This is a genomic window from Coleofasciculus sp. G3-WIS-01 (assembly GCF_040223135.1).
In the GTDB taxonomy this organism is placed as follows: domain Bacteria; phylum Cyanobacteriota; class Cyanobacteriia; order Cyanobacteriales; family Coleofasciculaceae; genus Coleofasciculus.
Genome location: NZ_JAVJZI010000183.1, coordinates 1 through 57,671, shown reverse-complemented (window position 1 = coordinate 57,671; position 57,671 = coordinate 1). Strand labels below are relative to the sequence as shown.

The 57,671-nt window shown below is 46.2% G+C and carries 43 protein-coding genes, 1 tRNA gene and 2 pseudogenes; 22 read left to right on the top strand and 24 right to left on the bottom strand.

From position 1 onward, the window contains the following. Positions 1–91 precede the first annotated feature (91 nt). Both RIM23_RS18175 and RIM23_RS18170 read left to right on the top strand, forming a co-directional pair. Positions 92–415 (top strand): hypothetical protein, encoded by a 324-nt coding sequence (locus RIM23_RS18175; RefSeq protein ID WP_446368559.1) that lies wholly within the window; start codon positions 92–94, stop codon positions 413–415. Positions 416–428: 13 nt separating this feature from the next. Then, positions 429–710, top strand: a complete 282-nt coding sequence (locus tag RIM23_RS18170) for a hypothetical protein (protein ID WP_446368558.1) — start codon at positions 429–431, stop codon at positions 708–710. A gap of 821 nt (positions 711–1,531) precedes the next feature. On the opposite strand, the gene RIM23_RS18165 is transcribed toward RIM23_RS18170, so the two are convergent. Beyond that, positions 1,532–2,314: a hypothetical protein gene (locus RIM23_RS18165; RefSeq protein WP_446368557.1), complete on the bottom strand. Its 783-nt coding sequence runs from the start codon at positions 2,312–2,314 to the stop codon at positions 1,532–1,534. Between the two features lie 361 nt (positions 2,315–2,675). Between RIM23_RS18165 and gndA the strand changes: the two genes are divergently transcribed. Beyond that, positions 2,676–4,091 carry an NADP-dependent phosphogluconate dehydrogenase gene (gene gndA / locus RIM23_RS18160; protein WP_446368556.1) on the top strand — a complete coding sequence of 472 codons (1,416 nt, stop codon included), beginning with the start codon at positions 2,676–2,678 and terminating at the stop codon, positions 4,089–4,091. A 326-nt stretch (positions 4,092–4,417) separates the two neighbouring features. Here gndA and RIM23_RS18155 read toward each other — a convergent pair whose 3' ends face one another. Both RIM23_RS18155 and RIM23_RS18150 read right to left on the bottom strand, forming a co-directional pair. Further along, a complete protein-coding gene (locus tag RIM23_RS18155; RefSeq protein WP_446368555.1) occupies positions 4,418–6,373 on the bottom strand; it encodes a hypothetical protein in 1,956 nt (651 codons plus the stop codon). Positions 6,374–6,827: 454 nt separating this feature from the next. After that, on the bottom strand, positions 6,828–8,783 hold the full coding sequence (locus RIM23_RS18150; RefSeq protein WP_446368554.1) for an iron uptake porin: 1,956 nt from the start codon (positions 8,781–8,783) through the stop codon (positions 6,828–6,830). Positions 8,784–9,591: 808 nt separating this feature from the next. On the opposite strand from RIM23_RS18150, the gene RIM23_RS18145 reads away from it, so the two are divergent. Then, complete coding sequence (locus RIM23_RS18145; RefSeq protein ID WP_446368553.1) at positions 9,592–9,804, top strand: DUF2839 domain-containing protein; 213 nt, start codon at positions 9,592–9,594, stop codon at positions 9,802–9,804. A gap of 338 nt (positions 9,805–10,142) precedes the next feature. Continuing rightward, positions 10,143–10,526 (top strand): DUF1815 family protein, encoded by a 384-nt coding sequence (locus RIM23_RS18140; RefSeq protein ID WP_446334487.1) that lies wholly within the window; start codon positions 10,143–10,145, stop codon positions 10,524–10,526. A gap of 156 nt (positions 10,527–10,682) precedes the next feature. Here RIM23_RS18140 and pdhA read toward each other — a convergent pair whose 3' ends face one another. After that, complete coding sequence (pdhA, locus tag RIM23_RS18135; RefSeq protein WP_446368552.1) at positions 10,683–11,714, bottom strand: pyruvate dehydrogenase (acetyl-transferring) E1 component subunit alpha; 1,032 nt, start codon at positions 11,712–11,714, stop codon at positions 10,683–10,685. A 264-nt stretch (positions 11,715–11,978) separates the two neighbouring features. Here pdhA and RIM23_RS18130 point away from each other — a divergent pair, with 264 nt between their 5' ends. Beyond that, a complete protein-coding gene (locus tag RIM23_RS18130; protein ID WP_446368551.1) occupies positions 11,979–14,312 on the top strand; it encodes an IMS domain-containing protein in 2,334 nt (777 codons plus the stop codon). A 38-nt stretch (positions 14,313–14,350) separates the two neighbouring features. Here the strand turns inward: RIM23_RS18130 and RIM23_RS18125 are convergent, their stop codons facing one another. The 5 genes from RIM23_RS18125 to RIM23_RS18105 form a co-directional block, all read right to left on the bottom strand. Then, positions 14,351–16,081 carry an iron uptake porin gene (locus RIM23_RS18125; protein ID WP_446368550.1) on the bottom strand — a complete coding sequence of 577 codons (1,731 nt, stop codon included), beginning with the start codon at positions 16,079–16,081 and terminating at the stop codon, positions 14,351–14,353. A 185-nt stretch (positions 16,082–16,266) separates the two neighbouring features. Beyond that, positions 16,267–18,072 carry an iron uptake porin gene (locus tag RIM23_RS18120; RefSeq protein WP_446368549.1) on the bottom strand — a complete coding sequence of 602 codons (1,806 nt, stop codon included), beginning with the start codon at positions 18,070–18,072 and terminating at the stop codon, positions 16,267–16,269. Positions 18,073–18,559: 487 nt separating this feature from the next. Further along, positions 18,560–20,767 (bottom strand): PhoX family protein, encoded by a 2,208-nt coding sequence (locus tag RIM23_RS18115; protein ID WP_446368548.1) that lies wholly within the window; start codon positions 20,765–20,767, stop codon positions 18,560–18,562. 637 nt (positions 20,768–21,404) lie between these two features. Next, positions 21,405–22,073, bottom strand: a complete 669-nt coding sequence (gene phoU, locus RIM23_RS18110; RefSeq protein ID WP_446368547.1) for a phosphate signaling complex protein PhoU — start codon at positions 22,071–22,073, stop codon at positions 21,405–21,407. Positions 22,074–22,291: 218 nt separating this feature from the next. Next, positions 22,292–22,975, bottom strand: coding sequence for a TetR/AcrR family transcriptional regulator (locus RIM23_RS18105; protein ID WP_446368546.1), 684 nt, complete (start codon positions 22,973–22,975; stop codon positions 22,292–22,294). A 243-nt stretch (positions 22,976–23,218) separates the two neighbouring features. On the opposite strand from RIM23_RS18105, the gene RIM23_RS18100 reads away from it, so the two are divergent. Next, a complete protein-coding gene (locus RIM23_RS18100; protein ID WP_446368545.1) occupies positions 23,219–24,415 on the top strand; it encodes an ABC exporter membrane fusion protein in 1,197 nt (398 codons plus the stop codon). Between the two features lie 46 nt (positions 24,416–24,461). Here RIM23_RS18100 and devC read toward each other — a convergent pair whose 3' ends face one another. Then, a complete protein-coding gene (gene devC / locus RIM23_RS18095) occupies positions 24,462–25,637 on the bottom strand; it encodes an ABC transporter permease DevC (protein WP_446368544.1) in 1,176 nt (391 codons plus the stop codon). Between the two features lie 304 nt (positions 25,638–25,941). Between devC and RIM23_RS18090 the strand changes: the two genes are divergently transcribed. Further along, positions 25,942–26,649: an ATP-binding cassette domain-containing protein gene (locus RIM23_RS18090; protein WP_446368543.1), complete on the top strand. Its 708-nt coding sequence runs from the start codon at positions 25,942–25,944 to the stop codon at positions 26,647–26,649. A 101-nt stretch (positions 26,650–26,750) separates the two neighbouring features. On the opposite strand, the gene RIM23_RS18085 is transcribed toward RIM23_RS18090, so the two are convergent. From RIM23_RS18085 to RIM23_RS18075, 3 genes and pseudogenes are all read right to left on the bottom strand, one after another. Beyond that, a complete protein-coding gene (locus RIM23_RS18085; RefSeq protein WP_446368542.1) occupies positions 26,751–28,043 on the bottom strand; it encodes a sensor histidine kinase in 1,293 nt (430 codons plus the stop codon). Between the two features lie 77 nt (positions 28,044–28,120). Next, positions 28,121–28,582 (bottom strand): annotated as a pseudogene (locus tag RIM23_RS18080) (zinc ribbon domain-containing protein); the annotation flags it as partial. 355 nt (positions 28,583–28,937) lie between these two features. Beyond that, positions 28,938–29,690, bottom strand: a complete 753-nt coding sequence (locus RIM23_RS18075) for a response regulator transcription factor (RefSeq protein WP_446368541.1) — start codon at positions 29,688–29,690, stop codon at positions 28,938–28,940. A gap of 312 nt (positions 29,691–30,002) precedes the next feature. Between RIM23_RS18075 and RIM23_RS18070 the strand changes: the two genes are divergently transcribed. The 5 genes from RIM23_RS18070 (at position 30,003) to RIM23_RS18050 (ending at position 35,281) form a co-directional block, all read left to right on the top strand. Beyond that, positions 30,003–30,749, top strand: coding sequence for a creatininase family protein (locus RIM23_RS18070; protein WP_446368627.1), 747 nt, complete (start codon positions 30,003–30,005; stop codon positions 30,747–30,749). A 185-nt stretch (positions 30,750–30,934) separates the two neighbouring features. Further along, positions 30,935–31,921, top strand: a complete 987-nt coding sequence (gene hpsE / locus RIM23_RS18065; protein ID WP_446368540.1) for a hormogonium polysaccharide biosynthesis glycosyltransferase HpsE — start codon at positions 30,935–30,937, stop codon at positions 31,919–31,921. A 51-nt stretch (positions 31,922–31,972) separates the two neighbouring features. Continuing rightward, the gene (locus RIM23_RS18060; RefSeq protein WP_446368539.1) at positions 31,973–33,052 is read left to right on the top strand and encodes a nitroreductase family protein; all 1,080 of its coding nucleotides are present in this window, start codon (positions 31,973–31,975) and stop codon (positions 33,050–33,052) included. Positions 33,053–33,054: 2 nt separating this feature from the next. Then, positions 33,055–34,206: a polysaccharide pyruvyl transferase family protein gene (locus tag RIM23_RS18055; protein WP_446368538.1), complete on the top strand. Its 1,152-nt coding sequence runs from the start codon at positions 33,055–33,057 to the stop codon at positions 34,204–34,206. Positions 34,207–34,210: 4 nt separating this feature from the next. Continuing rightward, complete coding sequence (locus tag RIM23_RS18050) at positions 34,211–35,281, top strand: glycosyltransferase family 1 protein (RefSeq protein ID WP_446368537.1); 1,071 nt, start codon at positions 34,211–34,213, stop codon at positions 35,279–35,281. Here RIM23_RS18050 and radA read toward each other — a convergent pair. Further along, on the bottom strand, positions 35,278–36,849 hold the full coding sequence (radA, locus tag RIM23_RS18045) for a DNA repair protein RadA (protein WP_446368536.1): 1,572 nt from the start codon (positions 36,847–36,849) through the stop codon (positions 35,278–35,280). The two genes, RIM23_RS18050 and radA, sit on opposite strands and share 4 nt — an antisense overlap. A 174-nt stretch (positions 36,850–37,023) precedes the next feature. Between radA and rpaB the strand changes: the two genes are divergently transcribed. The 4 genes from rpaB to RIM23_RS18025 all read left to right on the top strand — a co-directional run bounded on the left by rpaB (position 37,024) and on the right by RIM23_RS18025 (position 40,813). Next, positions 37,024–37,752, top strand: a complete 729-nt coding sequence (rpaB, locus tag RIM23_RS18040; RefSeq protein WP_044208692.1) for a response regulator transcription factor RpaB — start codon at positions 37,024–37,026, stop codon at positions 37,750–37,752. A 155-nt stretch (positions 37,753–37,907) separates the two neighbouring features. After that, positions 37,908–38,570, top strand: coding sequence for a cofactor assembly of complex C subunit B (locus tag RIM23_RS18035; protein WP_446368535.1), 663 nt, complete (start codon positions 37,908–37,910; stop codon positions 38,568–38,570). 190 nt (positions 38,571–38,760) lie between these two features. After that, entirely contained in the window at positions 38,761–39,540 is a 780-nt protein-coding gene (locus RIM23_RS18030) for a BMC domain-containing protein (RefSeq protein ID WP_446368534.1), read from the top strand. A gap of 259 nt (positions 39,541–39,799) precedes the next feature. Next, positions 39,800–40,813 carry a LysR substrate-binding domain-containing protein gene (locus tag RIM23_RS18025; protein ID WP_446368626.1) on the top strand — a complete coding sequence of 338 codons (1,014 nt, stop codon included), beginning with the start codon at positions 39,800–39,802 and terminating at the stop codon, positions 40,811–40,813. Here the strand turns inward: RIM23_RS18025 and RIM23_RS18020 are convergent. Together RIM23_RS18020 and RIM23_RS18015 are read right to left on the bottom strand one after the other, a co-directional pair. Then, on the bottom strand, positions 40,755–41,870 hold the full coding sequence (locus RIM23_RS18020) for an ABC transporter permease (RefSeq protein ID WP_446368533.1): 1,116 nt from the start codon (positions 41,868–41,870) through the stop codon (positions 40,755–40,757). The two genes, RIM23_RS18025 and RIM23_RS18020, sit on opposite strands and share 59 nt — an antisense overlap. A gap of 10 nt (positions 41,871–41,880) precedes the next feature. Continuing rightward, the gene (locus RIM23_RS18015; RefSeq protein WP_446339163.1) at positions 41,881–42,756 is read right to left on the bottom strand and encodes an Npun_R2479 family HD domain-containing metalloprotein; all 876 of its coding nucleotides are present in this window, start codon (positions 42,754–42,756) and stop codon (positions 41,881–41,883) included. 315 nt (positions 42,757–43,071) lie between these two features. Between RIM23_RS18015 and RIM23_RS18010 the strand changes: the two genes are divergently transcribed. Beyond that, positions 43,072–43,143: transfer RNA gene (locus tag RIM23_RS18010), tRNA-Gly, on the top strand. Positions 43,144–43,230: 87 nt separating this feature from the next. On the opposite strand, the gene RIM23_RS18005 is transcribed toward RIM23_RS18010, so the two are convergent. The 3 genes from RIM23_RS18005 to galE form a co-directional block, all read right to left on the bottom strand. Beyond that, entirely contained in the window at positions 43,231–43,755 is a 525-nt protein-coding gene (locus RIM23_RS18005) for a hypothetical protein (protein ID WP_446368532.1), read from the bottom strand. A 38-nt stretch (positions 43,756–43,793) separates the two neighbouring features. Next, the gene (locus RIM23_RS18000; protein ID WP_446368531.1) at positions 43,794–44,171 is read right to left on the bottom strand and encodes a hypothetical protein; all 378 of its coding nucleotides are present in this window, start codon (positions 44,169–44,171) and stop codon (positions 43,794–43,796) included. 166 nt (positions 44,172–44,337) lie between these two features. Then, positions 44,338–45,336: a UDP-glucose 4-epimerase GalE gene (gene galE, locus RIM23_RS17995; RefSeq protein WP_446368530.1), complete on the bottom strand. Its 999-nt coding sequence runs from the start codon at positions 45,334–45,336 to the stop codon at positions 44,338–44,340. A 461-nt stretch (positions 45,337–45,797) separates the two neighbouring features. Between galE and RIM23_RS17990 the strand changes: the two genes are divergently transcribed. Next, positions 45,798–46,784 carry a YdcF family protein gene (locus RIM23_RS17990; protein ID WP_446368529.1) on the top strand — a complete coding sequence of 329 codons (987 nt, stop codon included), beginning with the start codon at positions 45,798–45,800 and terminating at the stop codon, positions 46,782–46,784. Between the two features lie 237 nt (positions 46,785–47,021). Here RIM23_RS17990 and RIM23_RS17985 read toward each other — a convergent pair whose 3' ends face one another. Both RIM23_RS17985 and RIM23_RS17980 read right to left on the bottom strand, forming a co-directional pair. Continuing rightward, positions 47,022–47,330, bottom strand: a complete 309-nt coding sequence (locus tag RIM23_RS17985) for a hypothetical protein (protein ID WP_446368528.1) — start codon at positions 47,328–47,330, stop codon at positions 47,022–47,024. A gap of 330 nt (positions 47,331–47,660) precedes the next feature. Then, positions 47,661–50,459: a UPF0182 family membrane protein gene (locus RIM23_RS17980; RefSeq protein WP_446368527.1), complete on the bottom strand. Its 2,799-nt coding sequence runs from the start codon at positions 50,457–50,459 to the stop codon at positions 47,661–47,663. Between the two features lie 589 nt (positions 50,460–51,048). Here RIM23_RS17980 and RIM23_RS17975 point away from each other — a divergent pair. Next, complete coding sequence (locus RIM23_RS17975; protein WP_446368526.1) at positions 51,049–52,530, top strand: tetratricopeptide repeat protein; 1,482 nt, start codon at positions 51,049–51,051, stop codon at positions 52,528–52,530. A gap of 57 nt (positions 52,531–52,587) precedes the next feature. Continuing rightward, positions 52,588–53,592: a tetratricopeptide repeat protein gene (locus RIM23_RS17970; protein WP_446368525.1), complete on the top strand. Its 1,005-nt coding sequence runs from the start codon at positions 52,588–52,590 to the stop codon at positions 53,590–53,592. A 107-nt stretch (positions 53,593–53,699) separates the two neighbouring features. Here the strand turns inward: RIM23_RS17970 and rfbB are convergent, their stop codons facing one another. The 3 genes from rfbB to RIM23_RS17955 form a co-directional block, all read right to left on the bottom strand. Further along, positions 53,700–54,773 (bottom strand): dTDP-glucose 4,6-dehydratase, encoded by a 1,074-nt coding sequence (rfbB, locus tag RIM23_RS17965; RefSeq protein ID WP_446368524.1) that lies wholly within the window; start codon positions 54,771–54,773, stop codon positions 53,700–53,702. A 125-nt stretch (positions 54,774–54,898) separates the two neighbouring features. After that, positions 54,899–56,236, bottom strand: a complete 1,338-nt coding sequence (locus RIM23_RS17960) for an energy transducer TonB (protein WP_446368523.1) — start codon at positions 56,234–56,236, stop codon at positions 54,899–54,901. Positions 56,237–56,299: 63 nt separating this feature from the next. Then, a complete protein-coding gene (locus RIM23_RS17955) occupies positions 56,300–57,034 on the bottom strand; it encodes a precorrin-2 C(20)-methyltransferase (RefSeq protein ID WP_446368522.1) in 735 nt (244 codons plus the stop codon). Positions 57,035–57,081: 47 nt separating this feature from the next. Here RIM23_RS17955 and RIM23_RS17950 point away from each other — a divergent pair. Beyond that, positions 57,082–57,534: pseudogene (locus tag RIM23_RS17950) on the top strand (esterase/lipase family protein); the annotation flags it as partial. Between the last annotated feature and the right edge of the window lie 137 nt (positions 57,535–57,671).

Sequence of the window (57,671 nt, the reverse complement as noted above, 5' to 3'; positions counted from 1 at the left end):
AGCATTACACTGGGCGCAAGGATAGTACCCCTACAATATAATTTCAGTATCATTCATCTTAAAATTAATTTGTCGAGATTAGCCTATAAAAATGATAACAGCCGTTCAAGTTGCGATCGCGGGGGAGGCTGCTGAACCCGCCGTGTCTGAATTGATGGCGATTCCGGGATTATCGGTATCCTATGAAGCCCAAACTCAAAAAGAGGGAACCATAGCCGTAATTGCCACGATTGTCGGCATTGCTGGCGGAACCGTGGCGCTAGCCGAACAAATTCGCAAGTGGTATCAGGAATGGAAGCAATCCCAGTCAGGACAAACCTTTGATGTAGTGATTCAAAGTCCCACCGGGCGCATTGTCCTGGAAGATGCCACAATTGAGGAAATTTGTCAAGTCCTAAAAGCCTTGGAACAGTAGTCGTGCATTACGGTTGTATAGTCAGGGAGAATGTCCGGGGGCGTTAGTAGAACCCTTAGGGGATGCGGTGTGGTGTGCGCCCGAACCCGCCTATTATCAATTTTTAGACCCCAGAACCCAATTAATCCGGGTGGCGACAGCCCAGGAATTTGTCGGGCGGCGGCAGGTATTACAGCGCTGTTTGCGGAAGCTGCGGAATACGGGGAATTTGGGGGTGTTGATGTATGGCTTGGGGGGTGTGGGGAAGAGTAGCGTGGCGGCGCGATTGTTGGAGAGGGTGGGGAAGTGGTGTTGAGTTGTCGCCAAACACGGTAATAAGTATCCCCCCTAGCCCCCTTTGAAAGGGGGGGACAAGAAATTGCATCCTTTGAAAGGGGGGGACAAGAAATTGCATCCTTTGAAAGGGGGGGACAAGAAATTGCATCCTTTGAAAGGGGGGGACCAGAAATTGCATCCTTTGAAAGGGGGGGACAAGAAATTGCATCCTTTGAAAGGGGGGGACCAGAAATTGCATCCTTTGAAAGGGGGGGACCAGAAATTGCATCCTTTGAAAGGGGGGGACCAGAAAGTAAGCCAAGTCATTTAAGGGGACAATAAAAAATTAATCAAAATCCCCCTTTGAATAAATCAATTAATCAAAGTCCCCCTTTCAAAGGGGGATTTAGGGGGATTTCAACGTTGATTGCGTAGTCACAAGCTTTGGCTGATGAAGGGATACCGTTAGGACTTTTTGCCAAGGAAAGCAGTCAATCGAATTAACCAGAGTCTATAGGCGCACACTTTCTCTGATTATACTGTTTATTGAATCATAGAAACCGTTTTTTTGTCAACCCGTTTAATCATAAAAAACCCGTTCTGATACAAGGATTTTAGGACAGGGCGACCCGACCGACTTGATTAACTTTTCACGGGAAATCAATCATGAAACCTGCGAATCGGGGCGGGTTTAGTCGCATCCCTTGTGCAACCGAAGAGATAATTGTGAAACCCGCCCCTACAGGGTCACCTGTCAAGTTTATTTCACCATTTTAGCTGTGTCAAAATTAATCTCTGTCGTGAGAAAAAGCTTAACAATTCATACCGGATACATTGAGGCTAATCTTCCCGCATCCGGCTTTAATTTTTCGCCGGAATAAAATTATCATGGAGACTGACCAACCCATCCCCATAGATAACTTTAATTTCATGCTCACGTCCATCTTCCCCAGAAAGGGTATAAATAAACTGCTGACGCTCAGACTCTAAGCCAGTAAACTGATAATTGAGTGAGTCTAAAGAGAATAAGTCCTCATATTGTGATTGAATTGCCTTCAAATCCTCTTGACCAAACAAGGTTTCCTCAAGATTTAAAACTTTGCCCAGCTTTTCAATGTCTTGGCTTTGAATGGCATCGATATACCGTTCAACTAAACGATTCACGTAAACGGAATAGAACAAAAATGGGTCATCTAAGCGAATAGTTTGATCTTGATAAACAGCAATCGACTTACTCATCCCGCTAGGGGTAGAGATGCGGTAAGTAAAGCGTTGAATCGGAGTTTTATCGCCTGTTTCCCCCAATTGTTCAATACCCAGACGCTCAAAATCAGTAATCTCTTCCCCTTGGAAATAAGCCTGATAATGCTCAAGTGCAGCTTGCACATTTTCAGAGACGCGATCGCGTTCCATCAAATAGGGCATAAAGAACTCAACATTTTCCTGATTAATTGCCTCAATTGTGGCAGCAATTAACGCATCAGCTGCTGCGGGTGTTAGGGGTTTAGCTATTTGAGCGTCGGGAACTTGAGTTAGAGTTTCCGCTGCTACTGTTTCCCCTCGACTAGAAACTGTTTCACCTTGAGAGCATCCAAAAAACAGAACGCTGGATAGACTAATAATCAAAACAATAAACTTATTCATGCTCGAATCGGGTAAAGGGTCATTTCATTTGCCTTTGCTGATGAAGGGATACAGCTAGGGATTCTTCGCCCAACAAAGCAGTCAATGGCACAAACTCCAGCCTATAGGCGCACACCTTCTCCGACAATACTATTTATTAAATCACAAAAACGCTTTTTTTGTCAACTCAGTTCTCAGAGAGTCAATAAAAGTAGTCGATTCTTGTTTCCATCTCTAGCGAGATTGCCAGGTTTGAGGTTTTGTGTACTCTAGTTGAAGCATACTCATAATGCAAATTTTACAAGATTCCGCCGCAGGGCAGGCTACCCTGTAGGGGAAATAAACACGATTACACGTTCAATTACATTCTGACGAGAGATATATGACACAACCAAGCTTCGGAGTCATCGGTTTAGCTGTGATGGGAGAAAACCTGGCGCTCAATGTGGAAAGTCGCGGTTTTCCGGTGGCGGTGTACAACCGGACTAGCTCGAAAACAGAAGAATTTATGGCAAAGCGTGGCTCGGATAAAAACGTCACCGCCGCCTATTCCCTAGAAGATTTTGTCAAAACCTTGGCACGTCCCCGTAAAATCCTGGTGATGGTCAAAGCAGGCAAACCAGTTGATATTGTCATCGATCAACTCAAACCCCTACTCGAACCGGGCGATATGATTATCGATGGCGGGAACTCCCTCTACCAAGACACCGAACGCCGCACCAAAGACTTAGAAGCCACAGGACTCGGCTTTGTCGGAATGGGAGTCAGTGGTGGCGAAGAAGGAGCGCTCCATGGTCCTAGCTTGATGCCAGGAGGCACCGATACGGCATATAAAGAGTTAGAACCCATTTTGACCAAAATTGCCGCTCAGGTGGATGATGGACCCTGTGTCACCTACATTGGTCCTGGGGGTGCAGGTCATTATGTGAAGATGGTGCATAACGGGATTGAGTATGGCGATATGCAGCTCATTGCCGAAGCCTATGATTTGCTCAAAAATGGCTTAGGATTGGATCACAAGCAGCTTCATCAGGTGTTTTCCGAATGGAATACGACCGATGAGCTAAATTCTTTTTTAATTGAAATTACGGCGGATATCTTTAAGTACATTGACCCGGATACGAATCAGCCTCTGGTTGATTTGATTCTGGATTCTGCCGGACAAAAGGGAACCGGACGCTGGACGGTGGTCAGTTCTCTAGAATTAGGTGTACCGATTCCCACCATGTACGCGGCGGTGAATGCGCGGGTAATTTCGTCCTATAAACAGGAACGGGTAGCGGCAGCGAAGGAGCTTACAGGTACTACGGGTAAGTATGATGGAGATAGCCAAGGGTTTATCAACAAAGTCCGTGACGCTCTCTACTGCTCAAAAATGTGTTCTTATGCTCAAGGAATGGTATTGTTGGGTAAGGCATCACAGGAGTTTAATTACAACCTGAACTTGGCAGAAACTGCCCGGATTTGGAAAGGGGGTTGTATTATTCGGGCGGGATTCCTGGATAAGATTAAAAACGCCTTCAATGAGAATCCAAAACTGCCGAATTTACTATTAGCGCCAGAGTTTAAGCAAACGATTCTGGATCGGCAAGAGGCTTGGCGGGACGTGCTGGTGGTTTCTAACCAGTTGGGAATCCCGGTTCCAGCCTTTAGTGCGTCGTTGGATTACTTCGACAGCTATCGGCGCGATCGCTTACCGCAAAACTTGACCCAGGCACAGCGCGACTACTTTGGCGCTCATACATATCAGCGAACCGACAAGGAAGGGGTTTTCCATACCGAATGGGCGCAGTCGTAGAGACATGACCTGTCGCGTCGGTTAAAACTGGTAGTTTGCACCATTTTTAGTTAGCCCCGACAGCAGCCAAGAACTCAAGTTCTTGGCTTATAACGCAAGTCGGTTGAAACCGACTGGAATTCTTTTGTAGTCCTCTTTAGACGACTTGAGCTTTTGGTTCCTTGGGTTTAAACCCAAGGCTATTTTTTTGGACCCCCATTCGACGATCGCAGGGGTTTGTAACCAAACCCCTACGGCGTGGTGAGGATGTCAATTAAACGACATAGATAGGTAGGGGTATCGCTACCCCTACACCTATCTCAGAAGCACTTATTCCTTAGCCGCCTTTAACGCTGACCAGGCATCCGTCCGCCTTCATCGTTACTACCACCACGGGGTGCAGAGTTACCAGGGTCTCCACCTTCTGGACCATTGCCAATCCCTTGGTTGAAGTTGCGATTCATATTACCCTGCCCTTGGTCATCGTCATCGTCATCGTCATCGTCATCCATCTCATCATCGTCATCGTCATCGTCATCGTCATCCATGTCTACATCCATGTCATCATCGATGTTGGTATTCTCATCTTCCATCTCCATCGCGGTATCATCTTCATCGACAACGGTGTCGAGTTCCTCATCGGGAATCTGCCGCAAACCAACCAAACCTGGGAAGCAACGACTGCTCGGACCAACCATCTTGTAGCCTTGGCGAGCCACAGCCACACCGCCACTAGTACGAGTAGCGATCAGATAGCGACTACCGCTACGCTCTGTATAGTTGACCCTTACTCGTCCTTGAGCAGCACTAGCGCTGGTGAAACGGATAGAGTTAGAGATTTCGTATTGAGTTTCCGCTGTACTGGAAGTGCCAGAGAAAGCAATCAGGTTCGTATTTGCTGAGCTAGCATCTGCTGTGGCTGTCGTACTCGCTGATGCTGTAGCAGAGGCGGTAGCTGAAGCCGAGGAAGTCGATGAGACTTGAGATTGTCCCGAACCATCTCCTGTGAACACGATGAGACTGTCGCCACTGCGGAAATTAATTTTGTTGTTGTTCTCGATAGAGACAGTGCTGCCACCGAATGTGATGTTACTAACATTTAGTCTTGGACCGCCACAAATCACACAGACTAAATCGATGTCATTCTCATCGTTGGGATTTTCATAGTCAAAGTCAAATCCCTCGTCAACGTCTGTATCGACATCATCAATATTGCTGACCCCAGCAAAAGCGCGGAAACTAACGCTTCTAGCTTCACCTTCGACTTTAGCGCCATCTTGCTCAAACTTGAACTTGGTTCTGTCACTATCGCCAGTGCTGGTGAAGGCGAGTCCATTGGCACTAAATACAGAAGCAAAACCAGAGATTTCTCCCTCGTCTTTCCCTTTAATCTCGAAGCGGTCTAAAGCAACGTCAGTATCTATACCTGACCCTTCAATCTTAATTTCCTCTAAATCTGAGAGAGTTGCATCGACAATACCGCCTTCACCTTTAATCTTAAATTTGAACTCTTGGGTTGTGCCGGAAGAGCCAACCGTCTGAATCTCAAATTTCTGGTTGGCGTTACCAACAAAACTGATTTCCTCAGTAGTGCTGTCATATAAGTAGTTACCAGCCGCCAAATCTTCCCCTTCAAACTTAAACTTAATCCGCCGCACTAGAGCGCTTTGACCAGAAGCAGGAGGCATCGTGCTACCACCGCCACGGAACTGTAAAGTTGGAGCCAGGTCAATCAGACCACTGTCTAGACCTGCTTCAAAGTCACCAATCTGTAATTCTCCACTAGCGGCAGCAAAACCACTCGTAGATACGGTAACATCTTCAAGACCGGGCAAAAACACGGGTGGCGCATCACCAACCATCTCAGGTGAAATCAGTGAACCCGTCAGGTTAAGGCTTTCAGTAAAAGAATCGAGGGTAAAGTTTAAAAGGGTGTCCCTTCCTGAGAAAGTCACCAAACCGCCATTTTGAGTGAAGGCAATACCCGAAAGCCTGCCTTTAAGCACACCCGTATCACCTGCATTCGGCATACCATCGCCGTTATCCGTGAAACTGGCAGCAGTGGGTACAAATTGAGAATTAGTAGTTACCCCGTTCGGACTTTCAATGCGGAGTTGCTGAACAGTGGCATCAAACAGCGTCACATTACCGGCGGCATCTTGACTGGGTACAAAAAACCCGGCTTCACCTGCAACTCTACCCCCGGTGACTTCAATTTGTGCTTCAGCCGCCGGGGAAAGTAAAACAGCAAAGCCACCAACTAGACCCAAACCAACAATGTAGCGAAGTGATTTTATCATCATCTTGAGACTCCATCCGTGAATGAACTAAATGAACAGAGGTATTCTCCTGGCTTCGGTATCCAACCCCCACTATAGGTTTGTCTTGATTTAATCCTGACCAGAGTCAGATCACGAAGTAGTAGAGGTTAGAAAAGGGAAAAAGTACCCAAAGACTGCTTTGCCAGGTCAGTGTATCCGTCGATTACACAATGCAGGTTACTGGTTATTTTTTCAGCCTTTCCTGAAACAAGACGCCTCCCATTAGGGTCAGTTCCCCTATAGGGGCATCTTTACAGAAGCTTTATAAAAAAACTCAAATCCAGACTTGGCATACTGTTTAGCCTCAACTATCCCAGTTTCCCTGAATTGGTTGTGGAACCAAGAGTCAGTCTTTTCCAGCGAGATTATACAAACATGAAATCTCATGGTTTTAAACGACTGACTCCTGACTCTTAACCCGAATGTCTTTTCCTACCTAGAAGGTAAACGTCGTGCGAATTGCACCAATCGTGATTGTGTCGTTGTCGTCGTTATGCAAAGGATTGAAAATCACAATCACCCCAGGAGTGATGCTGATATTATCTGCCACTTGCCAACGGTAGAACGCTTCGACATGGGTTGTCGTGTCCGGTTGATCACCAGGTTCAGCAAAAAAGTTGCCCTCAGTCAAAAAGCTAGGAACGTTTCTGCCATCTGGTAAATCACTGTCAATAATCCGGGGAGGTTGACCGACATAAAGTCCGCCCATATTCCCTTCGCCAAACAAGTCGGGGAAATTCAGGAATGCCATCCAGTTGAAGGTTTCCACTTCTCCATCATCACCTTTAAAGTCGGAAATCGTATAACCTGCCCATCCACCAAAGGTAATCCGGGATGTAGCTCGCCACTCTAAACCAGCTCCAAAAGCATTCGTATTAATCGGCGCTCTGCCATTGATACCACGCAGCACCACCTGATCATCTCCAATACCAGTTCCTAATCGTCCAAAGGGAGAATAGGCATTAATGTATTGAAGCGACAAGTCTATGGTATCGATGGGAGAGACAACTAACTGTGCACCTGCTGAGGTTTCCCCATTGTCTCCACCAAAAATGCCATTATCCACATCTGCTGGTGTACTTGCTGAATAGACGCCCTGCAAACTCAGGCGAGTCGCAATTTGCCAGTCAAAACCAATACCACCACTGCCATTGCCCACATTAATAACCGGGTTACGTTGGGCAAAGCTAGATAAAGGTCCAGAACCTGCACTTTCAATTCGGTTGACTCCCCGGAAGACGTTAACTGGGTTGACCCCTTCAGGTCCAACAATCACAGCAACATTCCTGCCGATTAGCTGACGATAGTTGAGGTCAGTCAGTTCTAAATCATTATCATTGTCCCCTTCATAGCCCAAGCGTACAAAGTTCCCTAACGTATTGCTAAAGGAAGGACTATTATTACCATTTCCTGCTTGGAAACTGGTTAACAATAGACTGCGAGGACTCAATTGGGTAAACAAGCTCAACTGTAAGTTGTTAATTAACGTGACATTGGTGTCTTGATCCGTTAATTGGCTAGTGGCTAATTCAAAGTCATTATCGTCGCTACGCCCCTGAACCCCCAAAATCGCTTGCCCAAAGATTTTAGTCGTCGTCGAGAACTGATTATCCTCTAAAAAGGCAGTTCGACCTTCCAAGTTATCCACCCGCGCCCCTAGGGTAGCGATTTCTGCCTCAAACTCTAGCACCAACCGTCGCAACGCCTCTAAATCCCCGGTGGGAAACTCGGAACGACCTGCAATCAACCGCTCAATTTGCTGTAAACAAGCATTCAACCCAGCGGCAAATTCATACCGGGTCATCGCCCGATTGCCACGAAACGTGCCATCTGGATATCCGGCAATACAACCATACCGTTCCACCAGACTCCGCAGTGCTTCATACGCCCAGTCTCCGGGAGAAACATCTCTTAACTGAGACACGCTAGTCACTTGACCCATCGGGTCAGATTCCTCGACAGCCTCTAATGGATCAACGAATAGAGGATCAGGAACAGTGGGATCACTTGCCTCTTCCATGTCTGGCAAGGCTTGGGCTAAGTCTTGGACGTTGGTGTCCTCAAAGGCTTCCTCAGACTCAATCAGGGAATCCGTTGGCGTTATCATCCCAACTTCATGGGTGGCGGATACTGCTTGTTCAGTCGTAATGTCTGCTTCAGTTCTTGGGGAGACTATCTCAACCGGAGAAGTTGCTAGTTCCGTTTCAGTTGACGGAGATAGTCCTGGGTCTACTCCTGAGGTTTCCGTCAGCCGAGCCAAATCGGTCTGCTGCTGATCTGACGATTCAACAGGCGTTGCTTGCGCGGCACAAAAGCTGGTTACCCAGCAACCCACAGTAGCAAATATCAAAGCTGATGACGCTGTTTTTCCCAAACGTGCATAAGTCGTCATGGTTTTATAACTCCTCACAAAAACCACACTCGCCCTCGATTTTAACTATAAATAAGAGACAACGGTCAATTAGCTCTTTATTCCTTGATCAAAGCTAAGTTTTCCTGTTGGAGACAGGGAACAGGGATCAGGAAACAGGGAACGGGAAATCAGTAATTATTGGTATCTGTCGGAGTACGACATGTCTTACCCCGACTCGGGTTAAAGTCGCTGCGTCAGTTCTAATTTCTCAGCTTGATTGGCATCCGATCGCTGTTGGGCTGGATTCTTTCCCGTTAATAAAAGTTAACGAAGTTCAGAACTTATCAGTCTTTGTGTAAATAATTAGGTGGTAAAAATTAAAGTCAGGCGGCGGGGATCGCCATACTCAAGGGAGCGAGAAGCAAGCTACGTCTTATTGTCAGGGTTTGAGGACTATTTACAGAACTGGTGGAGAGTTGGGTTTATTTCCACCAACTACTTATGTCAGTCTGCGGGGCATCGAACCCCTCGACTGGCACTCCTGTAACTTCCCGCCTTGAATCACGGGGTTTCTCGGAGGTTTCCGGATCGACTATTGATGAAAAATAATTATTAACTTAATGACGGTTGAGTTCCGGATTGGCTCAGGATTTCTAATCTAACGATCCCCGATCCGGGGGAAATTGTCAGAATTACTTGTCATTTCGTAAACAAATGCCAACCAAATCTCAGGAATAGCGCTAAGATCGAATTCATTTATACCCCGTCTAAGTTGAAAACTGGAGATTCTCGTCGAGAAAAACTACGGGTTTCAAGGTAGATGCGGTTTAGTTGAGGAATGCAAGGAATGGGTGAAGCAAAACGTCGTAAAACTGCACTTGGAGACAAGTATGGTCAAGAGGCGAGACTCTTCCCCTGGCTCCCGATTACTAAAAGTCAGGGTGAGGAGTTCGTCAAGCTGACGACTAAGGGCGCTTGGATTGGCATCGGCTTTCTCGTACTCTGGTGGCTAACCGTGCGCTTTGTGGGACCGACATTTGGTTGGTGGCAAATCGATTAGCCAATTCCCACCGATGGACTAGGCAGAAATGGTATCAGATTGAGTACCGCCATTGTTGCTACTGATACAACTGATTAGGAATTTGTATCGGATAACTTGAGGATTGTCCCCAATGACTTGAGCTATCTAGAGAGCAACTTTTCTGAAGTGGGCTAGAATCGTGAAGCTGGCTCGTCAAGCTAGAATCACTCAAGTCCCTAACCCTGTTAGTCAATTTGAGGAATCAGCACAACTCAGGATTTGTTCATGTTTTGCACTGACCCCTCCCAAAACAGAGTCTTAAATCCTTAAGAAAGTATAAAATCTAATATTCTAGGAAAGGTGTTTGGAGGATTAACGTGTTCATAAGACTTGCAGAGCAACATCGCCAATTTGTCCGAGATTTAGTTATGAATCTTCAGGCTTTGGCGATCGTGCTAGAAAACCGAGGCTATTTGGCATCTTGCTATACCTGCGGCAATCAAATGAATAGTGCCTCATTTATGGTCAGTCTGGGCGATAGTCACCTGATTCGTTTTTTGGTCTCCGATTACGGGATCACTTGGACGGAGATGCGTGACGATCGCGAACTGATGAAGCTAGAAGGGGCTGAAGCGATTAGCCAACTTCAAGATCTAGCGAATCTGGTCAAGTACCAAATTCAACCGTCTTCTGAGCTTCGTGGTACTTCAGCGCGATCGCCAATTACCTCTTTTCGCGAATCGATGGAAGTGATTGGTTGAGAGGCTGAGTGTTTGGAACATCACCGTTTCCTTGTCTCAAGGCAAGACTCCAGGTAACGCGAGGCGAGGGGTTAAATGAGATGGTAGAAAAATTTAATGCCCTCTTGCCTCTGACGTTTACCGATTAATCGTTAACAACGGCTCGTTACTTATACCTCAATCTTCGGCAAAAATATAACGATACAACTCACTCTTGTCGGGTTCTGGACTGGTTTGAGCAAACTGTACCGCATCATTGAGAACCTCTTGAATACGATGGTCGATCGCCTTGAGTTCTTCAGCGTCGGCAAGATTTTGCTCCTTCAGGTAAGCTGCTAGCTTTTTAATCGGATCGCGAGTCAGCCAAAATTCCTTTTCTTCTGAGGTGCGAAGTTCATCGGGATCGGCTAGGGAGTGACCTCGGAAGCGATAGGTGAGGGCTTCAATTAAGGTAGGACCTTCACCTGCACGGGCACGAGCAACGGCTTCTTGGGCTACAGAGTGCACCGCGAGGACATCCATCCCATCGACTTCAATTCCTGGCATCCCAAAAACACTGGCTTTCTTGTAAATTTCCGGCTGGGACGTTGCCCGTTCATGTGCCATGCCAATTGCCCATTTGTTATTTTCTACAACATAAATAATCGGCAATTTCCATAAGGCTGCCATGTTCAAGCATTCAAAAAACTGACCGTTATTGCAGGCGCCATCGCCAAAAAAGCAAGCTGTAACTTGATCGGCATTGGGATCACCCAAAGCGTCACGATGATATTTTGCCGTAAATGCTGCTCCTGTGGCAACGGGAATCCCCTCTGCAACAAAGGCAAAACCGCCGAGGAGATGATGGGGTTGTGAGAACATATGCATCGAACCCCCACGTCCTTTAGAGCATCCAGTGGCTTTGCCAAATAACTCTGCCATCACCTCCCGTGCTGGCACGCCTGCGCTCAGAGCATGGACATGATCGCGATAGGTGCTACATACATAGTCATAACCCTGGCGCATTGCCCGAATCACCCCGGTGGAAACAGCTTCTTGACCGTTGTAGAGGTGAACAAAGCCAAACATTTTGCCCCGGTAATACATTTCAGCGCATTTGTCCTCAAACAAGCGCCCCAAAACCATATCTTCGTAAAGCAGTAATCCTTCGTCTCTGGTAATTTGACCGTCTTGAACTTGAAACTGAGGTAACGTCCGTTCCTGAACCATGGCGAATCGAGTATCCTTGCAGCAATTACTATACTGGTATTTTGTTCTCAAAACTCAAAACTATTTTTCAGTTAGGATGGGCGAGTATTGCTAGAATGACTACTATGTTGGGGATACTATAGATTACTATACTTCAACGACCTCATCGTTTAAGATGGCAGGGATGGCAATTAGGGATGCGGCTTTCTCCCCAAAGTCAAACGATGGGGTATCCGTCGCAAAATCAGGATGAATTCAGTTGTTGCAGCGCTGGGGAAGTGAAACGTGCGAATTCCGCTCGATTACTACCGAATATTAGGACTGCCGATCCAGGCGACATCGGAACAGCTTCAAGTAGCCTATCGCGATCGCACTCTCCAACTTCCACGTCGGGAATATTCGGAAGTGGCGATCGCATCCCGCAAAGAGTTGCTGGATGAAGCCTATGGGGTTCTGTCTGACCCGGAACAGCGCTCAACTTATGATGCCAGCTTTCTGGAGAAAACCTACAACCCTGAACCTAGCCCCTCTGTGTCCCGAGAATCAATCGTCTCTGGGACTCAAACAACAGCCACGGATAGGATTGATCCAAATAATCCCAGTCTAGATATCACCAAGGAACAATTTGTTGGCGCTTTGCTGATTCTGCAAGAACTTGGGGAATATGAACTCGTCTTACAGCTAGGACATCCCTATTTGCAAAGTCGTGACAGCATCAGTTTGGATAAAGGTCACTTAGGAGACCCGCAACTGGTGCGACCTGATATTATCCTGACTTTGGCGTTAGCTTGTTTGGAACTGGGTCGGGAACAATGGCAGCAAGGTCGTTACGAAAATGCTGCCTTGTCTCTAGAAACAGGTCAAGAATTACTTCTGAGTGAAGGATTATTTCCCACAGTGCGGGGCGAAATTCAAGCCGATCTCTACAAGCTGCGCCCTTACCGCATTCTGGAATTATTGGCATTGCCCGATGAAAATATTGCCGAACGGCGTAAGGGTTTACAACTGTTGCAAGATATGCTACAGGAGCGGCAAGGAATTGACGGCAGTGCGGATGACCAGTCGGGACTGAGTATTGATGACTTTTTGCGCTTTATTCAGCAGTTACGGGGGTATCTAACGGCGGCTCAGCAGCAAACCCTATTTGAGGCAGAAGCCCGCCGCCCTTCAGCCGTCGCCACCTATCTGGCGGTTTATGCTTTGATTGCCCGGGGATTTGCCCAGCGCCAACCGGCTTTAATCGCCCGGGCTAAACAAATGCTCATGCGTTTGGGTCGGCGTCAGGATGTGCATCTCGAACAAGCCGTTTGTGCGCTGCTACTGGGTCAAACGGAAGAAGCCAGTCACGCTTTAGAACTGAGTCATGAATACGAACCGCTAGCATTTATTCGGGAACAGTCTCAAGGCGCTCCTGATTTGTTACCAGGATTATGCCTGTATGGAGAACGATGGCTGCAAAATTCCGTATTTCCGCATTTCCGAGACTTGGCAGAACAAACAGCCTCGTTGAAAGATTATTTTGCCGATGAGCAGGTACAAGCCTATTTAGAGCAGCTACCGGAATCGACGCCAACTGCTAATAATGAATGGTCAGTGACGGCTCAGAAAAAAGCCTACACCACAGCAGCATCCGCAGGTCGGAGTAACGGTCATTCCCGCGATCGCGAACCGGCAATCGTTGGCTCATACAGCACTAGAGAGCGGGATCTGGCATCTCAAGCCGGGAGTTTGGGAACAGGGAGCCGCACCTCGGTATCGGGTGTCTCGACGTTACCCACAAGCCCACGGGTTGCTTCCCCAACAAGTCGGGTTGGGGAATCGGCGACTCAAGCCATCAATGCTTCTGGGGATTCATCAGCAAACACGGCGCTCAAGTCACCCCCTTCAGGGCGTCCATCCAAAGTCCGCTCAGAAGCAGAAGCCACTCGAGTGCGTCCTGGGTCTGGGATATCCACTCCGTCTGCTGAAGGACATCTGGATCAATCCCCTCCAGGACGCCTGCAACAATTACCTGAGCGCCGCAAGGCGACTCAAAAAAACCGACGCTCTATTTTGCTGGTTATTGCCGGATTAGTGGGTGTGGGATTATTCGGGTGGTTGGTAATCGCTTTGATCCAAAACATCCGCCAAAGTTTCTCAGCGCCAGGCTTAGAAGGTGAACAGCCAATGGTAGAACTTGCCCAACCTCCTATTCCTATCCCCGAACCCGGTAGCCAGTTGATGGCACCAGGCGGTCCTTTGACTCAAGATACAGCACAGCAAGTGATTCAAACCTGGCTTTCGACGAAATCTCAAGCCTTTGGGCAAGATTATCAAATTGATCGATTAAATCAAATTCTAGCCGAGCCGGTTTTATCTGTTTGGCGGCGACGGGCGCAAACCAATCAGCAACGGAATATTTATGCTCAGTACAATCACCAGGTTAAAGTAACATCCGTGCAAACAAATCCGGCTAATTCTGACCAAGCCAAGGTACAAGCGGCGGTCAAAGAAGAAGCCCGCTTCTATCAAGACGGTGAGATTACTCAGGGACTCTCATACAATGAAAATTTGCAGGTTCAGTATGAGTTGGTGCGTCAGGACGGTCAATGGTTTATTAAAGATATGGCGGTAAGGTAGGTGTAGAGACGTTGCAGGCAACGTCTCTACACCTAGGATTAGAAACTAAAGGTTGTGCGGATTGTGCCTACCCAAATATTATCATTTCCATCATCATGATTGGGATTTAAAATCACATAAGCTCCTGGTGTAATCAGGATATTATCCGTAAGCGGATATTGATACTGCGCCTCAATTAAGAAAGATGTATCTTCATCTTCATTACCACCATCAACATTAGTCAGTTTAGGTGGCATTCCTCCCATAATCGAAAGTGCTGCACCCTCTTTACCTAAGTCCAGAAACGACACGTTTGCCACCCAAGTCCATAAATCAGCATTATCCCCTTCTCTGGCACCCGCTTCAGCTTCCGCATCAATATAACCGCCCCAACCGGCGAGATTAATCGTCGGTGTAAGTCGCAAACTTCCTTGGATGCCAAAGCGTAAAGCTGAAGTAGCGATTTCGCCGAATGGTTCTTTTGCCCGTAGACTACCTGTGCTACCAGAAAGGTTGACATCTTCACCGGGATAGTAGGAATAGCCAAAAGCAAACCCTAAATCTAATTTTTCTCCCAGGGCCAGATTCAATTGAGAAATGGCGGTGAAGTCTCCATCAAAAAGCCCATCCTTATCTGCCGGACTGTTACTTTCACCTGTCAAATAACCGAGATCTAAACTCAGTGAATCGCTAAACTTAATATTGGCACCCACACCTTGCTCAGCATTAGTCCGGAATACAAAAGGATTGCGGCGATTAAACCGATTTAAAGCACCTGTGCCACTACTTTCGAGAATAGGGTTGTGGATTTCTGCGATGTCATTGAAATCAAAGCCATTAGCACCTACAAATAGCCGGATATTATCGCCTACTGGGAAGCGGTAGTATAAATCATTGACTTCAACATCATTATTTGAAGCCGCTTCAAACCCCAAGCGAGCCATTTCTGTGCCAGTCGCTTCATCAAATTCAGGGGTATTTCCCGCTTGTAAGCGAACTCTCAAGCGGTCTTCTCCCGTGAAACTGGTATCAAAGTTTAAACGAGTCCGGTGACTTAAGGTGATATTGTCTTCAATATCTTCGCCGCTATTATCAGCCTTTTCATCACCAAATGCGCTACCCAAATTGAAAATAACTTCCCCTCGCAGCTTGGTGGTGGTAGAGAACTGATTATCTTCCAAGAACGCCACGCGCCCTTCTAGATTATCAACTCGTGCGCCTAGGGTTGCCAATTCGGCTTCAAATTCCTGAATTAACCGCCGCAGGGTTTCTAATTCTGTACCATCAGGAGTATCCCCAACCATTAACCGCTCAATTTGCTGTAAACAAGAATTCAAACCAGCGGCAAATTCATAACGGGTTAAGGCGCGATTACCCCGATAGGTGCCATCTGGATACCCAGCAATACAACCATAGCGCTCCACTAAGCTACGCAGTGCTTCATAAGCCCAATCCCCTGGAGAAACGTCTCGCAACTGACCCACGCTAGTTACTTGGTCAAGGGATTCGGTGTTATTTTCACCACTGTAGCGTTGGATTTGTTCTAATAGTTCACGATTAGGATCAGCCGTCGTGTTAGTCGGACTCAAGTCAGGGCTGACATCGGAAGCGATTTGTAGAGAATCAATCTCTACTGACATTTCAGATAACGGGTTATTGAGTTTAACGGTTGATTCGCTAGTGGCTGTTTGGTTCGGAACCGCCGCATAAGCGTTGCTAGTGACAAACAAAGATAGTCCGAGTAGGGCGGGACTGATTTTAAGCGTTTTCCAGACAAAAGTTGATTTCATCAAATTTTTCTCCTTACACCGAATTACCTTAGATACTCTGCAATAGTGTTCGCGGTTAGACTATACACGATTAGGACAACTATTGAAAATTCATTGTATTAATAAACGGTAAAATTAATCCGGGTACAGCATTGCTGTACCCCAAGGCTAAATCATGCAACTAGTCAACGACAGTTGCAACCTGCTTAGAAAGTAAAAGTCGTGCGGATAGTGCCTACCCAAATCTCATCATTTGCATCGTTATGTTCTGGGTTGAAAATGACAAAGGCGCCAGGAGTGATGGCAATATTGTCCGTCAGTTCATAGCGATAGAAGGCTTCGAGGTGATAGGAGGTGTCGTTGTTTTCACGACCAGCAATATCGTTATCGGTCACCTTAGGTGGCATACCGAATACAACACCCAGCTTGTTCCCCTCACCGCCTAAATCTAGCAAAGCCAAGTTAACCGCCCAGTTCCAAATATTGGCATCAAATCCTTCAGTAGCTTCTGCTTCAGCCTCTTGATAACCGGCCCAACCACCAACAGAAAACCTGCCAAATGTTACATTCGCTTGTAGTCCGTAGGAATCGACTGAGGTAGCCAGACCCTCAAATGGATCAGAGGCAAAGACACTTCCCGTACTGTTTGTAACGTTCACCTGACCGCCATTGTAGAAGGAGTGCAGATAGGTTGCTGCTAAGGAGATATTCTCAGTCGGATTGAAGACAACCTGACCTAAAGCAGAATAATTGCCGTCAAATAGACCATTTTTCTCAGCAGGATCACTGCCACCACCATCAACAATATAACCGGCTGACACAGATAAGGCGTCGCTTACGTTAAACGTTGCGGTTATTCCTGGACCATCAGTCTCAGAGCGGTAAATTGGGTTGAAGCGCCCAAAGCGGGAGATAGAACCACTGCCACTACTGTCAAAGTAGGGGTTGACTACATCGATAATGGTATCTTGGTACTCAGCTCCGGTGGCGTCAATTTGAACCAGGAATTTTTCACCGATGGGGAAGCGATACCACAGCTCATCGATTTCAACATCGTTATCGTTATCACCATCAAAGCTTAAGCGGGTCATGTTCGTCCCCGTTAAACCTCTGTTAAATGACGCGATATTTGCTGCTTCTAAACGAGTTCTCAGTCTGTCTCTTCCCGTAAAGCTGGTTTCAAAGTTCAGACGTACCCGATCGCCTAAGATGACATTAGTATCATTATCACCACCACCAATACGATCGCCGAAGGTATCAGCCAGGGCAAAGATGACTTCCCCTCTCAACTTGGTCGTCGTCGAGAACTGGTTGTCTTCCAAGAACGCCACGCGCCCTTCCAGGTTATCCACCCGCGCACCCAGGGTTGCCAATTCCGCTTCAAACTCCTGGATTAACCGCCGCAGGGTTTCTAAATCACGACCATCAGTACCATCATCAATTAACCGCTCAATTTGCTGTAAACAGGCATTCAAACCAGCCGCAAATTCGTAACGAGTTAAGGCGCGATTGCCCCGATAGGTGCCATCTGGATATCCCGCAATACAACCATAGCGTTCTACTAAACTACGCAGCGCTTCATAGGCCCAATCCCCCGGCGAAACATCTCGCAACTGACCCACGCTGGTTACTTGGTCAAGATACTCATTCCCTTCATTGCCATAGCGCTGGATTTGCTGCAAAAGTTCCTGATTCGATTTAACCGAGGTATCTCCAGCCGCCGGAACGGGTTCAGGGAAAGTACTATCTGCCAGTTCAAACGTGGGACTAACGGTTACGGCGGGTTGAGGCGTATCCTTTGCTCTTATAGGTTCAGACAGCGTTTGATCATCATTCAACGTGGGACTGATGGAATCTGTCAGTTCAGCTTCTAAATTCATGGTAGCTGTAGACAGACCTGTAGTCGTCAGATGGGAATTTGACTCAGCCGCTGATGTACCGCTAGCAACGAATAAAGAGGCAACCAGCAGGACTGGGCTTGCCTTTAACGCTTTCCAGAAGAGGTTAGACATAATCATTCACAATCCTCACACCTAATTCAATCCAAAACTGTAAAGCAATTGGGCTGAATGAGCAATAGCATTTTGGCTTTTACTCAAACCTATCACTAAATTTACTAATTAACTTTTACCATTTTTGGGGGCTACAAAAGATAAATTTTAAACCAAAAACACTTGGCTGGATACCTATAAAACATTAGAATTATTTATCTAACTCACTACTTGTAGGGGACTCTTCATGAAGAGTCCCCTACTGATGGATAGAGTTGCTGCGTAAGTCCTGATATGAGGGAGGTTTTGATACCAAGTCTGATAGCAGCTTGATTGTCTTGAGCAGGGAGAAAAAGAAAGGGCGAGAGCGAAAGGATAGAAAGGTAGAAGGTGATGATTTCAAATAGCTACGGAGATGATAGATGTGCCATACAAGCGCACCTACTCAATCAATGTTCCAGAGGTAGCCTGGGACTAGAACACTAACGGAATCGCCATTTGGGTTGCTTTATGCCATCGTAATCGGTTGGTTATCCAATCGCCGAATAGCGACAACGGCTGGTAAGGGTGGAGCATTTGTATCTTTAGTGGGCCAGTTGGAACCCAGGGGAACTTGGCGTTCTTGCAGAAATTCTTGCCCATCAGTAGTTTTAATCACAAACTTACGAGTCTCAGCCTTATTGTCATTGCGGATACCGTATTTTTCCCCTGGGTGTTGTATGGCTAGAAATAGGGTTTTTTGATCGGGACTAAAAAAGGGTCCTGTGGTTTCACATTCCATCGGTCCAATGCCAAATAGGTAAGCATTACCCGCCATTGCCCCAAATGTGGGAATACACCAGATCGAATTGTTGCCAAAAATTCCCTGAATATCGGTTTGACTTAAGGATTCACCTTGGTCATCGACACGACTCACCACTGACTTATTGTGCTTGGAGGTAGACAGATCGGTCACCATCCACACATTGCCATTTTTGTCAAATTCTAAATTATCGGGATTAGAAAATCCAGCGCCCCCTTCAGCCGGTTCGCCCCCCATGGCAAAGGATTCCCAGCGAAATGTCATGGCGGCTGGATCATCTTGGTCTTCTATCAGACGCAGAATCCAGCCATATTCCCAAGGACTTTCTCCCTGAGGTCCCCTGAAAACCCGCTTGTCTGGTCCGCCATCTCCCCCGGGACTACCAGAGGTAAAGGCGATATAAAGGGAACCATCAGCTGCAATGTCGGTATCTTCAGGACGGGCGGTGGTGGTAGCACCGGCTGCATTGGCGGCAAAGTGGGCGTCGATTAAAATCGCTCCCTGTTTTTCGGTATCATTACCAAGGTATAGATCCCCCAGTGTGGCAAACTGCTGCTTAAATGCCAAAGCCTCCGCATCGGTTGTCATGTCAACAATGCCTCCCTGGGGACGCTTGGGTAAGGGGACTAAGTTTCCTTCAACGGTGCTGGGTAACACGGGGTTGACTGGGGTACTGGGTGTTAATGCCATCCAGCGTCCTGTCCCATCGGGTTCAAATACAGCCGCGTAAAGCATTCCCTGTGCCATTAAACGGGAATTGGCTTTATCTGTGGGATTTCTAACCCTGTCTTTACTGACAAACTTATACAGATGACCGCCTCGGCGATCGCATCCCGAATATACCGCTAAGGGTTTACCGGATACAACCTTAAACGCCACGGCTTCATGACGGAATCGACCTAACCAAGTATGCTTCGTCCCATAATCATTGGCATCAGCCGGATCAACTTCCACCATCCAACCATATTTATTCCCAGCTAAACCAAAAACATTACCCCGCCCATCGACAAATTGATCGTTAATAATAAAGGGAAGGGTGGCGGGATCAAAGGACGTACCATCGGCGTAAACTGGTTCTGGCACTTGGTCTTGAAAATTTTCCTCCGCACTCAGTACCGTTCCCCAAGGCGTTGTGCCTCCGGCACAATTTTGCATCGTACCAATAATGCGATCGCCTAAGCCATCACTATACCCTTGTCCTTGAGTCTTACGGAAAACGGCGACAGCAGGACCGGTTGCGTTAAGATAGCGATCGTCTTCTAATCCAGAGATTCCGGTAATCCGCCGATCAGCATCAGAATTCGTCCGCATCCATGTCCCATCGGCTGTTCTACGAATTGAAATTACACCCAATCCCTGATCAATCAAACCAGCTTGAGAAATCTGCCGAATTTTAGCTTTCAGGGGATCATCATTGGGCAAAGCAAAGGCGTTAATCTGACCATTACTCTTCGCCGCAACTGCTTTAACCTCCTCGAATGGCAATGACTCACCGATGACTTGAGAATAAGTTTGCATCCAGGTGCCACCGCTAATATATTCAAAATTAATTGTCAGGTATCCTTCATCTTGACTGGTTTGTATAAAGGACAAATAATCATTGTTATAGCCAAAGCGAGAATCCCCCACCTTGTCTCCCCAAGCGCCAATCACGTCGTAAGTAAAGCCTTCTGGCAGTACCAAATCATCCACCACCTCATAGCGGCTATACGCTTCGACTTGTTGCGTCGATGCTACGCGATCGGTTTCTAAAGGCAGCGGACCTGTAACGGGTTTAAAACTCAGATTACCATTGGGGTTAACTTCGGTTAATAAACCAGAACCCTTCTGAGCCGGAGTCCTACAAGAACCCAGTGCTACTGTTCCTGCACTAGCTCCCAGAAATAGCAGAAAATTACGACGTTTGAGAGCCATAGCTCATCATTCCCCCTTTCAGATTTGGGTTTTGTTAGAGGAATATCCTAGAGTAATGCAAGGATATCCTAAAGTGTGCAGGTTAGAAAAGGGTAAGGTTAAGGTAATCTTTGGGTTAAGCTGCTTCTAATAACGGTAAGCAACCCCGGTCTAAAGACAAGGAGCAAAAGCCAAATAAGTTGAAGCTGTGCTTACCAGCCTAAGTCTTAACTGACTACGTTATCGGCAAGCGTTCAAGACCTACCAGCAAATGCGATAGCCAGTTTGCTGCCCTAGAACCGAAAAGTTAAACAGTTTTAAGGTCACTGAAACAGTGCTTTTTGGATAGTTACCGACCGATAACCTTGGCGAGGCTAACTTTACTCGAAAGAGATTGAGGCAACCATACCTCACCGGAGGGGCAACCATACCCCTCCACCCCGAAAGGGGGCATGGGGTTAAAACCGCTACCGCGTGTTCCTCCCTGGTCTGAAGACGCAGGGTTTCCCACAACGGAGAAGTTCTAATGAACAAAGGCGGGTGCAAGTTGTTGGGTTATCCGTGAGGCAGGGCGGGTGCAAGTTGTTCCGTTATTAGTAAAAAGCTAGCGCTAGTTCCTAAACCCGCCCCTACAATCTTCTGCCTCCTGCTTTCTTCTCTAGGAACGATGACCTGTGACAATATAGGTAACTCGTTGACCGATATTGGTCGCATGGTCAGCCATACGCTCGATATGACGAATTGTCAATACTAATAGTAAAATTGGCTCGACCACGCCTTTAATATCCCGCTGATAGGCTAATGTTTGATAAAGATTATCGTAGGCATTATCGACTTTATCATCCAATACTTTAACCGCTTGTCCTGCCGTCGCATCTAAATCCGCTAAAGATGCCAAACTCGTTGCCAGCATAGCTTGGGCATGGTGGGACATTTCTTCAATCTGGGACATACAAGGATGAGGCGGGTAAGCAAATAACTTTACCGAAATCTCCGTTAAATCTTCAGCATAATCACCAATACGTTCCAAATCCCGGATTAGCTGCATAAAGGCACTAACCAGGCGGAGATCTTGTGCCACTGGCGATTGAAGTGTAAGCAAAGAAGCACACTCTATTTCTATATGGCGATAATAGCGATCAATTTGTTTTTCAACTGAGGTAATTGCCTCGATCGCTTCCAGATTTTGGTAAAATAGAGCTTGATGACCAAGGCGGAATGAATTTTCCACCAATGCGCCCATCCGCAGCACATTCTGCTCTAGGCGGTTCAGAGAACGCTTAAAGTGATTGCGATCGCAATGGCGGTTTGTAGAAGATAGACTCACCTCATTTGCCCTAAGACGAATAATTGTGTCTACTACTATTGATAGCAGATCAAGGTTAAATTGTAGTAAAATACTCTGATGGCAAGTGGGGGATTGCAAATTGGGGATTGGGCTCTCGCATTTGCGTTGAGACTTTGGTAGAAAACCGATACATCTGGGCGCAAATGCGAGAACCCCTTGTCTGTTGGCTAGTGTACTGGTGACTAAATGATACCGCCTCAGTCTTTAGAGGAATTTGCTCGTTCCACCGGAGGAGTCTCTACCCTAGCTTCCCCAGCTACCATGAGCTGAATGAGACCATTAACCATGCGATCGCGGTCTAAGGGCAAAATTTCATCCCCCTGTAGGATGTTTTGAATGATCAGGTAATGCACTAGAGATCCGGTAAAAATCCGGGCGGCAACGACGGGATCGGACAATTGGAGTTGGGGTTGGGAGGCTAGGTATAAAGACAGCCGTTCCATGAGGGGTTTGATAATTTCGCGCAGATGGGTTTGAGCCAACTCCGGAAACCGCTCAGACTCACCGATGATTAACCGCATCAAGGTTAACAGTGCTGGATTGTTAGCAAACTCATTGAGTACCGCCGTTGCCATTTGACGCAGAACCTGCTCAGGAGGCGTTTGTAAGTTTGGCTCAGTGGGCAAATTGAGGATAAGCTGACTGTTGTTTTGGGTGAGTTGGTGGATCAAGGCGATAAATAATCCTTGTTTATCTTGAAAGTAGTTATACAGCGTGGGTTTGGACACTCCTGCCGCCGAGGCAATCCGATCCATGCTCGCTGCTGCATATCCATGCTTGGTAAACACTTGCAGGGCACCTGACAAAATTGCTTGGGCTTTATCGGGTTTTTCTGGGTTGGAGAGGTTTGAGAATTGGGATGGAGTGGAACGATTCTTCATTGTTTTGAATTTTGAATGTGTAGGGGCGGGTTTTACAACTATCCCTTGTTCAGTGACCTAGATGTGACTAAACCCGCCCCGAAAGTGCGAGAGTTTTGATCTTGCCTTTGGCTCAGGGGGAATAAGGATAGGTAGCCCGATCCATGTTTTTTATTTTACTAAACGGTTTAGTTGACATTACTAAACCGTTTAGTAAAATATAGACAGGTACAGATAACGCTTTTCTCTGATGGGAGAACATCCATGAGCTTAGACCTGTTACACCATCAGGCAGCATCAATCCAATCACCACGTCGTTGGCTGGCGTTTCTCAGCGTCGCCATTTTGGGACTAGCGGGAACAGGATGGGGATTCGGGCAATTTCGATCAGCTCAGATACGGGAGGCTCAACCCGAAGTCTCAGTTGCACCTGAAATTAAAACCGTGACAGCATTGGGGCGGTTGGAGCCAGCCGGAGAAATGATTAACCTCACAGCGTCAACCTCAATTCAGGAAAGCCGAATTGAGCAACTGTTGGTCAAGGAGGGTGATCGCATCCAGATAGGACAGATCATTGCCATTTTAGATAACCGTGATCGCTTACAAGCATCCCTACAAAAAGCCGAGAACCAGGTTCGTGTAGCTCAGGCAAAACTGGCACAGGTACGAGCTGGAGCCAAAGCTGGTGAACTACAAGCCCAGCGTGCGGAAATTGCCCGACTTCAGGCAGATCGAACAGGTAACTTAGCAGCTCAACAGGCGGCGGTGGCTCGGCTGGAGGCAGAAGTACAAAATGCCCGAATCGAATATGAGCGATACGAATTCTTGTATCAGCAGGGCGCTGTCTCCGCCTCTCAACGGGATGCCAAGCGGCTAACCTACACCACGGCTCAACAACAGGTTCAGCAGGCTCAAGCCGAGTTAGGGCGGATTGAGACAACCAGTCAAGAGCAAATTCAACAGGCACAAGCCACCCTGGATCGACTCGCCGAGGTGCGTCCCGTAGACATAGAAGCAGCCGAGGCAGAAGTGCACTCAGCCAAAGCCGCCGTTGTTGAAGCCCAAGCCAATTTAGAGCAAGCCCAAGTGCGATCGCCCCGTGCGGGTCAAATTATTAAGATTCACACCTATCCCGGCGAACAAATTGCTGATCAGGGCATCGTCACGTTAGGGCAAACCCAGCAGATGATTGCGATCGCGGAAGTTTACCAAAGCGATATTCCTCAGATTCAGGTGGGTCAACCTGCCACGATTACATCACCCGTCATTCGTGACACACTCCAGGGTACAGTCGAGCGGATTGGTTTACAAGTTGAGCAACAACAAGTTGTCGATGAAGATCCTGCCGCCAACATTGATGCCAAAGTCGTTGCCGTTCACATTCGCCTCGATCCCAATTCGAGTCAGAACGTAGCAGGATTGAGCAACTTACAAGTTACAGTCACGATTCAAACCGAGTAATTTGTCTTATGTCATTTGTAAATTATCTCCCTCATTTACCCCAACTTTAGAAAATATCAGCCGGATCGGCTGCTTGGAGTCGGCGAGTCGCGATCGCGCCTGATGTCCCACACATGATAAACGTCAGTAGAAGAACAAAAATAGTCCGACTCAACGGCATCGCCAAAGGCAGCGCGGTTGCTGCCCCTGTAAGTTGATAAGCCGCTAATGCGATCGCTAAACCGGGGATAAACCCTAACACCGATAAAATCAGTGCTTCTTCAAAAATTACTCCTAACAAATAAGTATTCCGATAACCCATTGCCTTAAACGTGGCATATTCTGCCAGGTGACTATTCACATCCGTTGAAAGCACTTGGTAGACAATCACCATACCAACAATAAAGCCCATCGTAGTACCTAAACCAAAGACAAACCCAATCGGTGAGTTCGATTGAATATCGGCAATTTCAAAATCCACATAACCCTGACTTGTCAGCACCTGCACATCTTCCAGTAACCGCGCCGCTAAAGCCTCCCTCACCTGTTCGGGTTCATACTCTGGATGCAGACGAATTAACCCTAGGCTCACCGATCCAGCATCGCGTCTGGGAAATAGCCTTAAAAAGTTTTGATCACTGGTAATTAATGCGCCATCATCGGCAAAAGATGCGCCAACTTTGAATAATCCGGCTACAGTTACGGTTCGCTGTCCAATTTCTGTGGTGGCTGACTCTCCCTGGTTAACCTGGGTAATCATGTCCTGATAATCACCCCGCGAAGCCTGGTCAAATAAAACGGTATCCGGTAGCCGAATCGCGTCTAACTGCTGGTTAACTTCAGGTAAATTAAAAGCAGGTCGATCCGGGTTTTGTCCAATCAGCAGCATCGATGTCTTTTTGCGGGTTTGGGGATTTCGCCATTGCACGGAGCCAAGGTATAATGCATCAGCAGACGCGACTCCTGGCACGTCTTGAGCTTGGTAAAGTCGCCGTCGGGCAAAGGTTCGCAATTGCCCAAAGTTCTTTGCCTGAGTGCTAATGAGTACCAAGTCGGCTTGTAGGGTGCGGGGATATTGGGTATTCGTTCTGTAGAGAGCATCAGCAAATCCCAGTTGCATAAAAATCAGCACATCGGCAAACGTGATCCCTGCGATCGCAGTTAATAGCCGCATTCGGTCATGTTTAAGCTGAAGTAACCCTAAGGGAGTGCGCTGTTGTAATGTTTTAAGAAAGCCAAGCATGGTTTCTGATTCGGGGTTGCTGAATAAGGATTGTGGTGGGGGAAGTTGTCAGTTATCAGTTATCAGTAGTTATCAGGAGATGGGGAAATTTTGTAGGGGCGGGTTTCACAACTATCTTTGCGGTTACACCCAGATGTAACTAAACCCGCCCCGATTTGACGAATGACATAAGACAAATGACGCTTAAAATCCCAATCATCCTATTTTGATGAGAGAACTAAATTTCTGTGTAATCAGTGTCAATAAGCTCTCACCTCCCTACCCCTATCTCCCCAATAAATCCGTGTAATCAGTGTTTTGACCAATGACCAATAAACCCGTAATTTCAATTCATCAACTTAACCACGACTTTGGCACAGGGCAACTGCGAAAACAAGTGTTATTCGATATCAATTTAGAGATTTTTGCTGGCGAAATTGTGATTATGACCGGTCTTTCTGGGTCGGGAAAAACCACACTACTAACCTTATTAGGCGGTTTGCGATCAGCTCAGTCAGGCAGTTTAAACGTGTTAGGGCAGGAACTTTGTCAAGCCAGTCAGAACGACTTGGTACAGGCAAGACGACACAATGGTTATATTTTCCAAGCACATAATTTACACGGCAGCTTAACGGCGCTTGAGAATGTGCAAATGGGGTTAGAAGTTCATGGCATCTTTGCCAAGTTAGAACGCCACCGTCGGGCAGCAGAAATGCTCAAGCAGGTTGGTTTGGAAGAGCGAATCAATTATTATCCGGCAGATTTATCAGGTGGACAAAAACAGCGAGTCGCGATCGCCCGCGCTCTTGTCAGCCGTCCCCAAATTGTGTTAGCTGATGAACCCACTGCCGCCTTGGATAAAAAATCGGGACGAGATGTGGTTGATATTATGCATGATTTAGCCAAGCAACAGGGGTGTACAATCTTGCTAGTCACTCACGATAACCGTATTTTGGATATCGCAGATCGCATTATTTATATGGAAGATGGGCGCTTGTCTAAACAACCTAAATCAGTAGCGATTTCTCCGTAATCCAGTTCAATTAAAATAATGCCCCTTCTCAAATGGCAGAAATTGATGTCCATGTCATATACTCCTTGATTTATAAGGGTTTCCGGGTTGTGCAGCCAGCCCTAAGTACAAGGCAGTTGAATTTGTAACCAAGCACCGCCAGTTTCCGGGTGATTTTTAGCCTTAACAGTGCCACCGTGAGCCTGAATAATTTGCTCGACGATCGCTAAACCTAAACCACTACCACTGCTGCGCCCCAAGGTGGTTAGACTTCCAGCAGTGGGTTGCCGATATCGCGAGGCATCACCTCGATAGAGTCGCTCAAATACACGAGGTAAATCATTGACAGAAAACCCAGCGCCTTCGTCAATAATATCAATATGCATCAGCGCTTTTCCGTCCGAATCAGGAGTGGCTGTCTGCCTTACTTCAACTCGAATCGACCCTTGTGGTGGACTATGTTTAATACTATTATCTAATACATTCAAAAAAACCTGAGTGAGTCGAGACTCATCAGCTTTAATGGGTAAAGTATCGGGTCCACTATAGGCAAGATGTAGTTGTTTTTGTTCTGCCAAAGGTTCGAGGCGCTGCCAAGCGGACTGAATTAAAGACTTTAGGTCAAGGGATTTATAGGTGAGAATCTGATTCGGATCGCGTTCTAGATGACTAAGTTCCAGCCAATTTTGGATTAGGTCGATCAACCGATTAATTTCTTGCAGGAGTTGATCAACCCAGCGTCTTTCTGGAGGGTTAACCCGTCCTTGTAAGGCTTCTGCGACTAAGCGAATGGATGTCAGAGGAGTTCTCAATTCGTGGGCTAAGTCAGACACCCACTGATTTCGAGATTCCGAGAGTTCAATCAGAGGTTGTCGATTTTCCAAAAATACACCAACTTGTCCCTTAGCAAGGGGCCAACCATAAGCCCGCAACATGAGCGATCGCACCTCGCTCATCGCTGCACCATCCATACAGGCGGGATGAAATACCCACTCTTGGCTCGTCGATTGTTGCTGTTTACGAGTTTTCTCGATTAACTGATCCAGTTCGTAGGATCGCACTACCTCTAGAAGTAAGCGAATCTGTCCAGGTTCCCAGCGGTCAATTTGCAATAACTGACGCGCCTGCTGATTACACCAAATTAAATGATTGTCTTCGTCTACTTGTAAATACCCGACTGGCGCGACTTGAAATAGGGATTGAATGGCGTTGAGTTGGTCTTCTAAGACAAGGCGCTGCTGATTAGCTTGGGCAATTGCTCCCCGTAAACGAGACTCTAAAGAAAACGAGTTACTAGTCGAATCGACTGGCAACAACTCTAAGGTTTGCTTGAGCTGCCGTTTGGTGCGGTGTTGTAGCCATAAGCCAACCCCAATTCCTAGAGCTAGACCCAAGAGAAATGTCAAGAGGGTCATGGGTGTGATCAATAAGAATGTTGCCGAGCGATGGTTTAGATATTTTGACTTCTCCCCCGGTTAAAACGCGGGGGATTCTAATAGGATACTACGGGACGGGCTGAAGCCGCGTACCGACCTTTTGTCTTCTTAGAGTTCCAGAGGAAAACTCTGGATGGCGCAGTCAAGAACGCCCTACAGACCTTGGCTAGGTCAAGACCTAGCTGTATCTGTACGGGCGAAGCATTGGCGGAGTTCAATGAGCGGTTTGTTCCATAATTTTTATGCGCCAATGCTTCGCCCCTACTTAAGATATTGGCAGCACCGTTAGCATCGGCGTTGACAAATTCTCCATTTTTGGTGCGGTACATTCCTCGTTTTACTCGCTTCCCGCTAGCCTTCCACCCTTCCGGGCCTGAGCTGAATACAGGCAGAGGATCGTTGTCGATAAAACTAGCTTTAGAGGTATAACTTTCTTCAGTTTCTACGAACTGAATTCCATATTGTTCGCACAGTTGCTCAATCCTATTTTTAAGACGAGCGGTAGGAATTTGAACAAACAAACCAGACTTGACGAGCATAATAAATACCGCAGTTCATTAAGTTATTCGCTTCAGCGCAAATAAACTCTAAAACTGTGGCTAGCTCTTGCTCTGGATTCAACAATACTTGTTGACAACCGTACAAGAACATCACCTCCTTGTTTATGGTTATATTATATCACTTAAGGAGGTTATCGCGGGATAAATCCCACTGTCTTTACGACTTGCTGGGTTTCATCCCTCGGATAAATCACGAGGGAGCCTGCACCATCGCTTATGACGTAACCTTTCGACAGGGCGATGTAGATACTCCTTGATTGTTACGGCTGATGTAGGGTAAGACGCGATCGCTGGTGTCCCATCCGATTGAAGATCAGCCAAATCGGTAGCCGAAGCCGCGAACGGTAATCAAGTATTCCGGTTGACTGGGGTCTTTTTCTAATTTTTCCCGCAGCCAGCGAATGTGAACATCGACGGTTTTGGTATCTCCGAGAAAGTCCGGACCCCAAACCTGATCGATTAACTGCTCGCGAGACCACACCCGACGGGGATATCCCATAAACAATTCCAACAGTCGGAATTCCTTGGGTGAGAAATTAACCTCCTCGCCACGCACCGTGACTCGGCATTCTTCGGGGTAGAGGGTAATGTCCCGTAACTGTAACGTCGGTGTTGGCGGTGTGGAATTATAGCGGTGACGACGCAGAAGGGCGCGACAACGAGCTATTAATTCCCGCATGCTAAAGGGTTTGGTCAGGTAGTCATCAGCCCCGACTTCCAAACCCAAAACCCGATCCGTTTCACTGGCTTTGGCACTGAGAATCAAAATGGGGATAGAATTCCCTTTATACCGGATCAAGCGACACAGATCTAGTCCGTTCACCTGAGGCAGCATCAAGTCTAGAATCAACAGGCTAAAATGGCAATCCTCGTTATTGGAGTCGCCCTCAGACAGAAGGGTTAAAGCGGTACGACCATCAGCCGCCGTCACCACGTCATAACCTTCCTCTTGTAGGGACAACATCAGCATTTCTCGGATGAGAGTCTCGTCTTCTACGACCAGAATGCGGTTGGATTGTGCCAGTTCTGGAGTAGAAGGGCTTTGCGGTAGATCGACAGAAAGCATATAGGGTAAGGAAATTGGGTATCTGAGGTTCTAAGCCAAGGTATACACCAAAATCATGGTGTTGAAACTATATAGAAATAAAACTCTACGTCTAGATTGACACAAGATTCAGCTAGTGTGGCTATACCCTGTCAATTTTTAAAGACTTAAAACAATTTACTTAAATTTATTGCCGATTCTTCTATGCTGGCATACACTAAGGATAGTGTAATACATGTCATACGCAAGTATGACAAAATGAGGGGTCTTACAGAAACAAAGCAGGGGGCTGGTAAGCCCAGTCCACCTGCTTTCACTTTTTTAGAAGGGATAATGCTGCTACATTTAATGACCTGGATCGAGGTTGAGGAGTACTTGGAGCGATCGCCGGGGATTATTCTGCCAATTGGTTCAACGGAACAACATGGACCTACGGGATTAATTGGTACTGACGCGATTTGCGCCGAAGCGATCGCACGAGGGGTGGGTGAAGCGACCAATGCGATCGTTAGTCCCACGATTAGCGTGGGGATGGCGCTGCATCATACAGGTTTTCCCGGTACGATGAGCCTGAAACCCAGTACCTTGATTCACGTCATACAAGATTATTTAGTCAGCTTAACCCGGGCGGGATTTACCCGATTTTTCTTTATTAATGGTCACGGCGGTAACATTGCTACGCTGAAGGCAGCGTTTTCTGAGAGTTACGCCTATCTCTGGGATCTAAACATTCCTAATAGCGACAAGGTAAGATGTCGCCTTGCCAATTGGTTTACCTGTAATTCGGTTTACACGTTAGCTAAACAACTGTATGGCAATCAGGAAGGGTCTCACGCCACACCCAGCGAAGTCGCTTTAACTCAATACCTTTATCCCGAAGCCATCAAGACAGCCCCCTTAGCCGCCAATGTAGCCTCTGGACATCCAATTTACGGTGCGACAGACTTCCGCCGTCGCTATCCCGATGGACGAATGGGTTCTAACCCCGCCTTAGCCAAACCGGAACATGGTCAGAAATTGTATGAGGTGGCGGTGAAGGAAATGAGTCAGGCATATCTGGAATTTTTGCATACCGAGTGACAGTCTTCTAGAGACAGGTTAAACTCATAGGAATATACATTACAAGTACATCTCCATCCTGGATCAGGTCTGAGGTGGGTTTATTCATCGGGGATGTCTACGAAGCAAGCCTCACCTTTACCTCGACTTTAAGGAAGTTGGAGAAAGCAAGAGACATGGAAAAGTGCGGAGTCGAGTAGAGGATTATGGTAGACTTTACGGTAGCGGTTCGTACTTATAATGGAGCCAAGCGTCTACCTGCACTTATAGATCGGTTGCGATCGCAGGTTGACACAGACAACATTTCCTGGGAAATCGTTATTATTGATAATAACAGTACCGATAATACGGCAACCCTTATCCAAGACTATCAATCCAACTGGTCTCAAGCTTATCCCCTTCACTATTACTTTGAACCCAAACAGGGAGCCTCGATAGCCAGAAAACGAGCCATTCAGGAAGCTCAAGCTTCTCTGATCGGTTTTCTTGATGACGATAACTTACCGGAATTAAACTGGGTTGTTGCTGCTTATTCCTTTGGCCAATCCCATCCTCAAGCTGGTGCTTATGGCGGTCAAATTCATGGAGAATTTGAGCGTGAACCGCCGGAAAACTTTAGTAAAATAGCGGTTTACTTTGCCATTATCGAACGGGGTAAAAAAGCATTTAATTATAACAATCATAAACAAAAAGTATTGCCGCCGGGGGCAGGTTTAGTGATTCGTAAGCAAGCTTGGCTCGAATCTGTCCCTGATGATTTGCTCCTATCAGGTCCCCAGGGCAGATCTATATCGGCAAAAGGGGAAGATATGGAAATATTATCCTACCTCCAAAATGCAGGTTGGGAGATTTGGTACAATCCTGATATGCATATTTACCACACTATACCCGCGTGGCGAATAGAACGAGAGTACTTAATTTTGTTAGTCGGAAGTTCGGGGTTAACCAGACATCATATTCGGATGATTAGGCTAAAATCTTGGCAAAGACCTTTAGCTTTTTTCGCATATCTTGCTAATGATTTTCGCAAATTAATCACCTATTATTTGAAAAATTATAAAGTATTGAATACGGACATAATTGTAGCTTGTGAAATGAAGCTGCTTGCCACAATTTTGATCAGTCCATTTTATATGTGGAGAATTGAATGGTTAAAACTTATAGATTTTGAAAACCCAGGAATAAATAACTAGACGAATCGATTAATCATCAAAAAATAAACCCGATTAATATAGAGATTGGATATGGGCAATATAAAAGATATTATTAAATCAAAACTTTCGGACGGGGTAGTAGAAAAAATCAAGCGGGGAGTAGAAATAATTCAAGCCTCTACGTTGAGAATAGCCGTCAAATCTAGAGGATTAAGTTCTCTTTATTACACCGTTTTATCAGGTAATTTTAGCCGAGAAAATCAAGCGGTTATCTATGGCAAGTTGAAATATATAGCCGATTTGGGATCTAATCTTGAGAGTCAATATCTATTAAGACGGAACATACATCGCCTCGAAAAAGGATTAATTATGAGACCGAGACGAGATGTTTTCGCTCTCGATTATATTGAGGAAACGGTTAAATGCTATAAAAAATCAATTTTGGAGAAGGGTCAAGATAGTGTTGATAAGAGTGAGTTACAATGGGCGCATGATGTTTTGGAACAGTATTTTAACGTTATCGGTTCTCATCCCACTATTGATAACGCTAAATATCAGTTTTCCGAACTCAATCAGCCCCGCCAGAATGAAAGACTATCTATCCCTTACAAACGGGATACAAGCCAACCCTCTCCAGTCAGTTATGAGGATTTATTAAAACTTGCCTATCGTCGTCGTTCAGTGCGCTGGTATCTACAAAAACCCGTACCGAGAGAACTGATAGATAAAGCAGTTTCCGTTGCGGCTTTATCCCCAAGCGCCTGTAATCGTCAACCTTTTGAGTTAAGGATTTTTGATGAACCGGAGCTAGTAAAACGAGTTGCGTCAACACCAATGGGAACGAAAGGATTTAGCCATAATTTCCCGGCTATCGTAGTGGTTGTTGGTAAACTCAGAGCCTATTTTAGTGAACGAGATCGCCATGTTATTTATATTGATGGAGCCCTGGCTTCCATGTCGTTTATGTATGCCTTAGAGACGCTTGGATTGAGTTCTTGTCCGATTAATTGGCCCGATATAGAAGAGCGTGAGCAAAAAATGGCGAGGTTACTGGGATTAGAACCAGATGAGCGAGTAATTATGTTAATTTCTGTTGGTTATCCTGATCCGGATGGACTAATTCCTTATTCTCAGAAAAAAGAGCTTGATTTACTGCGGAGGTACAACTAATCATGATTGTTGAAATTCAGGGTGTAGATTTCATCAATAAGGGAGGTGAATTAATGACTCATGCTATTGTGCAGCATGTAGCGAGTTTACCGGGAAACAATATCGTAGCGGCTCATTTGAGAATGGGAAATTTTCAACAGAGAGCGAAAACCGGACTTCATCATTTATCCTGGGTATATTATGAAAAAGCACCTTGGGTGGGTTCAGTTATAGATGGTTTCAGCCGATTTATACCTAAACCTTTGCTCAACTCCTTAAAAATTACCACAAATTCACAGATTTATGCCGTACTCGATGCATCGGGTTTTACCTACGGTGATCAGCAGGGCGCCAGGATGATTGAAATAATGGCAAATCGGACAAAACGATGGAAGAAAGAAGGAAAAAAACTTATCCTGCTACCTCAAGCTTTCGGTCCATTCCAGAAAAAAGCGGTAAAAGAGGCATTTTTAGAAATTCTCAAAAACGCTGATTTTGTTTTTGCTAGAGATCCAGTATCATATCACTATTTGATGGAGTTAGAATGCAGTCAGTCAAAAATTAAAATAGCTCCTGATTTTACGAACTTGGTTAAAGGTGAGATTCCCCCCTATTTTCAGTCTAATTCCCGTCAGGGTTGTATTGTTCCCAATTACCGCATGATACAGCGCACGTCTTCAGCAGAAAAAGAAAACTACTTATCGTTTCTCACCTTCTGTACAAAATACCTAATCAAAAAGGGGATAGAGCCGTTTGCTTTAATCCATGAGACGAATCGCGATTATGAACTGGCACTGCAACTGCAATCCGAGGTGGGAGTGGCGATAAAAATCATCCAAGAACCTAATCCGTTGTATATTAAAGGAATTTTGGGAAATTGTTTTATCGTGATCGGTTCCAGGTTTCATAGTTTGGTGAGTACCCTGTCTCAAGGCGTTCCTTGTATGGGGACAGGATGGAGTCATAAATATCAAATGCTATTTGAAGACTATAACTGTTCTGATAGCTTAGTATCTCCCATCGATTCACCTGATAAGATATCTAATCTATTAGACAAGCTCATTGAAGAACCCAGTCGTTCAGAGCTTATTGCTGGCATCAATGCAGGAGCTACAGAGCAGAAAAAACGATCTACTCAGATGTGGAGAGACGTTGATCATTTTTTAGGATTTTGAAATTATGCAATTAATGCATCCGGGGTTAAAAGATCTTTTTCTTCTCAACCACTATGTTGAAGATAAAACCATAGGATTTCTGTCGATTGAAACTCCTTTACCCAATTTTTTCAAGAAAGCCACCCAGTCACTTCCCAGTTATGCGCTGGGACTTCAATTTCGACGGGAGTATCGCCATATTTCTATGGGGGTAAGAGCTTTTAAATTAAAAGACATTGATGTAATTTTTGTATTTGAAATATACAATCAGCATTTATTAGCTGTTCTACCTTTACTGGCATTCAGGGGGAAAGAGGTATTGATCAGCTTACATGGTAATCAACAATTTGCCATGAACAGTCGGATTAAATTTTGGGGATTAATTTATTTAAAAAAATATTTACAATTTTTCAATAACTTAAAAGTTATCTTATTTGAAATTGATGATAATGTTATTCCGGAGAAATTCCGTTTACCGGCTGCATCAAAAGTAATCATCCCGCATCCAATTATCAGCGAGGCAACTCCTCGGTTGAGAGCAGGAGAACGATTGTCTGTAGACACCAAAATAAAACTTGGCGTCGTTGGCATGATTCGGCAAGATAAACCGATATCAAAATTAATTGAAATATTGCAGGATTATGTAGCCACGAATGAACAAAAATGTGAGATAATAATTGGCACGCCCTTTGGACAAAAGCCAGATTACTTAGATAAGCTGGAAGTAAAACTCTACGATACCACAAAGGAAGAGGATTATATTGATGTATTAAATAAAATCGATATTTTGGTGATTCATTATGACCAGAACCGTTACTACTATCGCACCAGTGGTGTGATTAGTGATGCGGGTTCTTGTGGCTGTTATATTATTGCCTCGGATTATCCAGTGATCAAGCATCAAGTGAGTTGGCCCATCCCAATTGGTTCAACCTTCTCCAATTTTGATGAAATTGATTCCCTCATTGATCAAGCGATCGCTCACATTCGCGAGAAAGGGCAGGATAATCACTGGATTTGGCGAGAACAACGAACCGCAGAAGCGATCGCGAAAATCCTCTTTCCCAATAACTCAGAACAAAACCGGAACCCCTAAAAGTCGTCTTCCTCTTCATCGGCTTCATTTGCTGAATTCTGGCGCAATCCTCCTGGTAAAGCAGCAATAATTGCATCCAGAACCCTGGAAACCGGGATCACCTCAATATCCATATCCGGTAATACTTGACCCTTAGGAACGATCGCGCGTTTAAATCCTAACTTGGCGGCTTCCTTCAAACGCAGTTCCATCTGCGACACCAGACGCACCTGTCCCCCTAACCCGACTTCGCCAATCATCACCGTGCGTGGATCAACCATGCGATCGCGAAATGACGCCACTACCGCAATGGCAATTCCCAAATCAGCCGCCGGTTCTTCTACTCCCAACCCACCCGCCGTGGCGACATAGGCATCTAATTTAGACAGGGGAATCCCCACCCGTTTTTCCAATACCGCCAAAATTTGCTGTAATCGACTATAATCCACGCCAGTGGTTGAGCGACGCGGTGCCCCATAACTAGCTGGGGAAACCAACGCCTGTAACTCAACTAAAATCGGACGAGTCCCCTCACAAGCCACCACCGTCGCCGTACCGGGACTCATTTCATCCCGATTACCCAAAAATAACTCAGACGGATTCAGCACCTCCTGCAACCCCTTATCTACCATTTCAAAAATGCCGATTTCGTGGGTGGCGCCAAAACGATTTTTTACCGATCGCAGCAGACGATGGGAGGCAAAGCGATCGCCCTCAAAATACAATACCGTATCCACCAAATGTTCCAGCACCCTCGGTCCTGCGATCGCGCCTTCTTTGGTCACATGTCCGACAATGAATAACGTAATATTCGCCCGCTTTGCCACCTGCATCAGGGCTGAGGTACATTCTCGCACTTGCGCCACGGAACCGGGTGCCGAGGTTAATGCGGCAAAGTACAGCGTCTGGATACTGTCGATTACTGCCACTTGGGGTTTGAGCGACTCCAACTCCCGTAATACCTCTTCTAAGTCTGTCTCTGGCAACACATACAGGTTTGGCTCTTGCTCCCCTGAGGTGTTATCCCCATTCGCCGTTTTCGATTTTGCCGACTTCCCCCGCTTTTTGGGCGCACCATTATTCGTCTGCTCACTATTATTATCTGCCTCCTCCTGAATCGGAGCATCACAAACACCCAGGCGAGAGGCTCGCAGTTTCACCTGTTGTCCCGACTCTTCAGCACAGACGTAAAGGATACGATGCTCCTGTGCCAGTTGATTTGCCACCTGTAGCAGCAACGTGGATTTGCCAATCCCTGGATCACCGCCAATCAACACCAAGGAGCCAGGGACAATCCCTCCCCCCAACACTCGATCCAGTTCACTATACCCGGAAGCAAATCGGCTCTGGACATTATTGGAAATTTCTGAGAACTTAAGTGAGGATCTCGGTTGAGCGCGTCCAGAGGTAGGAGACGGAGTGTAGGCACGGGCATTTGATTGCCTTCCCCCACTTCTCATGTTGGCAGTCGTTGACAGCATACTCTCCTCTAAGGAGTTATACGTGCCGCAGGAGGAGCATCTGCCGAACCACTGGGAGTGTTCCGCCCCACATTCATTACAAACATAGATGGATTTAGTTTTAGGCATCCTGATCTCAAGGTGCTAGGAATTTTCAATAATTAAACTAATCTTAAAAAGCCGTAAGGAAATGTCAGATTGAACGGTTATAGCTTAAAAAAGCTTCGTATAACGTTATATCTTAGAGATAAGCTACTGATAAATTAACACTTCGTTGACCGTAAAATAGGAGTCTTGAATCAATTGGAAACTCATAAGGAAAAAATTCTGGTTGTCGATGATGAAGCGAGTATCCGCCGGATCTTGGAAACTCGCCTGTCGATGATTGGCTACGATGTCGTCACCGCCGCCGATGGGGAAGAAGCCTTAGAAACCTTCCGCACCAGTGAACCCGATTTAGTGGTGTTAGATGTGATGATGCCCAAGCTGGATGGCTACGGCGTCTGTCAAGAGTTGCGAAAGGAATCGGATATCCCCATCATCATGCTAACGGCATTGGGTGACGTTGCCGACAGAATTACTGGGTTAGAGTTGGGCGCGGATGATTATGTGGTCAAGCCCTTTTCTCCGAAAGAGTTAGAAGCTCGGATTCGTTCCGTATTGCGACGGGTTGATAAGGTAGGTGCTTCCGGGATTCCCAGTTCTGGGGTAATCCATGTCGCCAGTATCAAAATTGATACGAATAAACGACAGGTTTATAAGGGAGACGAGCGGATTCGGCTCACGGGGATGGAGTTCAGTCTCCTGGAGTTATTAGTTAGTCGCTCTGGAGAACCATTTTCTCGGTCGGAAATTTTACAGGAGGTGTGGGGGTATACTCCAGAACGCCACGTCGATACCCGTGTTGTCGATGTTCATATTTCCCGACTGCGAGCCAAGCTTGAAGATGATCCGAGCAATCCGGAGTTGATTCTCACCGCACGGGGGACTGGGTATTTATTCCAACGGATACTCGAAGCAGGGGAGGAATGAGTGTTGATCCTTCGCCCTTGCTTAAGGGTATGGCGCTTGTGTAGGGGTTCACTTTCACGACTATCGTTTCTTATTTCACAAGGGATGTAACTCAACCCGCCCCGGCTGAGTTTTAAGTTATTTTGTGGGGTTGATCAACAGAGGCTCTAGAGACAATGGCTAAACCTGATCAGAATTCTGTGTTGCGACAATTGCCGTTTGTTGTTGGGGGATTAGGCGGGACACTATTGTTGATTAACCGCTTGCTGACCCCCCAACTTACGGAATCTCAGGCGCGTTCAGACGCACTGGGGGTTATTCTCAGTGCCATATTAATTTTGACAGGTTTGCTGTGGCAGCAGGTACAGCCGAGAACGCCGGATGCTGTAGATTTGATTGGCTCAGAAGGGTTTGAACTGGCACCTGAGTTACCAGAGGCGGTGAAAACAGAACTGGCTTGGGCGTCACATTTATTATTGACCAATACCGTGACGCGATCGCTCGTTGTGTTTTATCAGGGGAGGGTGCTACTACGGCGGGGAGTATTGGGGGTGAACCCAGAGGTGAAACCGGGTGCTATCCTGAAGCGGGTTATCGAGCAACAAAAACCCGTTTACCTGGTTGACTTGAAACTGTATCCAGGGCGAATCGAATTTGACTACTTGCCAGAAAATACCCAAGGACTCATCTGCCAACCCCTGGGCAATCAGGGTGCTTTAATTTTAGGCGCGAATGCTCCCCGCAGTTACACCAAACAAGATGAGCGCTGGATTGAGGGTCTAGCTGATAAACTAGAAAACACGTTGAGTCAGTCAGCACGGTTGAATGTCAACGGTTAAGATCGTCAAACTCGGTGCGTAACCTACGGCTAGTAACGGATCAAGGAAGTCATTGAACTGTCCAATTTATAGTGTAAGATCAGCCCACAGATGGGTCATACCGATAAGTTGTTAGGGTTTAGGTGTTGGGTTTCTTAGACTGGATGAGAGGCAACACTTAACAGCCAACAACGAAATGGAGAGCCGAGCTATGGAGTCATACAACCCTGGGATTGTCCCCCACGCCCCCTCTACTCAACGTAATCGCTTTCGTCACTCCTCTTTGGGTTTGGTGTCTACGCTCAGTTTCCCTGTGATTGTGAGTACGGCTGATGCGATGCTCAAGGCGTCTGGAGTGACGTTGGTGGGATTTGAGAAAATTGGCAGTGGTCATTGTACCGCAATTGTGCGCGGCGCTACAGCAGAAGTGCGGATTGCGGTGCAAGCTGGGGTTGAACATGCTAAACGAGAAGGTCGGTTACTGTCCTCTCTGGTGATTCCTCGACCATTTCCGAACTTAGAGGTTGTCTTACCTCTTGGCTCTCATTTGTTGGAACAGGCGCAACAGCCGACGCGATCGCGCCATAGTTCCCAAGCTCTGGGACTTCTAGAAACCCGAGGCTTTCCCGCGATCGTTGGTGCCGCGGATGCTATGCTCAAATCAGCAAATGTAGAACTGACGGGATACGAAACCATTGGCGCGGGCTTATGTACTGTTATTATCCGGGGTCGGGTGGCAGAAGTCGCCATGGCGCTGCAAGTGGGCATGGCAGAAGCACAACGGATTGGGGAACTGGTTGCTGTTACCGTGATTACTCGACCCCTAGAGGATCTCGAACAAGCCCTACCCTTGGCAAGTTACTTCATTGAAGAGGAACAGACGCCCGAACCGCTAAGATTGCCTGTCGAGGTCAAAGAAACACAGAAGGAATTAGTCGAACTCCCTGATTTAAATAAATTGCCCGCGCCGACTAAAGAACTTGACTTGTGATCTTTGACCCATAAAAAAAGCGTTGCACCCAATGCCAAGGATGACAGGATTAAGCTTCCTGTAGGGTACAGGCTAAAACCAAACCGCTTATTCCTGAACATACAACTGGCTTAGGGGGCAACGCGAGATGGAAGGAAGACTGTCACTTGTTTGGTGTTATCTGAAATCTTAACCCAGAGTTACCATAGGGAAAATACATTGTTTTAATAGAAATCATAGACTATAATCTATGCATTATTCGCCTAAGGAGGAGTTATCGTTGAAGCAAGTCACGCTGCATCAGCTCAAAGTATTTGAAGCCGTTGCTCGACATAATAGCTTTACTCGTGCTGCCGAAGAACTATTTCTCACCCAACCCACCGTGTCAATGCAGGTGAAACAGCTTACCAGAGCAGTTGGTGTTTCCTTATTTGACCAAGTAGGCAAACGTCTCTATCTTACCCAAGCCGGAGAGGAACTCGTCAAGACCTGCCGTGCCATATTTGAGAATTTAGAAAAATTTGAGATGACAGTCGCTGACCTGCAAGGGTTGAAACAGGGACGTTTGCGGGTTGCTGTGATCACAACAGCCAAATATTTTATTCCCCGGTTACTCGGTCCATTTTGTCGGCGTTATCCAGGAATCGATGTGTCGCTACAGGTGACTAATCACGAACACATCATTGGTCGTCTGAATGACAATGCTGATGATTTGTATGTCATGAGTCAACTACCGGACTATCTGGATATTACCTACGAAGCCATTCTCGAAAATCCCCTGGTCGTGATTGCGCCTGCGGATCATCCCTTAGCTAATGAAACCAATATTCCCCTAGAGCGCTTGGGGGATGAACCCTTTATTATGAGAGAACCGGGGTCAGGAACGCGCAAGGCGGTGCAAGAACTCTTCGATGCCCGTGATATTACCCTAAAAGTGCAGCTTGACTTGGGCAGCAACGAAGCGATTAAACAAGCGATCGCGGGAGGGTTGGGTATTTCGGTTTTATCCCGTCACACCCTAGCATTAGAAGGGGTATGCAATCAACTGACCATTTTAGATGTCGAAGAATTCCCGATTGAACGATACTGGTATGCCGTTTACCCAAACGGCAAACAACTCTCCATTGTCGCTCGCACATTTCTCGACTATCTGCTCACGGAAGGCAAAGACTTTGCCCAAAAAACTGCCCCACGCCGCACCTCGGCACAAATACCATCTAATGGAACCCCTCCCCCTAGCGATGCAAACTCCGAGGATCAAGGGCATCCCGTAGACCATCCCCCAGCAAGTTAAAGGCTAAAACCGTCAAAATAATCAGTACGGCGGGGGGCCAAATTAGCCAGGGTTGTAGCACCAAAATCGAAGCATTGGTTGCCAAGGACAGCAAATTTCCCCAAGAAGGGTCAGGTTGCTGAATTCCCAGACCGATTAAACTTAGCACCGACTCCGCCACAATAAAACTAGGTACAGCCAGAGTCGCCGAGATAATCACATAAGTCGCCGTTTGGGGCAGAACATGACGCACAATAATGTATAGCGGCTTAGCCCCCATGGCTTGGGATGCTTGGACAAATTCTCGTTCTTTAATCGACAAAACCTGTCCCCGAATCACCCGTGCCAATCCAGCCCAGCCAATAAACGACGTAATCAAAACAATTAATAAAAATCGTTGGGCGCTAGTTAGTCCTGGTGGTAACACGGAAGCCAGCGCCACGAGTAGGTATAGGGTGGGAATCGTCATCATAACTTCAACTAGGCGCATAAGAATGCCATCGAGCCACCCCCCGAAATAACCAGAAATTCCACCAATGATTAAACCCAGAGGAAAAGAGATCGCAATTCCCACTAAACCGATACTGAGACTAATGCGCCCTCCATGCACCAAACGACTAAATTGATCGCGACCTTGCTCATCAGTACCTAATAGATTCAGTTTACCTTCACCAATCGTACCGAACAAGTGCAAATTCATCGGAATTCCGCCAAAGATTTCCACCTCTTCAAAGTTGGGGGGTAAGGGGAAACGAAGTTGGAGAAACTGGTAAGGCGAACCTTGAACAAATAAGCGGATGGGGGAAGGATTTTGCCAATCCACCATGAGTTCTCGTTCCCCCGTCTCTAAATCCGTTGGTCCTTGGGTGGTTGGATAGACGTGTGGACCAATAAACCTGCCCTCAGGAGTGCGCCAATAGACTTGGGTTGGTGGCAACAGGGAACCATTCGGTTGGGAGACATAAGGGTCATAAGGGGCTACAAAATCAGCCGCAATCACGGCAATGTAAAAAATCAATAGCACGATCGCGCCAAACCGAGCTAGGGGGTTCTTTGCCAGTTTTTGCCACCAATTCATAGGTTACAGGTTAAGAGTGAAGCTGTTGTGCGAGTTGTCGGTGTTCTTCTTCGTTCTTTTCGTGTTCGACAACAAACACGTTGGAGTAGAGGTTGGCGGTGATTTGCTTACCCTCTTGAGTTAGGGAAAGGTAACGCAGGGCTTCCTGAATAAAAGGAAACACTCCATTCCAGTAAAACCGAGAATAACCAGCGCGAAGGTCACCAGGATGCTCATATCCTAAGGCTTGATTGACACCTGTTTCTTCAAACTCGTAATATAGAGAACTAATTTTCTTGAGATAGCGGGGATCAGAAAGCTGACCAATCAAGTCAGAGGCACGAATCAAACCGGGATAGTTCAGGGTATCTCGATGATCCCCTTCTTTGGGAACCGGGAAACGAGTTAGTTCAATATTGAGCTTAATCAGTTCAGCGTCAATCAGTTTGTGACCGCCAAATCGCTCATCGATAAACAGTTTCGCCCGATCAACATGATGAGGCGTTAGGGATGCATCGGTAGCGCCCGGTGGCAGATGCACCATCTCTCCATGTTTGCCCGTCGCGTACAGTCGTTCAGTTTCGCGATCCTGACGACAGACGCCTTTAACATAGCCAATGTCGTGGCAAACCAGAGAAATGATAAAGTGCAACCAATCTTCTGGAGTGACGCCACCTTCACGGATATGCTTACCTCGGAGAATCTCCTGACCCACTAAGGTGACGAGGATAGAATGCTCGACATTATGATAGAGGGCGTCGCTGTTGGCAATATTTTCCATTGCCATACTGCCTGCCCAAGCAATAATGTCCTCATAGTCGGTTTTTAGCCCTCCATAAGTCCGGTGGTAGCCTTCCCGGAGTCTTTGGACAAATGAGTTTATGAGAATTTCTGTTGCGTTAAACATCCTGGGTAATCCCTGCGGAGTGCAATGGTTTGAGGATTGATGGAACAGTTACAACTCTATACTTTACAGGATGCAACGAAATTAGGCTGATTGCCATCTAAAGATTCACAACATCAGAGTGTTTTTGGTCATTTGCGATCGCCAAAACTTGATATTCCGTAGATATTCCGTAGGGTGGGCAATGCCCACCCAGCTTCACCCTGAGTTTAGTCGAAGGGTAACTCGAAGGGCAGTGATTAGATCTAACTACCCCCGCCTTTTAAACGGGGTAGTTCATTGATATAATATCCTATAGGTTCTCGTTGAGAGCCACTTGCGGGTGTAGTTCAGTGGTAGAACGTCAGCTTCCCAAGCTGGATGTCGTGGGTTCGAGTCCCATCACCCGCTTTGTCTAAAACCTAGTCAGATCAAGCTTTTCCGGCATTAAGTAGTGCAGCGCAGCAAAAAGAAACTATGGCAACGTGTTCATGAGTGTCAATCACCGGAGCAGTAAGCATTAAGATTATCAACTAATTGCTTTTCTGGGGTCGTTGCTTGCTGCAAATTCATCTGTGCCGCTTCCGCCGCTTGGCGGTCTTTCTGCTCAAACGCCACGGCGAAATCACGCATAGCTTGACTTGTCTCGCGATACATGTTATGGAAACTGGTTTGATAGTCCTGTAACGTCTCATCGGTTACGTCTATCGCGTTCATTTCTGTAGATGCCTTATCCATGACCGCCGCCGCTTGTCGCATTGCCTCGGCTTGGGGATTTTCCTCTTGAACACCATTGGTCACAACTTTGGCATCACTAACAGCCTGATTCGCGACCTGAATCATTTGGTTACACTGAGAAACCTTGCTCTGACCACAGCTTACCGCTAATAGGCTAATCACAGCCGTGACAAAGAGCCTGAGGAAATTTCGCTGAGGACAATACATAAATGCTCTGGGTTTCCCTTGGGGATGTTGTCCATTTTTTCTCGACTGGCACGTCGATGTCGTTTGAGAAACGCTCATAATTTAGGATTAAGCCGTCCAAAATTGTAACGCTACTTCTAGCTTACTGACTTCTGCTGAGCTTCGATGGCAGCAGCAAGGCGTTGGAGTGTTTCCGTGAGTTGTCCAAGTTCTGCGAGTGACTCATTTTGATTTTCGGCTAAGGTTTGCACCGCATCACTCAAAGCGAAGAGTTGGTAACCCTGTTGTTGAACTTGATGCCCTTGGTGTTGTACCTGCACAGCCAAAGCATCAACCCGCTTTCCTAGACGGTCAATAGTCTCAGTTGTGGCAAGCACCGCCTCACCAATTTGTCCAACAATGGATTCCAAGCGGCTGATTCGAGCTTCCAGGGCAAGAGTCCCTTTGTTGGTAGAGTTGAGGTTGTTTTTAGCCTTTCCAGTCTGGGTGTTTCTATTCACCGATAATTGTTTCACTGCTTCTGCTTCAAAAAACTGACGTGAACTCCGAGTTTCTTAGAAAATAGCAGATGAACTACCCAGCCCTACTTGATTGAGGGCTGTATTTGAGCATCCAGCCCTGTAGAACTGCGTTTTCGACGCTTCACTTGCGGACATCGGCGATTAGGTTGTCCATACTGTCCTAATGATGACGCCGTTGATGCCACTGCCAAGCATCGCTGATAATTTTACTTAGCTCCGGGTATTTGGCAGACCAACCCAGAATTTTTCTCGCCTTGTCGCTACTACCGACCAAAATGGGTGCATCACCAGGACGGCGATCGCACTCAATGATTTTAATCTCTTTTTGGGTGACTTGCTTAGCTGTTTCAATCACCTGTCGCACGGAGAAACCGTTACCACTGCCTAAATTAAAGATTTCACTCTTACCGCCACCTAACAAATACTCTAGCCCCAGGATATGGGCATCTGCCAAGTCGCTGACATGAATATAGTCGCGCAAGCAGGTTCCGTCTGGGGTTGAGTAGTCTGTGCCCCAAATAGCGATCGAGTCTCGTTTGCCTAATGCTGTCCACAGGACTAAGGGAATCAGATGGGTTTCTGGATAATGATCTTCACCCAGTAATCCTTCAGGATTCGCCCCAGCTGCGTTGAAGAAGCGAAACACAATTGAACGTAAATTATAAGCGCGATCAAAGTCGGCTAACATGCGCTCCATAATCCACTTACTCGTCGCATAGGGATTGATCGGATTTTGAGGATGGTTTTCCGTCATTGGTACCTGCTGAGGCATCCCGTAGACAGCACAGGTGGATGGAAACACTAAGGTTTTCACATCAGCGGCGACCATGGCTTCTAAGAGGGTCAGGGTACCACTGACGTTATTGCGGTAGTACTTGGCGGGGTAGGTAACCGACTCACCCACGGCAATATAGGCGGCAAAGTGGAGTACAGCAGCAATGTTGTGGGTGGCGAAGATTTGGTCTAACAGGGTGCGATCGCCCACATCCCCGATCACCAATTTTGCTTTCAGGATCTCTTCTACGAATTCTTGATGTCCACAAACCAGGTTATCCAGTACAACGACGTTATAACCTGCCCGTTGTAGGGCTAAGACTGTGTGAGAGCCGATGTAGCCAGCTCCGCCAGTTACTAGAATTTCGGGTTGGACTTGCGACACACTCAAACTGCCCCTGTTTCTTTTTATAGACTAACTTTACAAATATTTTTCCTCTTTGTCTTTGCCTGAGAAGCAATTTTGCTCAAAACTGCCTCGAAATTGGGGAGTGGTGATTAGTGAGGAGGGTATTGGGGAATAGGGAAATTCTCCCCCTGCTCCTAGAACTCCTCGGAGTTATCTTACCTTATACCCCTCTTGTGGAAAAAAGCACACAATTGCGTTCTACCCAGGCGTTGCTCAAACCCAAAGTAGGTAGTTGACAGGTTTACATAAGTTTGACTGTCCGAAATGGAACTATAATGCCCGTGTTAGGGTAGTTTGAACCGTGGTTCTCCCTAGGTGATACGTTACACAAAACTTGATCCCAATCGCCCCTAACTTGTTAATGGTTATTTTGGGGAGTCAGACGAACCCGTCACAATTCCTCGCTCACCATCACAACGTTACACCATCAAAACACAATGTTTTTACTACTGACTCGACTCCTACTTTGGCTGCTGATTGCAGTTATTCTTTACAACCTGTTTAAGAAGGTAATCCCCAAGGAGTATTTTACCTTGCTTGGGGGTTTATTTCTGTTTGGCTTCATTGTTGTGGCGTTTTCATCTCCCAACAATGATGTGGTATCAACGATTTTGGAGGTTCTCTCGTTTCCCTTGAAACCTGTGGGTGCGACCATTGTGCTGTTGAGTTTTGCCCTGCGCCAAGGGCTGGAGAAGTCAAAGAACCAGGTTTTGGCAGCCTTACTAATTTTATTGCTTGCCAGTACGCCTTTTTTCTCGAACCTGTTGGCGGCGACTACAGAACAAGCCGTGGTTACGCCTGAAGCGGCAGGGGCTCAAACCGCCTCAGCGATTGTGGTACTCGGACAAGGAACCACCCAACCTGATGAACCACCTCGAACCCAAATTCAACTTACCGATACGGGCGATCGCATTCTATATGCGGCTCAACTGTATCGACAATCGGGGAATAACCCTTTAGTCGTGGTTAGTGCTGGTCCTCGACCTAACCTGCAAGGAACTCAAGAGCAAATTGTCGAAGCCAATGATATCCGCGCCTTACTGGTTCAGTTTGGGGTTCCTCAAACTCGGATTGTGGTTGAACCGACAGGGACTAATCTCCGCAGCAGCGCCGAAGAGGTTGAGGATATTTTACGCGATCGCGGAATAGCGGACAATCGCGTTTTTCTGGTTACTTCAGCCTATAACAGCCGTCGCGCTCAACAGGTGTTTAGAAGTGTCGGTTTAACCAATGTCATTGCTAAACCGACTGGCTTCTTTACTGTTCAACCGGGTTCAAGATCCACAATCGACCAGTGGGACCAGTTGATTGAATCCTTTATCCCCTCTGTAGAATCACTGGCTATCACGACGCAAATTGTGGAGGAGTTTTACGCCTCAATTTACTATTATTTGCGCGGTTGGCAAACTCCCACCATTGTTTAACTATTTCAAGAATCGGAAAAATCCGTCGGGAGGGGAAGTGCTGCGTTTTTCCGAAAATAGGGGTGGGTTTCTATCATTTCTTCCCTCATCCAGATGCGGCGAAACCTGCCCCAATCTAGAGTGTTAGCTGGCGTTATCCCAGTTAGCTGTCAAAAGAAGTAATACGTCATAACCTAAAATATTTGGCGGATAAGCTGAAACATTATATAACCTAAGGTCGATGACAAGTCAACTCCCTTATAGATCCCCCTTCCGTCCCCCTTCAAAAGGGGGAGACCAGAGGATGCGGGATGTGGCTCGGGTAACAGGTTCAACGTAGCCTATCGTTTGATTGTTGGCGGAAGGCTTGGGTAAAAAGACTTGAATTTGCCTGGGTTGATCTGGATTTTGGCTAATTTGCGATTGTGAGGTGGCTGGAGAGTTCTCTGGAGGGGTTATTGAGGTACTCTGGGCTTCCTTAGTCGCTGCGGTGGTGAAGGATAGCGCCAAGACAGCACTCATCAATAGGGATTGGTGTTTCAAATTGATTTTTTTACTCCGATTCATAAAGTCAGTCACTCCTTAGTCGCCTACTGTTTTATGATCAAAGTCAATTCAATTTTATTCATCTTGCTAAAGTAATACTATTGTTCTGACTGTAGGAATAAGGAATTGTTCACCTCCTCTCAGTATGCCGCAAGCTTGATGGCAGCAGCTATACTTCTCTGACTTTTCACGGGAAGTCTAGAAACTATTGTAGAGACGCGATGCAAGAAGCGTCTGGGCGGGTTTAGTCACATCTGGATGCAACCGAAAAGATAGTAGTAAAACCCGCCCCTACACACATTGCCCCAAATACCGTGAAAAGTCTGATACTTCTGCTTTTTTTCACTAGGATTAATTTGGCTCGCCTGCTGATTTTCTCAGATCAGGTGCTGATTTTGGGGTTTGGTTCAATTGCTGCAAAATACTCTCTAGTTCTTGTTGGTATTTACCATAGTTTTGCCAATTGCCTTGACGCATGGCTTCCTGTGCTTTTTGATAAGTTTCTAAAGCCGATTGGGCGAGTTGAGAAACCCCTTCTTTTGGTGGAGCAGATGGTGGAGCAGAAGTAGGTTGTTGCACCTCTGGTTGAGTTCCACCAAAGATAGTAGCTAAGGCTTGCTCTAAGGTTTCCTCCATGACTACTTCTTTAGCATAAGCAACAATCACGCGCTTCAATTCTGGAAGTTCCCCTTGTTCGGCTCGCAGATAAATGGGTTCGACGTAAAGTAATGATTGATCAATGGGAATCACTAATAAATCGCCACGAATCACCCGTGAACCTTCCTGACTCCATAGGGTTAATTCTTGGGAAATTTGCGGATTTTGGTCAATGCGAGCTTCAATTTGTGAAGGACCATAGACAAGTTCTTGTTTAGGGAATTCATACAAGAGCAATTTGCCATAGTTTTCCCCATCAGAACGCGCTGCCATCCAGGCAATCATGTTATCTTTATTGACGGGTGTAAAGGGCAGAATTAGAATAAATTCTTCCCTCGACTCTTCGGGTAAGCGCATAATTACATAGTAAGGCTCCATGATCTGCTCATTCCCTTCATAGATTTCTGTCGGAAAACGCCACAAATCCTCTCGGTTGTAAAAGACTTGGGGATTATTCATGTGGTAAGACAGATACATCTGCGCCTGAATGGTGAACAGATCCAGGGGATAGCGAAAATGAGCTTTTACCTCGGCTGGAATAGCCTCCTTGGCGGTAAACAATGTGGGGAATATTTTGCGGTATGTTGTCAGTACAGGGTCATCCTCATCAATGACAAAAAACTGCATTGTGCCATTAAACGCATCAACGACAACCTTAACGGAGTTGCGAATATAATTGATATCGCCTTGGGACATTTGGGCGATATTCCCGCCTTGGAATATGGCGTTTGCATTATGACTTTGGGAAACGGGTTCAGAATAGGGATAGCGATCGCTAACGGTATAGGCATCGATGATCCAGTGTAATCTACCATTAATTAAGGTAATGTAGGGGTCATTATCAAACCGCAAAAAGGGTGCAACTTGGTTCACCCGTTCCTTAATCTGGCGATGGTAATGAATGCGGGAGGTGTTGATAAAGTAATTGGAAATTAAAATTTTGAGATCGCCCAAATCATAAGCATACGCCAATCGCTGCCAAAAAGAAGGGATTGGTACACCACCTTTCCCGTCGTAGGTGGTGAAGGCATTTTCATCGCCACGGGGATAGTCAAATTCTTGGGTATTTGTACCTGTAAATATATAGTTATCGGTTTCTTCGCCGTAGTAAATGGCGGATTCATTTACCTGAAGATCGACTTGAGAAATTGGCGGAATATCTTTGATAAACAGTTCGGGTAAGCCATCCTCTGTGACGATATTGACTGGACTCATTACTAAACCATAGCCATGGGTATATTTTAGCCTTTGGTTGACCCAAGTCTGAGCGCGATCGGGAACTTGAGAATACAATAGTTCCCGTGGTGAAAGCATGACTTGTCTATAGTTATCGTCAATGGTATAGCGATCAACATCAACATCATTGAATCGATAGTAAAGACGAATTTCTTGCAGTTGGCGATAGGTACTTAATAAAGGTCTATAGTCCCACAAGCGAATGTTACGAATCGTAGATTGGTTCTCTTGTAACGCTTGGCGACTTAATTGTTCTTCCGCTGGATAGTCTTGTGTTGGTACTTCGTCTAAAGCATAAGCCTTGCGAGTATAGGCGATATTATGTTCAATGTAGGGTTTTTCTTTTTCTAATTCATTGGGTTCGACGATAAATCGTTGTTGAAACCAGGGAAAAAGACCACTCAAAACAAGCCAAGCAATGAGATAAATCCCGATTCCGTAGGTGGGTAAGGTAATATTGTTTTGCCAAATTGCCAGGATAAACGACAAGCCTAGCATTAGTGATACAATGCTCATAATCCAGAATGCCAGACGCTGAGCATGATCATCGGTATATCCGGCACCATAGACGACACCATCGGTTGTGTAGAGTAATTCATAGCGTTCTAGCCAGAAGCCGATCGCGACAACTAGGGCAATCCCTGCTAACAGTAGACTAAGATGGGTTTTTACGTCTTTGGTTATGAAATGTTGCCAGTAACGATCTAACCTTATTTTACCTTTTAAAACATAAACAGCAACGGATAATCCAAACCCCCAGAACAAAAGATTCAAAAACAAATCTTTTAGCCCTTCATAGAGAGGAAACTGAAACAGATAAAAGCCAATATCCTGTTGATAAATGGGGTCAGTCAGATTAAAATCTGTGGCATTCAGGTATTTTAATATTGTCTCCCAAGCTGATGCACTAGCTGTGGCGGCGGCTAAACTGACAAGGAACGTTACAACCAGGGCGGCGGAATTGGCTATAGTATCGGTATAGGGAGCTAAATCACTGGCGTCTAGGAAACGAAACGCGCGATCGCGAGTTAGACGTTGCGCCATCCAATAGTTAAACCATAAGAATAGTCCGTAAATAATAAATGTCCCCACCCAAGCCATAATTCTCCAGGTGATCCGCGTCCAGAATACATCTGAAAAGTTAACGGAATCAAACCACCAGGCTTCTGTAAGAATGTGAGCCAGGGTGTGAGAGAAGGGTAAGCCGATGATGACGACTAATAGAAAGCCTATGATAATTTTATTGGCTGATTTCATAATTTTTTAATTAACTCACTGGAATCTGTAAGCCATAATCTAACCCTAACACGAATGTTACGCTCCTTAACCTAAGTTCGTAGTAAGCGCTTTAGGGCTAAAAATCCTACCATCGCCCACTACCAATCCATAAGTCAGTGCTATTCTTCTGCAACATCAGGTTTCCAACTCAAAGTTAAGGGATCAGCACTCCTGATTATAGGAAAGAGACATCATTTTTCCCTCTAACAAACGGTATAAAAATATGAACGTAGTGATTTTTTTGTCACATCGCTACAGAGAGCTAGTTCTATAAAAGATATGAATTGATAAATTAACTATCAACATAAATTGTCAATTGTATATAAAAATTGAGATTTTTTATCAACAAACTACTTTAAAATTAATTGTGATTAGGAACGACATTAATAATTACTGATATACCTACCAAAAGAGAGATGAAAGATTAGTAATAAGTCACTACATTAATTACTGTATCGAGCAAGGTTGAGACTCATCCGTTGATATGACTGATGCTTTTGAAGTTAATAAATAGGATATTCCTGTCTCTACATATCTACAGAGTAATGACAGACTTAGGGAGGAAATAATGTCTATCCAATTTAATCATCTAAAACAAGTATTAAACCAGCAACACAGGCAAAATATTGTAGGGATTCCGAAAATTATTCGCCGCACTATTTACCTGTTGGGTTTATCTGCCATTTTTATCAATCCAGTTGTGGCTAGCGAAGTCCAATTTCCTCAAATTAGCTCTACCACGGCAGAAAGTTACATAGCCCAAACGACTGCTGAGGATTTTCTCCGGCGAGGAGTACAGAAGATAGAAATAGGTAACTTGAGAGGAGCAATTGAGGACTTCAATCAGGCGATTACTATTGACCCCAATTCTGCCCCAGCTTACAACCACCGGGGGGCTGCTTTTCTGAAACAGGGAGAGATCCAGAAGGCTTTTGCTGACTTCGAGCATGCCCTCGAACTTGACCCTAACTTAGCTCTAGCCTACAACAATCGGGGATTGCTTCATTTGAAACGCGGTAACCTTCAAGGGGCAATAGCTGACTTTAATCAAGCTATCCAACTTGACCCTAACTCCGCTATAGCTTACAACAATCGGGGATTGGTTCGCTTGAGACAGGGAAACTTTCCAGGGGCAATAGCTGACTTTAACCAAGCCCTCAAGATTGACCCTAATTATGCTCAAGCTTATGACAACCTAGGACTTGTTCACTGGCAACAAGGAGACATTCAAGGGGCAATTGCTAACTTTAACCAAGCCCTCAAGATTGAACCCAACTATAGTTCAGCATACAACCATCTAGGAGCTGTTGATTTTCAACAGGGAGATATTCAGGATGCGATTGCTGAGTTCAACCAAGCTATTAAAATTGATCCCAACAACGCTCAAGCCCATTATAACCGGGCAGTTGCCTACCTGCTACAAGGTAATATTCAAAAGTCGATTGCTGATTTCACACAAGCAATTGAACTTAATCCCAATTATACTGAAGCTTACAATAATCGGGGACTTTTGTATCGAGAACAGGGAAGGCTAGAGAAAGCTTTGGCTGACTTCAGTAAAGCAATTGAGATTGAACCTAACTTAGCTATTGCCTACAGCAACCGAGGTACTATCTACCTGAAACTCATAGAAATACAGAATGCTATCAGCGACTTTACTCAAGCTATTGAACTGAACCCCAATTATGCTATGGCTTACAACAACCGGGGATTTGCATATCTACAACGGGGAGAAATGCAGAAAGCTTTTGCCGATTTGAACCAGGCAATTGAGATTAATCCCTATCTAGCTCTCGCTTACTCAAACCGGGGACATGCTCACCGAAAAACAGGAGATATTGAGAGTGCCATTGCTGATTACACTCAGGTAATTGAGATTATTCCCAATAATGCTGCCGCTTACTACCAACGGGGAACTGCCCTTGTTCAATTAGGGAACGAAGAAGAAGCGATCGCGGATTTCCAGAAGGCGGCAGATTTGTTTAGACAACAGGGTCAAATGACATTTTCTCAAAATGCCCTTGACCAAATCCAGGAACTTCAGCAGTAATCCACTCTACATCATACATAAATTCGCCGTTTAATATGTCCAGTTCAGGAGACATCTATGAAATTAATTCACAGCACAATTACTCTATTGGGTTTAACAGCTATCCTGATCACTCCAGTAACTACTCGTGCTGTTCAAGGACGCCCAATCGATGCGGCTACGCTCAAAAATTACATTGCCCAAACTACTCCTGATGATTTTCTTCAACAAGGAATACAGCAAGAGCAAAGTGGTGATCCTAAGGGAGCAATCACTAACTTTAATCGAGCAATTGAGCTTAACCCTTTTTATTCCCCAGCTTATGCTCAACGAGGAATTTTTCGCCTGAAACAGGGTGATATTAATGGTGCAATTAGGGACTTTAATCGGTGGATTGAGATTAATCCCAATTCTGCCCAAGCCTACAACTTAAGAGGGTTTGCTCGTCAGCAACAAGGGGACATTGATAGTGCCATCACCGACTTTAACCGGGCGATTGAAATTGATCCTAATTACGCCCCAGCCTATGACAATCGGGGAGTTGCTTTCCGACAACAGGGAGAAGTCCAGATAGCGCTAGCCGACTTTAACACAGCAATCAAAATTGACCCTAACTTCGCTCAAGCTTATCACAACCGAGCAGTTTTCCATGTGAAACAGGGAAACATTGAGGCGGCAATTAGCGACTTCAATCGGGCAATTGAGGTTGATCCTAACAATGCTCAAGCTTACTATACCCGAGGAGCTGTCTATTTTAAACAGGGAGACACCCAAGCAGCACTCGCTGACTTTAATCAGGCAATCAGGATTGACCCTAATAATGCTCAACCTTACTATAATCGCGGAGTTGTCCGTGTAGTACAGGGGGAACTTCAGGAGGGGATTGCCGATTTCACTCAGTCGATTCAACGTGATCCTAACTATGCTGCTGCCTACTATAACCGAGGCACTGCCCGTGTTCAACTCGGTAATGAAGAAGGTGCGATCGCGGATTTCCAAAAGGCGGCAGATTTATCCAGACAACAGGGCGACATGACGCTTTATCAATCGTCTGTTGACCAAATTCAACAGATTCAGCCGTAAAGAGGTACATACGGTAGGGGTACGGCATTGCCGTACCCCTACGATATAGGTTAGATAATCTTTTACGGGGGAGGTCATAAATTTGACGGTTCCCTACATGTCAACAATTAACCATAAATTTGTCGGTAATAATCTTGATACTCCTTAGAAAGCAGGGGTTCCCACCAATCCCGATGAGTCAAATACCATTCAACGGTGCTACGTAATCCTCCTTCAATGGTTTCTTTAGGCGTCCAACCCAATTTTGCTTTAATTTTGCGAGCATCAATCCCGTATCGGCGATCATGTCCGGGTCTATCTTTGACCAAGGAGATTAAGTCTTTGCTTGGATAAACCGGCAAATCTGAGGCTAATTCATCCATAAGCTGGCAAACCATCTGTACCAAATCCAGGTTTTTGATTTGGTTATTACCGCCAATGTTATAGGTTTCGCCAGGAATCCCTTGGTGAATGACTAAATCGATCGCCTGACAATGATCGTTGACATAAAGCCAATCTCGCACCTGCTGTCCATCCCCATAAACGGGTAACGGTTGACCCAGCATGATGTTAATGCACATCAGAGGAATCAGCTTTTCCGGAAACTGATAGGGACCATAGTTGTTCGAGCAATTGGTAATTAACGTGGGTACGCCGTAGGTATGATGATAAGCACGGACGATGTGATCACTACCTGCTTTAGAAGCGGCGTAGGGACTGTTTGGCTGATACGGCGTCGTTTCACTAAACAAAGGGTCATCTGGCTCTAAGCTGCCGTATACTTCATCCGTAGAGACATGGAGAAAGCGATCGCTATCCAAACTTCCCCGCTTTTGCCAATGCTGGCGAAAGGCTTCCAAGAGAGTGGACGTACCTAAAACATTGGTTCGGACAAATGCTTCTGGTCCCAAAATTGAGCGGTCAACATGGGATTCAGCCGCAAAGTGGGCAACGGTATCAATCGTCTCACTGCGGAGTAAAGCATCAACAAGAGTGCGATCGCAAATATCTCCCGGTACAAACCGAAAATTGTCTCGTCCCTCGACTGAATCGAGATTACGACGATTACCGGCGTAACTGAGCAAATCGAGGACAACCACCCGATCCTGGGGATAGCGATCGCACCAGTGATGGACGAAGTTGGAGCCAATAAACCCCGCTCCACCTGTTATAAGTATGCGGCGAGGTTCTCTTGAAGGCATAATAACTTGGGTTCCTTTTTGCTGTAATCTTGGAGGGGACAGTTCTAACCGTCGATCATCTTAACATCCTGTTAGGGATCAAGCATTATACCGATCAAAAATTGATAGCGAATGCCCATCTTGAGCTAGAGTGTCGGTACAATAACCGAATTATCCACTGGATTTGAGGCTTCGGGTGTCTCCTCCGGTGATGGTTGGGGATTGGCTGACTCTTCCGGTTTGGCTTTTTTCGGATCGGACTCTGAGGTTGTTTGTGATGGCGATTGTTGTCCAGAATTGACCGGATCACGATCAGAGGTTTCCTGATTGGAAGAGGGAGAGTTATTAGAATTCGATTCCTCAGACGCCTCCGGATTCACGGGTTGAGGCGTTGGGGAATTAGAACGCTCAGGATTTTGATTCGAGGCTTCTGGAGGTGTTGGCTTCGGGCAAACTTTTTCTTGACCGGAAAACTGGACAGATACCCGGTATTCCTGCGGCTGTTCGGTGCGATTTAGAAAACGCTGAGCGTTAATTTGCTCCTGTGCCTTTTGATCGAGAATGGGATCACCTGCCCGTCCAATCGGTTGTAAATTCGTCGGTTTGCCATCAGCGCCGACAACGACGCTATAAATGGGTGTACCGTTAAGCTGCTTCTGGCAAGCGTCTTTGGGATAGGAAGCAATTAATGTTCTTTGGAGTACGGGCGGAGGTTCTACTTTCTTATCTTCAGCGCGAGTGATATCTTCGGATTGCTCAGGCGGTTTAGCGGCTATGGCTTCGTCTGATTCTGATGCAGATTCTTCCGTATCGGGGGTTGGAGCGTTTTCATTGGCTGGGGGATTGGGATCTTGATTAGTAGCAACTTGCTCTGGGGGGGATTCCGGTGGTTGAGATCTTGCATGATCGCTTGACTCGTGATTGGGTGATCGTGCCAGACGATCAATACTAGTAGTAGACTCTGATTCTGAGTATATAGAGTCTGGGTTTGTTGCTACTAGGGGAGGCGATGGAGGAAGTTGGTTGCCAAAAACCGGGATTCCTAAATTTCTCCTCAAGGGTGGAAATGGAGTACTCGGTTGACTTCTGGGCGCAATCGTTCTTATGGGTTTCCGACTTATCGATGATGACGGAATTTTTAACGGTTGTGGAGGGGGCGTCATCGAAATGTTGCCATCGAGGGGCAAAGCATCTTGGAGAGGCAGAGGTGGGAGAGGTGGGAATGACGATGTTAATGGTGTCTGCTGATAAATATACGGGGGCAAAGTTGGCACCGAAAGATCAGGTAAGCGACTTAAATCCGCTTCGCTTAATTCCAACAGTTGTACAGTGCGCCGAGTCGGAGGCGCTTCACTAGAAAAAACGGGTACATAAAAGGGTAAGGTTAGCCCCAAGACGACATGAATACCAACCGATGCCATTACAGCAATACCAGTTGGCTGATTGAGTTTCTCTGAGACGGTTTTAATTAAGAGATTAGACATAGCTGTTATCGTTCTCTCCGTTGCGGGGTTGTTGGGAATTCTATTGGTTTTAATAAAAATAATCTAGAGTCTAATTGAACTCAGGGATTGGGTAACGTTGACAATCATGATGGAAAAGTAGGGTAATTTTAGGGTCGAGCGATCGCGTAAATCGTGATAAATCACTTGATCCGGTAGGGTAGCGCGTTCGACTACCCAGGCGGTGTCCAATAATTGGCGACGATGCAACACCTGCCAAACCTGTTCATACACCGAACTTACTTTCATCAGGACTATGACATCCGCCCAGTCTAAAATTGTTTCCAGTTCCTTTACATTATAGAGAGCTGGCAGAACCACCAAGCGATCGCGCTGTACGGTTAGGGGTAATCCTAACACTGAGGCGGCTGCCATGGGTGAACAGACGCCTGGGATCATCTGCACAACGGCGGTTGATTGCTGCTGTTGTAAGGTTTGCGCCAAATAGGTAAACGTGCTGTAAAAACTGATATCCCCTTCACAAACAAACGCCACATCTTGCCCTACCTTCAGATAATGCCAAACCTGCTTGGCGGCTTCTTCCCACGCTTGGGTAAGAATGTCTTGGTCTTGCACGTAAGGAAATATTAAGGGAAGTTGAACTTGCTCAGCCTTTAACCATTGCCCCACAATTTGTTGAGCCATACCCAGTTTACCCCTCACCCCAGCCGGAAAAGCCACCACAGGAGATTGTTTCAGGATACGTAGGGCTTTGAGCGTGATTAATTCGCGATCGCCAGGACCTACACCCAGACCGTAAAGTGTGCCAACTTGCCCCATCACTATTTGTTAAGTTTGATTAATAATTCAAAAATCTCAAATTCCAAATGCCACTACCGACTGTCATTGTACCGGGTTTTTTTGCCGGGGCAACTGAATATCGAGGATTAGAAACCGCTTTAAATCAGTTTGGGTTTCCCACCGTTACTGTACCACTACGACAAGGCGATTGGATTCCCACTATAGGCGGTCGCTCAGTCGTGCCAATTTTACGGCAACTTGACCAAACCGTGAAACAGGTTATGGCAGATTACAGCGCCACTCAGGTTAATTTGATTGGTCATTCAGCCGGGGGCTGGATTGCCCGAATCTACCTCGGCGAAAAACCCTACGAGATTCATAGCAATGTGACTCTTTCAGTTCCAGGATTATGGAATGCTCATCCAACCATTGCCACACTGGTAACACTGGGGACACCTCATAGTAGCCAAGAGCGCTGGACAAAACGCAATCTGGATTTCGTGGCAATGAACTATCCGGGAGCGTTTTATCCCCATTTGACACTCCCCGCCCTACAAGTGCGGGGATTCTTTGTTCATCGACTCAACTTGCTTTGACAGGATTTCTCCAATCAAAGTAGAGGTCGGGTCTCCCAAAGCGTTCAGATCTGAGATCCAAGTTCCGACGTGACCCGCCG

Excerpts from the sequence above, each read along its gene's own strand:
- RIM23_RS17985 (WP_446368528.1), bottom strand. The coding sequence starts at position 47,330 with ATGAATCGGAGTAAAAAAATCAATTTGAAACACCAATCCCTATTGATG.
- RIM23_RS18005 (WP_446368532.1), bottom strand. The coding sequence starts at position 43,755 with ATGAGCGTTTCTCAAACGACATCGACGTGCCAGTCGAGAAAAAATGGA.
- RIM23_RS18050 (WP_446368537.1), top strand. The coding sequence starts at position 34,211 with ATGCAATTAATGCATCCGGGGTTAAAAGATCTTTTTCTTCTCAACCAC.
- RIM23_RS17970 (WP_446368525.1), top strand. The coding sequence starts at position 52,588 with ATGAAATTAATTCACAGCACAATTACTCTATTGGGTTTAACAGCTATC.
- RIM23_RS18085 (WP_446368542.1), bottom strand. The coding sequence starts at position 28,043 with ATGACCCTCTTGACATTTCTCTTGGGTCTAGCTCTAGGAATTGGGGTT.
- RIM23_RS18075 (WP_446368541.1), bottom strand. The coding sequence starts at position 29,690 with ATGCTTTCTGTCGATCTACCGCAAAGCCCTTCTACTCCAGAACTGGCA.
- gndA (WP_446368556.1), top strand. The coding sequence starts at position 2,676 with ATGACACAACCAAGCTTCGGAGTCATCGGTTTAGCTGTGATGGGAGAA.
- RIM23_RS17975 (WP_446368526.1), top strand. The coding sequence starts at position 51,049 with ATGTCTATCCAATTTAATCATCTAAAACAAGTATTAAACCAGCAACAC.
- rfbB (WP_446368524.1), bottom strand. The coding sequence starts at position 54,773 with ATGCCTTCAAGAGAACCTCGCCGCATACTTATAACAGGTGGAGCGGGG.
- RIM23_RS18020 (WP_446368533.1), bottom strand. The coding sequence starts at position 41,870 with ATGAATTGGTGGCAAAAACTGGCAAAGAACCCCCTAGCTCGGTTTGGC.
- RIM23_RS18150 (WP_446368554.1), bottom strand. The coding sequence starts at position 8,783 with ATGACGACTTATGCACGTTTGGGAAAAACAGCGTCATCAGCTTTGATA.
- RIM23_RS18030 (WP_446368534.1), top strand. The coding sequence starts at position 38,761 with ATGGAGTCATACAACCCTGGGATTGTCCCCCACGCCCCCTCTACTCAA.
- RIM23_RS18125 (WP_446368550.1), bottom strand. The coding sequence starts at position 16,081 with ATGAAATCAACTTTTGTCTGGAAAACGCTTAAAATCAGTCCCGCCCTA.
- hpsE (WP_446368540.1), top strand. The coding sequence starts at position 30,935 with ATGGTAGACTTTACGGTAGCGGTTCGTACTTATAATGGAGCCAAGCGT.
- RIM23_RS18120 (WP_446368549.1), bottom strand. The coding sequence starts at position 18,072 with ATGTCTAACCTCTTCTGGAAAGCGTTAAAGGCAAGCCCAGTCCTGCTG.
- RIM23_RS18060 (WP_446368539.1), top strand. The coding sequence starts at position 31,973 with ATGGGCAATATAAAAGATATTATTAAATCAAAACTTTCGGACGGGGTA.
- RIM23_RS18155 (WP_446368555.1), bottom strand. The coding sequence starts at position 6,373 with ATGATGATAAAATCACTTCGCTACATTGTTGGTTTGGGTCTAGTTGGT.
- RIM23_RS18090 (WP_446368543.1), top strand. The coding sequence starts at position 25,942 with ATGACCAATAAACCCGTAATTTCAATTCATCAACTTAACCACGACTTT.
- RIM23_RS17980 (WP_446368527.1), bottom strand. The coding sequence starts at position 50,459 with ATGAAATCAGCCAATAAAATTATCATAGGCTTTCTATTAGTCGTCATC.
- radA (WP_446368536.1), bottom strand. The coding sequence starts at position 36,849 with ATGCCTAAAACTAAATCCATCTATGTTTGTAATGAATGTGGGGCGGAA.
- RIM23_RS18115 (WP_446368548.1), bottom strand. The coding sequence starts at position 20,767 with ATGGCTCTCAAACGTCGTAATTTTCTGCTATTTCTGGGAGCTAGTGCA.
- RIM23_RS18035 (WP_446368535.1), top strand. The coding sequence starts at position 37,908 with ATGGCTAAACCTGATCAGAATTCTGTGTTGCGACAATTGCCGTTTGTT.
- RIM23_RS17960 (WP_446368523.1), bottom strand. The coding sequence starts at position 56,236 with ATGTCTAATCTCTTAATTAAAACCGTCTCAGAGAAACTCAATCAGCCA.
- RIM23_RS17990 (WP_446368529.1), top strand. The coding sequence starts at position 45,798 with ATGTTTTTACTACTGACTCGACTCCTACTTTGGCTGCTGATTGCAGTT.
- RIM23_RS18175 (WP_446368559.1), top strand. The coding sequence starts at position 92 with ATGATAACAGCCGTTCAAGTTGCGATCGCGGGGGAGGCTGCTGAACCC.
- RIM23_RS18145 (WP_446368553.1), top strand. The coding sequence starts at position 9,592 with ATGGGTGAAGCAAAACGTCGTAAAACTGCACTTGGAGACAAGTATGGT.
- RIM23_RS18015 (WP_446339163.1), bottom strand. The coding sequence starts at position 42,756 with ATGTTTAACGCAACAGAAATTCTCATAAACTCATTTGTCCAAAGACTC.
- RIM23_RS18105 (WP_446368546.1), bottom strand. The coding sequence starts at position 22,975 with ATGAAGAATCGTTCCACTCCATCCCAATTCTCAAACCTCTCCAACCCA.
- RIM23_RS18100 (WP_446368545.1), top strand. The coding sequence starts at position 23,219 with ATGAGCTTAGACCTGTTACACCATCAGGCAGCATCAATCCAATCACCA.
- devC (WP_446368544.1), bottom strand. The coding sequence starts at position 25,637 with ATGCTTGGCTTTCTTAAAACATTACAACAGCGCACTCCCTTAGGGTTA.
- RIM23_RS18055 (WP_446368538.1), top strand. The coding sequence starts at position 33,055 with ATGATTGTTGAAATTCAGGGTGTAGATTTCATCAATAAGGGAGGTGAA.
- RIM23_RS18165 (WP_446368557.1), bottom strand. The coding sequence starts at position 2,314 with ATGAATAAGTTTATTGTTTTGATTATTAGTCTATCCAGCGTTCTGTTT.
- pdhA (WP_446368552.1), bottom strand. The coding sequence starts at position 11,714 with ATGGTTCAGGAACGGACGTTACCTCAGTTTCAAGTTCAAGACGGTCAA.
- RIM23_RS18070 (WP_446368627.1), top strand. The coding sequence starts at position 30,003 with ATGCTGCTACATTTAATGACCTGGATCGAGGTTGAGGAGTACTTGGAG.
- RIM23_RS17955 (WP_446368522.1), bottom strand. The coding sequence starts at position 57,034 with ATGGGGCAAGTTGGCACACTTTACGGTCTGGGTGTAGGTCCTGGCGAT.